Genomic DNA, 57,671 nt, shown 5'->3' with positions numbered 1-57,671 from the left:
GCTGGAGGTTAAAACCTTCTTTTTCCCGGGTTAGAAGCCTCATACATTTCACAGCCAGCTTTGCCCTCTTTTAGAATTCTGTTCAAAATTCCTCCAATTAACCCTTGTGGAAGCGAGCCGTTTCAGCCTGCGCAAATGATCGGTATTCACGTTCTAATAAATCGCGATTCTCCAAACTAAGCTCAGGTTCCATCATCAACACCTTGCGGACCTGCTCTTTAAACTGGCCGAACCTTTCTTTCTCCAAGCCTTTTTCCCGGGCAAAGCCGGCGAAGAATTTCCAATCAAGAGTCTTCTCTCTCTGAACCATAGAAGAACAGGCACGTTTAATTTCCTCCTGGATTCCTTTTAAACGTTTAAAGTCATCGTCACTCAGCTGTTTTCCGCCCAGAAAATCTGCCTGCCAAAGTTCCAGTAAATTCTCTACACGCTGCGGCTCAAATCTTTGCCCATTCCAGCCAACCTCCCAGGCAAAACGTCGGGATTTTAAGGCAACTTTTTCAGAATCGGACCCCTCCCGCAATTCAGTCATAAAAGTTAGGGTCCCCAGCATATGATGCCCTACTAAATACTCAACCTCCTGTTCCCCGGAACTTCCTCCCGGAAGCACCATACTCCAGCGGAAGCGCGGGAAAATCTCCCTGGTAAGTCGTGCACTCTCCTTTTCATGTTGCAGAAAATGCCGCTTTCCTTCCGGAACCAAGGCAAAAGGCTGCCCGGGGATTGCCGTACTTGCTTTGATATGCTTTACCATCAGAACGTCCGGATAATGGTCCAATCGTCCCCCATGGATTTCTACCTCTTTGTTCAGCCAAGACTCCAGCTTTTTGCCGATCAGTTTGAATTCATTCAGGTAATACGAATTATTTTTCTGGTGAAGAGTTCCCCAAGCGTAACATTCCCGGCTGGCCGTTTCCCATTTCCCCAGATCATGAAATAAAGCTGCCAGACGCAAAACAATTTGCGGGGGAGTATTCATAACAACATGACGAGTGTGCTCCCAGGCGTCTTTGGTATGATAACGATTCTGGGTTAAGCCTTTAAGCCTGGCCAATTCCGGAATATGAGACTGAAAATAACCTAAACGGTCCAGGAACTCAAGAGCCTGACCGACATCCTCCAAAATCAAAAGCCTGCCCAGTTCTGCGGTAACCCGCTCCAAGGAGGTCCTGGCCAGTTGGGCCACATGCTCCACAGCAGCCTGCCAGGTTTCTTTCTCAATCTCCAATTTATAATGAACGGCAAACCGAATCAAGCGCAACACCCTCAGCGGATCTTCCTGAAAGCGGTCCGAGGCCTTGCCGCAAGCTCTCAAGTGTCGCTCCCTTAAATCCCGCAGCCCATTTAAAGGGTCTTTTAGTTCGCCGGTCCGGACATCCTGATAGATAGCATTGATGGTAAAGTCTCTGTGCAAAGCATCTGCTTCCAGTTCTCCTGAGAAAGACACTATATCCAAACGCTCTGTTTCCCGGAACAGACTGACCGTCTGGAATTCCGCACCGAGAGAGTGCGGGGTATATCCCCATTGCAGCAGAGCTGCGCAGATATCTTCATAAGGCAAGGCCATAACGGCATCGACATCTTGGGAAGGCATTCCCATTTGGGCATCACGCACAGACCCACCGACTTTATAGATTGGACTTAAGCGGCTTAAACGTTCTAAAATTTCCTGCTGAAAGGATGTGCCACACATGAAAAGCCTCCCTATCCCTTGGAAAATAATTGCTTCAATCTAAAATTTCCTTCAACAAAACACAGAAATTTTAGATCCGACACTGATGCGCCAAGTGCTTTCCGGGCCCAGCTCTCCATCAAGATCTGAATGAATAGGGCGATCCGTATGCACCGTTAACTCCGAAGCCTGAAATTCTTTCATTTTTTGCGTGCTGACATGTTCCCCCCGCAAAATCCTCAGGAGTATGCGCAGAGTCTCCGGCCAGCCAACTAACGGAACCACTAAAATATCCAGCTTGCCGTCCGATAAAGAAGCTCTGGGTACCAGCTGTCTGATTCCGCCGACAGAAAGACCGTTAACTGCCATAAAGAGAATCACTTCTTCGTGATAATGCTGACCGTCATACTCATACTCCACCCCGAAAGGCCGATAAGTCGGAAGGGTCTCAATCCCTTTGAGAAAATAGGCCAATTGACCTAAAGAATTTTTCACCCTCAGGTCCACCTTTTGCGAGACATCCGTTAAAAGTCCGGCGCTGGCAACATTTACAAAATAGCGGTTATTGACCATGCCCGTATCCATACTGTAAATATTGCCCCGGCCAATAACTTTGCAGGCTTCGGGTATACTCTTGGGCAAATGAAGAGCATAGGCCAGGTCGTTAGCCGTGCCCACGGGCAAAATACCTAAAGCGGGACGCTGAGCCGCCGGAATCGTCACCAAGCCATTAACCACCTGGTGAATGCTGCCGTCTCCGCCGGCAATCACCAGACGATCGACATCCCAGCTGCGGGACGCCGTTTCTTCGATATCTTCCGGCGAAGAAGCCCGGTGAACGCTGACTTCATGTCCGCTTTCCTGAAAAATCCGGATCACAGTATCCAGTTGTCCTGTTAATTTACGCCGACCTGCATAGGGATTGTAGATCAAACGCAAGCGTTTACTCAGCATGTTTTTGGAAATCGACTCCTTATCTGTCGTTATCTGCACACGTTTCTTTCACTTCCCTGGTGAGATTTCCTATCCTTCCGACTCTTTCCGGCTCAAACCTGTACGCAACCGTTGAATCTTTGTCTTCAACAAATAGGCGACAAGGAAAAAGGCCCCTGCTAAAATGGCGGTAATCAGGCAGCTTACGATCAGCACAGCCTTCGTCTCATCGTAGGGTAAGCTTTTATTCAACATATACACCATCACAAGATTGGCAATAGGAAAAAGAAGCGTTTCCAAAGCTAACCCCCGGAAAATAAGAACCCAGAGATCGAGACTCGTCTTCTTGAGCCCAAAAGCTTTCCTCATTAAGAGTACTAAGGCAATAAAGGCACCCGCCAATAATCCCCCAAGGCCATATCTGCCCAGCGCCACAACAACATCCAAATAAGCGCCCAGTCCCCATAGAACCACACCCAAAAAAACAGAAAGCAGTTTACTAAGCATAATACCCTCCGGCTCTATTCAAATTAATCCTCTTTCCATCAGCTTACCCCTTAGCAGTACCCCCTGACGAAGTCCCTGATCTTAAAGTTCATAATTAACCTTGATGGAAACGGCGGGCTAAATGCTTAAGTTTTCCGGAGATTTTCCCAAGACTTGCCCTGCTTATTATTTCAAATTCTCAGGGTTTAAACCTGCCAATTCAGGCAAAACAAAACGGCCGTCTTTGCGGACTAACTTTCCATCAAAATAAATTTCACCGCCGCCATAATCGGGCCTTTGGATGCAGACTAAATCCCAATGCACAGCCGACTTGTTGCCATTATAGCAGTCATCATAGCTGGACCCGGGAGTAAAGTGGAAGCTGCCGTCAATCTTCTCGTCGAAGAGAGTATCTTTCATTGGTTTCAGGATAAAAGGATTCACGCCCAAGGCAAATTCTCCGACATAACGTGCTCCCTCATCGGTATTAAAAATCTCTTCAATACGTTGAGTATCGTTGGCGGTTGCCTGGATAATTTTACCGTTTTCAAATTCCAGGACAATATTTTCAAAAGTGAATCCCTGATAAGAAGACGGAGTATTATAACTAATCCGCCCGTTGACAGACTCTTTAAGCGGTGCCGTATATATTTCCCCGTCGGGAATATTCATCAGACCATCACATTTAATCGCCGGCAGCCCTTTGATGGAAAAGGCCAGATCCGTGCCCGGTCCTAAAATCCGCACTTGGTCTGTTTTTTCCATTAATTTTTTCAAGGGGTCCATGGCCTGCGACATCCTGGCATAATCCATGTTGCAGACATCGAAATAAAAGTCCTCGAACCCTTCCACACTCATCATCCCTAACTGGGCCATAGACGCGTTGGGATATCTTAAGATGCACCAGCGAGTATGGCTTACCCGCTGCTCAAGATGCACTTTTTTTTGATAGTAGGACGAATACAGTTTCATGGCTTCACTAGGAACGTCGGTCCATTCGTTGGCATTTTTTATGGCCCGAATTCCGATAAAGGCCTGCATCTCCTGCATCCGCGCCAGATCCCAGCGGGTCATGGCTTCAGCTTGTTCGAGCGTGAATTCTTTTAATAACTCACGCATTAAGGTATGATCTATAATAGAAACAAACGGCATACCTCCCGCCTGGTAGGCGTGGCGTACAAGCGCCTGGACCAGGGAAAAATCAGACCCTATCACCTCAATCAGGATTTTTTCGCCTGGTTGTAAAGCAACGGAATAATTAATTAAAGAATTGGCTAGTTTCTCAATACGCGGATCTTTCAAATTGGAGCCTCCTTACACAGTTCGTCTTTAGGGGCAGCAAAACTCACCCGAGCGCGGGAAATGTCCTTCGTCTTCACCAAATTCAGCACAATGAATTTGGGCCTTGGATCTTAAACTGCTATCGATCAGGGTATCCTTCCTATATTCTTCATTCCTGATCATTTTCCTTTTTATCAACATTTTATAATCCTATTCTCTTTGACATACTCATTTCATCAGCCTAGCAACAGGGGAGGCCATCATGAACTCAAGCACTACATTATGGGAATACCGTCTGCAATCCGAAGATGCCGGACAAAAATACCTTTCCATCCTCAAGCACAAATTTCACTTTTCCCTTAAGGTCCTGCAGCACCTGAAAGAAGGCGAGCGGGTATGGGTGGATGGACATTTCACCTATTTGACCGCCCGGGGCAAAGAAGGAGAAGTTCTTTCCCTTCAGCTTTTTGCGGAAGAAGAGACAACCATTGAGGGCGAAGACCTGCCCCTCAATATTCTCTATGAAGACGATTACTTATTGGCCGTCAACAAACCCGTCGGACAAGTCGTTCACCCTAACCATCGTTATCCCTGCCAAACTTTAGGGAATGCTGTCGTCGGGTATTGGCAAGGCCGAGGAGAACACAGGCTGTACCGTCCAATCCACCGCATCGACCGCAACACCTCAGGGGTGGTCATTATCGCCAAAAATCAATTTTCCCACCAACAGCTTGCCTGGCAGTTGGAACGCGGTCACATACACAAACGCTACGTCGGCTTTGTCCAGGGCCTCCTGCGGGAAAACAGCGGAACAATCGCTTCTCCCATCGGCTTTGCCGCCAATAGCTTTATTAAACGCCAAATTCGGGACAACGGCGAACCTGCACGAACAAACTATCGGGTCCTCCACCGTTACGCCGGGGTCAGTTTCCTGGAGTTTACCTTGGAAACCGGAAGAACCCACCAAATTCGGGTTCATTGTGAAAGCCTTGGCCACCCTCTGCTGGGGGACGATCTTTACGGCGGCGATACCACCCTCATCGGCAGACAGGCCCTGCATTCCTCTGTCTATGCTTTTCTCCATCCCGCAACCGGCCTTCCGCTTGTGATCCGCGCACCCTTTCCCGCAGACCTTAAGGATCTGCTCAAAGCCTTAAAGCCTTAAACTCCTAATCTCCCATCCGTTTATTTTCCTTTAGTAAATCCCTTATTTCCGTAAGAAGCTGTATTTCCACACTGGGAACAGGTGGTTCAGCGGTTTTTACGGATTTTTTCCTGTTGAGGCGGTTTAACAATTTAACGAGCATAAAAATAGCCCCGGCAATGATCAGAAAATCAAACACAGTCTGCAAAAAATTCCCGATATTGATCGTTACGGCTTCTTTAACGACCTTGCCGGAACTATCCACGACAGCGTTTCTCAGCCACAGCTTAAGCTCCGTAAATTGAACGCCGCCAATCAGCAGCCCAATCGGCGGCATAATAATATCGGCAACCAGGGAAGATACGATTTTGCCAAAAGCGCCTCCAACGATGATACCAACGGCGAGATCGACAACGTTCCCTCTTGTCGCAAACTCTTTAAATTCTTTGAGAAGTCCCAAAACTATGTCTCCTTTCCCTGAGCTAACATTAATTAATAAATTCTACTAAATTATGAACAGAAAGACAAACTGACTGGAAATACAGCCAAATTATGCTTACATTTGATTTTTTATAGACAAAGTGATATTATGTCTACTAAATACTTAATATATTGAGGATGTGTCTAAGATATGAAAATGTCGGAACTGTTTTGGAATGCTTCAATTGATGATTTGAAACAAGGGTTTTTTCAAGAACCTGAACACTATACTTGCCTGCTCTGTGGTCAAAAAATCGAAAAAGGGATTGTTTATCAGCAGGACGATGTCTTCTATGAAGCACTTCGCTATATAAAACTCCACATTGAACAGGAACATGGATCAGTGTTTGAGTTTCTCAATAAGCTGGATAAAAAATTCACAGGGCTTACCGACCACCAAAATACACTTTTGCGCTGCTTCTATGCAGGAAAAAGTGATGCCGACATTCAAAAAGAACTGGGCATTGGCAGCGCTTCAACCATTCGCAACCACCGCGCCTCTCTCAAAGAAAAAGAACGACAGTCAAAGGTATTTCTCGTGATGATGGAGCTTCTTAAGGATAAAAGTCAAAGCAAACCGGTCTTTCTTGAGCCCCCCCAAACAGCTACGATGGTGGACGACCGCTATAAGATTACCCAAACCGAGAGCGAAAAAATCTTAGCCAAGCTCTTTCCTGAAGGGCTTGAGGGCCCTCTGCAAACGTTTTCCATCAAAGAAAAGTATAAATTAGTAGTAATCCAGGAAATTGCCAAAAGGTTTCAAGAACATCAAATCTATACCGAAAAAGAAGTCAATCAAATCCTGAAATTTGTTTATCACGACTTTGCAACACTCCGGCGCTATTTAATAGAATACGGCTTTTTGAAACGAACGGCAGACGGCAGCCAGTATTGGCTCAACCATGATTCAAAGGAAAAAGGAGATGCAGCTATGGAGCGCAAGCAGGAACTAAAACGTCTCTATAAGGAAATAAAAACGGAAGCCGGAATTTACCAGATTCGCAACCTTCGGAACCAAAAGATCTGTCTTGAGAGTACTCTTAACCTTAAGACGATCAATGGCAAAAAATTCAGCTTGGAGAGGGGGGGGCACCCAAATAAGGAGCTCCAGAAAGAATGGCTGGAATTCGGAGCGGAGGCCTTTGCTTTTGAAATTTTAGAGATTCTAAAAGTGCCCGAAGACGGTTATTTTGATATTAAAGATGCCCTAAAAAAACTCAACGAAAAATGGTTGACCAAGCTTCAGCCCTATGGCGAACGAGGCTATAATATCCCTAAACCAATTCCAAAGAAGCACTGAAAAAAGAGTGGATATGCCTACTGAAGGCACATCCACTCTTTTTTCTAGTCTCAAAGTTCTTCTTTCATAGCGGCTGTAGCGGCGACAATTTCTTCGAACAACTCAATCTCAGTCGTTTCCCTTCAGCCTCTATCTTTTCTCTTTTCCTTTCAGTTTCCGGCAACTACTGCTTTAACGACCTGATTGTCTCAGCTTAAACTTCCAGCGGACTTCCTTTGAGTCCTCGACAAGAGCTCAGCTAAGCATTCTTGACCCAGTTCCCGGCAGCCAAGTTCCACCGCTTTCTCACCATAAAAGCCATGGAAATCCGACCCCCCTGTCATGGCCAAATGATACTTTTGGGCATATTGCCAGGACTTGTGCCGGTCATCTTCCCGATGACTTGGATGAAATACTTCAATCCCCCCCAAGCCCAACTCCGCCCACTCGGCGATAGCATCAAAATTGCCAAGCTGACCCGGATGCGCGAGCACAGCAACCCCTCCCGCCTCTTGAATAGCCCGGATCGCCGCCCGCGCATCAATATACTCCAGCTGAATATAAGCAGTACCTTGAGGCTGGGTACTGTTTCCCCGCCGGAAAAGCTTTTGGTAAAGGGGGCCATAAATGCTTTCGCAGTAGCCTTTGTCCAACAAAGCGTGCATTATATGCTGTTTATAAACACCTGTTCCCCCTTCGTATTTCTGAACATCCGCCCAGGAAATATCGTACCCGGCCGCTGCAACTTTTCTGAACATTTCAGAGGCTGCCTGCTTCCTTTGCTGAACCAAAGGCCGGCACAGACTATCCAGAGCAGGATGTCCCGGCTCGATATACAGCCCGAGAATATGCGCTCTCTTTTCTCTCGGGTAATCATAGGCTGAGATTTCTATACCCGGCACAATGCTGACTCCAATCTCATGGCCCGCCTTTACGGCCTCTGGCAAACCTTGAGTAGTGTCGTGATCCGTAACAGCGAGATGGGAAATCCCTTTCTCTTTAGCCAGGCTGACAACCTGTCTAATACTGAGGGAACAATCGGAAATCGCCGTATGCACGTGTAAATCAATCATATGGATCATCCTTTATAGCTTATTTTTGCAAAGGGCAACCTAAGTTTACCTTTGAGGGCTGTACTTTATGATTGATCTTCAAAAGATTCGTATTATAAGCGACAGAAGCAAGGCCATAATTACCAGCAAAACCGTCCGCAGAACAAGCCATACTTTTTCAGAGAGTTTGCTTAAACTCAAGTCACAGCTGTCTGTCCTTAGCTGCGCTTCCCCCTCAAAGGCTGGATACTTCCCGGGGGGAGCCGTGTAGAGACTTAATTTCCCGCAAATATTCCCGGATTCTTCCTTGATCATTTCTTCAAATTGGCTGCTCATAGAATCACCCCTCTGCCAAGTGAATGCCTCCTGCCCCCGCTAGGTTATGCTTCAAACTTGTCTCTGAGGCATTGAGGAAGATATGCAAAGGCTTCTTGCCAGATCAAAGGCGAACGAAAAGCCGCTACCAATAATTTGTCGTAGCGCGATCTGCTGCCATCCTTGCGCCCTATGAGAACTCCTCCCCCGCGCTGCTCTATGAAAATTCTGGCCGCGGCAATGTCCCATTCATGGACATTGGAGGAAATAAACAGATCATATTCTCCATTTGCGACCTTGCACAACTCTAATGAGGCACAGCCTAAATAGCGGTGGGCTTGAGCCTTCGACAACATCCCCAGCACATCCATACCCAGACCCGAGAATTCCCGCATGGTTCTCAAACTGATCCCAACAACCGCACAATTCAGTCTCTCGTTCCCCTCGGGTAAGATGTTTAAACGGTAGCCATTCATGACCGCACCTTCGCCATGTCCTGCACTATACATTACAGCGTTGGCGACATCATAAACCAAGCCAAAAACCGGGATCTCATGTCTGTATAAAGCCAGGGATATAGCATAGTCCTTGCCGAAACGGTAATAATTAACAGTCCCGTCAATAGGGTCGATGACCCAGGTATAACCACCGGCCCCCGGACTTGCCCAGCCCTGGCTTTCTTCAGCAAGTATGCTATGTCCGGGATATCTCCCTAAAATTGCTGCGACTAACAAATTTTCAATCAGCAAATCATCATCGGTGACAAGATCCATCTGAGATGACTTTTCCCTCACTTTAATCTTCGTGCTTTGGCGTTTTTGCTTTAACTTAGACCCTGCGGAATATATTAAAACCATGGCAAAGTTGTACATGTCTCTCTCTTCAGCGTTCATTGGCTCTTAACCCTTTCCGACAAAGATACAGCTATAACTTATAGACGGGCCAATCCTCTTGACGGTAAAATTCAGTAAAATCATCGAATTTTCGCGCCTCCGCCCGGGTCAGTTTAAATTCATTTCCATGACAGCGCTCCGATCCCTTGTTAAACATCAATCATAAAGCTGATTCCATGTTGCTGAAAACCTTGCCGCAGATAAAAATTGTGAGCCTCCACTCTTTTTTTGTTGCTGGAAAGCATAAGCTTATAGCAATTTTCTTTCTTGGCCTGCTCCAGCACAAATTGCATAAGCTGTCTTCCCAGGCCGCAGCCTCTGTATTCAGGACTTACGATCATACCTTCGGCAAGGGCAAGCTTTGCGCCTTGATGGCCCAAATTTTCTATAATGATCAAACTGCAAGTAGCGACTATTTTTTGCTTAGCTTCCGCCACGAAGACTTTATAGTAGGGATAATCGCTGATTTTGCGCCAGATTTCCTGAGCTTTATCCTCATCGATTCCCTCTTCGCCATCCATATAGTTCAACAGGTTTATGACATCCGTCAAATCAGCCTCTGACGCCGGTCTGATCAACATATAAGGCCAACTCTTTCCGGCGTGATAATCCGGGCATTGCCGATACCTAACTTTTTCGCTCTCATTCCTGTCCGCTCCTTGCTTGAAAAAATACCGCTCCCTCAGCCAGGCACTGTTCTTAATGTTTCTTTTGCAGCATGCCCTTCATATTTGTCGAAACCAGCTCAAGAACAACAGCGACAGCAAGAATAAAATAGGTTATTAACCCAACCTCCCGCAGATCGAAGTAAAAGCCGCCGGCCATAAACAGGTCAAAACCGATCCCGCCTGCTCCGGCGGCGGCCCCCATCGCCACAGCATTGGCAAAGTTAATTTCAAACCTCAAAAAAGTCCAGGAAAGCAAATAAGTGACGGAGGAAGGAATAACCGCCTGAAAAACAATCTGCCACCAGTTGGCCCCGCTGGCCATTAAAGCCTCTATAACACTCTTATCCAGATCTTCAAAGGATTCGGAATAGGCCTTGGTTAAATAGCTGATAGAATGAAAACTCATACCGATGATTGCCGCAGCACTTCCCAGGCCGGCTGCCACCGCAAAAATCAAAACCCATAAAATCGTCGGCACTGCCCTGATATAAGCGACAAGGCCTTTAATAAGATTGGTAACTCCCTTCGGAGCCAGATTCTGAGCGGCTAATAGTCCCAGAAACAAAGCAACAATTCCACCGATCAGGGTCGTTAAAAAAGCCAGTCCTAAAGTAATCAAAACATTATAAAAAGCTTCGCCCCAAGTAAAACGCTGAGAAGCGGGGTGCAGAAACATGGTTTTAAAATTACTGTAAGTATCGGCAAACCCTTTAAGGACATTGACACCCTGGTAATCCATGGTAAGCAGATAATATACGGTCAAGGCTGCTAAGATAAACAAAATGCTCCGCATCGCGATTAATTCCTTAGGCCAAGGTTTGTTAGTTCCGCTCGATTTATTGTCCTTTAAATTCTCGTCTAATTGCGCCCAGAGGTTCATTGACTCTTCCAGCTGCATCACAAAATCACCCTCCTAATCTTATTGGATATAACCTCAATGAGGATCACAGTGATCACGATGAAAACCACAACTAAACTGGCTGCGTGGTAATCAAACCTTTTGTAATACAAATCAAAGGAAAACCCTATGCCCGTGCCGGTCAACACTCCCACTAAGGTGGCATCGCGAATATTCGTTTCTATCATGAACAAGAGCCAACTGACCATTTGCGGCAGACTGGCCGGCAACACGGCCTGAAAGATGATATGGCAATAACCGGCGCCGGTCGCTTGCAAGGCTTCGATCGAGTTATTGCTTACTTCGTCGATGGTTTCCATAAAAGCCCGGGTTAAAAAACCAAGAGAACCAAACAACAGGGCTAAGTAACCCGTCAGTGAACTTTGGCTGAAAGCTATCATCAAAACCATCGCCCAAGCCACAAGCGGTATATTGCGAAAGAGAGACGCCAGGCCCCTGCTTAAAAAACTGCAGAAACTGCTTATTCTTGTCCGGCGCGAACCGGCCAAGGCCAGAGCCAGGGCCAAAACAGAGGCTACCATCGTTGCAGCAATGGACATCAGCACAGTTTCCCACAATTTAGGCAGAACATCAGGCACAATCCGCAAGGATTTAAGGTCCGGATAGAAATTGCCGGCCCCCCAGATTAAAGCCTTAGCAATGCTGGAAAAGCCTTTAAGCACATCGTACTGGGTGATAAGGGCTGACACTACCGTTAAAATTGCTAAGGAGAAAAAGAATAGCAGATGGTTATTCCTGCGTTTGGTAAAAATATCAGCCCGCATATTTTTCACCGAAATCAAAAATCAGATCTTCAGATTCCGAGCCATAAATAGTCTGAATCTGTTCAGGGGTCAGATTGCCCGGCATGCCGTCAAAAACTACCCGTCCTTTATTAATGCCTATAATTCTCTCGGAATACTTCAGGGCTACTTCCACCTGATGCAAATTGACGATGACCGTTATCCCCATTTCCTGGGAAATATTCTTCAGATGATCCATGATGATTTTGGCGGCATTGGGGTCTAAAGAGGCGATGGGTTCATCGCATAAAATTATTTTCGGGTTCTGAATTAAAGCTCTGGCTATGCCGACACGCTGTTTTTGTCCACCACTCAACTGGTCGCAGCGTTTGTAGACTTGCTCATCTAAACCCAAGATTTTAATAATGCGCAAAGCCTGGCTTTTTTCATCCTTAGTGTATCTGCCAATGACCCCTGCCAGTGTCGACTTGTAACCAAGCCTGCCGTGGAGCACATTCTCAATAACCGTCAGGCGGTCGACCAGATTGTAATGTTGAAAGATCATGCCAATCTTTGTCCTGAGATTTCTCAGCTTCTTTTTACTGAGGTTTGAACACAATTCACCGTCAAAGAAAATCTCACCGCTATTTACTTCGATCATCCGGTTGATACAGCGGAGAAGCGTCGATTTGCCTGCTCCTGAAGGACCAATGATGGAAACAAATTCACCTTCCTCAAGGGAGAAACTGACGTTGTCCAGGGCAGGAGCTGCTTGATTATAATATTTGCTGACATTCTTTAACTCTAACAAGGCCATAGCACAATTCCCCTTTTCCTAAAACTGAAGAGAAGCGTTGCCACAACCTTTCCATTCTTTCCTCATGGCTGTGGTCGGTTCCAACGCCCCTCCCTTCAACAATAGATAGCAATCTTATTTAATTGCCTGCATGCAGTTAGGAGTTCTTTAATTACTCAGGTCGCGGATCGGTTGATAGAGGGAGTCATCGGTTGCCAGAAAACGCTGTGGCGCATTAAAAAATCCTTTGGCTTTAGAATCTTTAGGAATAAAAATCTTTTCGTTTTTTGTCGTCTCAGCGGAGGTTAAAACCTGAATCATGGCGTCCACGGTTTTTTTGCTTAAAGCGCTGGTGTTAACCGCAATGGGGCCGTTAATGACCGGGATGGATTTGATCACGACATATTGCGCTCCGGCCAATTTACTGAAAGGATCGGCGGCATTTTCTTTCACCGTGTAAACCGCTCCCGGCGTGTTATCTTTCCCCGCTGTGAGATCGACGTAACTGGACACATCGACATCATCGACAGAAGAGACATCCGACTTACCGGTTAAAAGATTGACTAAGGATAACTGATGCGAACCCCCAAAGAGTACTTGACTGAAAAACTTCCCATTGCCGCCTTGCAGTAGGTCTTCCGCTTTTAGGTTTTTCCATTTGTCCTGCTTGGAGAAATAAGAAACCATGAGTGACGTCGGTACTTTAAAGCCTGAGGTTGAACTGGTAGAAACAAAAGAGTATTTTTTACCTGCGATATTATCAATGGAGTAACCGTCGCCGGATTTATATTGATCCTCATTCCCTTTCTTGACGAGGATTCTGCTATAATACAAGGCGTCTTTCAGGGTTCCGGAATCCCCGCTGTTAACCACAAGAGGAACAACCTTGGGATTTTTGCTATGGGCTTCGACATAAGACTCTCCGCCCAGGTAGGCCAATTGGGCGTTGCCGCTGGCAATGGCTTCAACCGTAATTGCATAGTCCGTCGTTAACTTGTCTACTACCTTTAAACCAGTGGCTTTTTCAATAGCCTGATCAATTGCCGCCCGGGTATCCTTGAAATCCTCGCCTGCATTATTGGGCAGCCAGGCAATGGTGATGGCAGCCGGGTCCTTGACATCTCCTGTTGCACTCGACGAAGTAGAGGGTGTGGTTCCGCAGCCTGCCAGCAGAGCTGACACCAGCATAACGACCAGCGTAAGTAAGGGGACTTTTTTCACGACGATTCTCCTCTCAAGTTTAGAATAGTTTTTCTCTGCCCTGTATCCCTGAATTTCGGCTAACCTTGCGCTTGAACCCTTCGGCTAACCTTGATCTAATTTTAGCTAACCTTAATTAAGTTCCCATTAATCTAATGTAATATTTGGGTTAAATTTAAATTTATGACATTCTTCCCTCGGACATTTGGTAAACCCGGCTGCAGATGTTCTCCATAAATTCCAGATCATGAAAGATTCCCAGCATGGTTGTGCCCGCGCTTTTTAATTGTTCGATAAGTTCCCGCACTCTTAACTTGGAAGCATGATCCAAGCTGGCTGTAGGTTCATCCAAAAGCAACAGCCTCGGACGCTTAACCATAGCTCTGGCAATATTCAGGCGCAGTTTTTCACCTCCGGAAAACGTTGCGGGATAACAGTCCCATAATTCCTTGTCCAATTCAAAATGCTCAAGTATCTTACGGGCTTCCCGTTCCGCCCAATCTTCTTCACCTCCCATTTCCCTGACCGCTTGTTTGACCAGCTCCCGCGCTGTAGTCCGGGGCATTATATTGAGAAATTGCGATACATAACCTATTTCCTGCTTTCGCAGACAGATCATCTGCCGTTCTGAGACGTCTGCCAGATTAACAAGGCCAAACTCTTGGGAGTTATACCAGATACTGCCCTTTTGCGGTTCGTAAGTACGGTAAATACATTTAAATACCGTTGATTTTCCACTGCCGCTTTTCCCGCTAATACCGACAAATTCACCCTCTTTTAAATCAAGGTTAATATCGTCCAGAGCCTCAATTTTCTTGCCTAAGTTATGAATAACGAAAGCTTTGGATAAATGCCTGATGGTCAGTATTTCTTTCATTTACACACCTGCTTTAAAATGCTTGGCGACGAATTCATGAATGGGAAGATAAAAATCCTCAAGTCGTTCTTTAATAGTCTCATAAGGCCAGTCCCACCACTTAATTTCCTCCAATTTTCCGGCGATGTCTTCAGGGAACCGTTTCTTGAGGGGTCTGGCGGGAACACCGGCAACGATAGCATAAGGGGCGACATCTTTGGTGACCACTGCGCCGCTCCCTACCACAGCCCCATTGCCGATCGTCACCCCGGGCATAATGATCGCAGCGTGTCCCAGCCAGGTATCATGGCCGATGGTGATTCTTTGTTCCTTTCGCCACTGAAAGAATGCTTCATCATCGCAGTCAGCAAGGCCATACTTCAAGCGCCTGTAGGTAAAGTGGTGCAGGCTTGGCCTTGCCAGCGGATGAAATACCGGGCCGACTCTTACCATGTCCGCAAGGTTGGAGAATTTCCCTATTTCGGCGTTTTGCAGGGTACAGAACCGGCCTGTATAGGAAAAATCAGCGAGTTTTACATGTTCCAGTACATTAAAAATTCCAATCTCCGTATATTGACCCAACTCCACCTGGCACAATTGACAGTTCTCCGCAATAAGCGGTTCTTTACTCAGCTTATTGAGCAACGTTTTATCTCCTCCTTACCAAATCCAGGTCATCAAGCCGGCAGTTCCTGATCCTTAGCCGCTGCGCCGGAAGCTTTTCTCCCGGTCCGCTCAGGGTAATGGGTCTTCTGCCTGAGCTTGCCATTGACTAAAACCGCCGTTATGACCGGATAATTATCCTCGATCCTTTCAATGATCAAGAGATCCGCTTTTTTCCCGGCTTTAATTGACCCGATTTCCCGGTCCAGGTCCACCGCCTTAGCAGGATTGAGGGTAACCAGCTTAAAGGCCTCCACAAGGTTCAGGCCATAGTTCTCCTGCAGCGTGAAAACAGCGTGCAAGAGCGCGGGCGGATAATAGTCGCTGCATAAAATGTCGATATTATGAGCCACGATGGCTTCCGCCGCCGACAAATTGCCGCTGTGGGAACCGCCTAAAAGAACGTTCGGCGCACCTGCCATGGTGAACATGCCTTTTTCTCTGGCTTTGCGGGCTATTTCCATGGTGATGGGAAATTCACTGATTGTCGCGCCTAAGCCTTGCACCAAATCCAGCTTATCAACAGTGTCGTCATCATGAGAGGCGATAGCAATCCCCTGTTCAGAAGCCAGCTGGGCAATTTCCCTCATCCCCTCAAGGGTTATCTTTTCTTTGGCCTGATGTCTGGCGATCATTTCAGCAATGGACTCGTCGTCAACGTCATTATAGCTTTTGACCATATCGCTATAGACTTTCAGATCTCTATACTGTCCCTGCCCCGGTGAATGATCCATGAAAGAAAGCAACTGCACCTTTTTCTCCTTGATGTAGGCTTTTAAGCTGGCGACTTCGTCAAAATTATCGATTTCAAAGCGGGCGTGAAAACGATGCCGGATCAAGTGCTGACCCGTATGAGTTTTGTCAATTAAGTCAATGAATTTCCTGACATTCTCAGGATCACGGATCGGCTTCCGCTTATACTCTGAGTCTTTGAACAGGGAAAGAGAGTGGAACATGGTTGTAATGCCATGGGAAAGCAAATGTTTTTCTGTTTCCCGAACACTCAGTCCAAAATCCATGAGACAGGTCGGCCTGGGTGCCGCCATATTCTCGATGTAATCCGAATGAATATCTACAAATCCGGGGGTAAGATAGCCGCCTCCCCCGTCAATGACTTGCAGACTACTGTCCCGCTCGTCATTGCCTTCAGGGACTATTTTTAAAATCTTATCTTCTTGCACCACCAGGTCATACCCTGTCAAAATAGACTCTTCGGTAACTATCCGAACATTTGTGATCAAATACATAGCCTTTACTCCTTTTATTCCCCAGGGACTATAGCAAAGATTGCACTAACTTTTGCGTATAACCGTGCTGCGGATCTTCAAGAATCTGATCGGTCAAACCGTGTTCAATTATCCGGCCATCCAGCATCACAATAGTGCGGTCGGCCAGCATTCTGATTACCCCTAAATCATGCGAGACAATAACCATGGAAATCTTCAGCTCTCTCTGGATCGTCTTAATCAGATCAAGGACACTGGCCTGAACCGATAAATCCAAACCTGTCGTCACTTCGTCAAGCAGAAGGAGGGGCGGATTGTTGGATAAGGCTTTGGCAATTTGGACCCTTTGCTGCATTCCTCCCGAGAAGTTCTTGGGGGCTTCCTTCATACGGTAAAGCGGTATATTTACATGTTCCAGCAATTCTTTGCCCCGGCTTTCCATCACCTTCACGTTCCTGTTGCCGGCTGCAATCAGCTTTTCGGCAATATTGCCGATTGAGGAAAAATTCATCTTCAGACTCAAAAGGGGATTTTGATACACTTTGCCCAGGAAATGATTCCTAAGGTAGCGTTTTTGCTGGGACGATTCTGCAAAGACATTGGCTTTGCCGTTTTTGTAGCTATGAATATAGGCCTCTCCGCTGCTGACTTCCTGGTCAAAATACAGGCACTCCATCATCGTCGACTTGCCGCTGCCGCTTTCGCCAACGACGCCTAAGATTTCGCCGGCATACACTTCAAACGAAATATTGCGGCAAGCATATACCGTACCGCAGACGGGACAGTAATTCTTCAGCAAACCCCGGGCCTCCGGCCCTCTGCAGCTGGCACATCCCCCGCCATATTGCTTGTTTATCTTCCTGACGGATAAAACCGGCTGTTCAAAATCTTCCATTTTCCCATCCCCATCCTATGGTTTGGTATTTAAGTTCTGCAAGCAATAACTGGTATCGTTGCATTGATAAAAGGTTTCACCCGTTGCCTCATCCGGTATTTCATCCAGAAATACACCCCTGGCTCCACACAAGCGGCAGAATTTATCCTGAAATGATTCGGCTTTAAACGGGTAATCTTCAAAATCAAGGGACGCAACCCGGGTATAGGGAGGCACGGCATAGACTTTTTTTTCACGTCCGGCGCCCAAAAGAATCAAGGCGGGCGAATAATTCAGCTTAGGATTATCGAATCTCGGAATAGGGCTGGGAGCCATAACATACCGGCCATGAACCAGCACCGGATGATCGGCGCCCGTCGACATCGCCCCGAAATTCATGATTTGCTCAAAAAGCATTAACCAGGCTCCGCTGTATTCTTGCTCGGCGTGCAGTTTTTTGGTCTCATATTCACTCGGCTCATAAGACCTCAGCGGTTCCGGCAACGGTACCTGAAGAACTAAAATCTGACCTGCCTGCAGGGGAATTTCCGGAATTCTATGCCTGGATTGCATAATTGTCGCCTCTGCCGTCTGATCGGTTACCCTGATTCCCGTGGTCAAAGCAATCAGTCTTTTAATGTTGACGGCATTCACGGACTCATCAGAACCCTGGTCAATAACTTTCAGAATGTCTTCTTGACCCACCAGGGAAAGGGTCAGTTGCAAGCCGCCTGTTCCCCAGCCCCTGGCAATGGGCATCTCCCTGGAAGCAAAAGGCACTTGATACCCGGGAATAGCAATGGCTTTTAGGGTCGCCCGCCTGATCTCCCGCTTGGAGCCTTCGTCGAAAAAGGCATAATTATAGTTTATCTTCATGGCTTCACTCCTCATGGGCTTCCAACGTCAGATTTTTTAAAGCCTCAGCTTTTTTCAACTTACGGACGCTGTCCAGCTTGGATTGGAAGGTCACGTAGTGCGGCAGCTTCAAATGTGAGATAAACCCTGTGGATTCGACGGCATCAATATGCAGAAGGACAAACTCTTCATCATGGGTCGGAAACTCCGGATTTGCCGTTTCCAGGCAATGATCTAAAATACTCATAGCAATAGCCTTCGTTTCATTCTGCCCGTAACAAATTCCATAGCCTATCCCGAATTCTATCTCCTTTTGACCGTTTATCTTCTGAAGGTCTTCCGGGAACAAAGTTTCCACCTCTGTAACCTTGATTTGCCCGATATAATAAGCATCCTCCTCATCATGTTGCTCAGTGAGAGGGTTGCCGACATAGATAGGCAGGTTGCCAATCCTCAATTCTCCCACCGTCGGATGCAGCGCCCCATAACTGCGCTGAGCCGCATACCCCAATGAAGTCAGGGCGCCGGTCTGCCCTCTCGTTAGAATCTGAAGCCGTTGGCTGCGGCTGGTTGGAAATTGCAGACTCTCCTTGGTAACATCATCCGGCTCGCTCTCATCTTGGGCACTGAGGGGAATCAGACCTTCGGCCCGAAGATAATCTAAAACCTTGGGCAAACGGGTTAAATCCGTTTTGTCGTCAAGGTTCCCCCTTGCCGCAGCGTAGGCCTTTACCCAGCCGGCCGCTGCTTCATCCGTTTCTTCGCTCAAGTTAAAATCGATTAAACGGTGAGTGTAATCATTGGCTGCCCCTAAAATTTGTCCGCCGGGAATATCCTTAAAGCTGGCCGATATTCGCCGTTCCACCAGCATTTCTTCCGACTCGACTGTGCGCGAATAATGCTTGCGCGGCAGTGTTGAGCGATAGGCCCGCATCAGGAACACCGCTTCCTCAGGGCTCCCCTCAGCCTGTTTGACAGCCAGCGCAGCCAGAGTTTCGTTATAAAGGCTGCTCTCCGACATAACCTGGTCGATCAGGCAGCGCATACCGTTTTCAATTCTCGGACAATCCAGGACAAGGCCCTTTTTCAACCGCTCATATTTCAGGCGTTTCCCAGATTCCTCTATGGCCAGAGTACCGCCTTTTACCGCAACATAACCCATCTAACCAACCACCTGTTTTCTGATTTGAGTTGTGCGGGGGAGACATAAAATGTTGCTCTCCCCATCCGTGAACATCACATCAACTCCCAAAGGATATTCCCTATTTTTTTCGGCACGCAGATCAATCCAGCAAGGGCTTGCTTTGACGTCAATATACTGTTCTTCCTGGATGCCCGGGCCTGTTAGCCTTAGATTGCGCCCATTGCTCACGGCCTCCGCCTCAATGAGGATGGTCGCCCCTTTGTGCGGATTCAACAGGTCTCCCGGATAAGACTTATTAAAAGCCGTCTCTAAATCCTCCGCCGCGGCATCTTGCAAGACAAGAATATAATCCGCGCTTGCCAGTTCCGCTGCCCGGGCATAGGTCAGCTGGCTGATAAGTTTGGTTATTTCTGCTTCAGCTTGGGAGCAGACCTTAAAGGTTACTTCCGTATCAAAAAGCATTAAAGCCAATACCAGGGTTGAGCCATAACAACCGGCTGCCATCTCCGCTTTAAGCGCCTGGGAACGAATGTTTTTAATCAAGCCCGGCCGGGACATGGCATCCAGGGTTTGACGGTAAACCGCTTGAATATCGTGAACCAAATCCAATTCCATTATCTCTACCCCTCTTATCTAGACATTCATGGTGTTAAAATTCACTTTAGTCATTAAAACCTTCTTCTCTAAGGCCCGGCGTTCTTCAGCGATACGGATTTCTTCAAGCTGCAAAACCTTTGCCCATTCCTCCGTCTCCGCTAACCTGGCATTATAGGCCGCATCAATAATCGCCAAGTTGTAGGCAAGCCCTGGTTCATGCCCCTTAACCATGCCGATCCCTAAGGTTCCGGCGACCATCACCTTACACTCGGTAATCAGCACCTCACCTAAGTAGAACAAACTTCTTTTAGCGCTTTCCCGGACTTTAACCATGACTAAACCATTATTGCTTTCTTCGATGGTCTTGACCTCATGTCTGTTTAATATCTCCGCGGCTAACCTTTGGGCGACCTCTGACGAACCCTCGATTAAAATCCTGGTCCTTTTTTTTCTGATCATGGCTTAGCCCTTCCTTTATGCGTCTTTGTCCCGGCCAATTGCCCTGGGATTTCCGAACCTTCGGATCATCCTCAGCATAACTTGTTGCCAAGTTCATGGTGTTAACGCTTTGTTAAGGCTTTGTTGGCCCTTCGTTAAATCTCTGTAAGGCCTCTCTGAAAAATCAAAAGACCCGTAAGGAAGGCAGCTTCGCCCACAAGAGTGAACTCATTTCATGGAGAGGCGGTAAAGCTCACAAAGATTGCGAGGGGAAGCGGAGCCATTGGTTCACATCAGGTATTACCCGGAGGTTTGGCGGAGCTCCCTCGCAAGCGAGTGAGCAAGCCTCGGAATGTTGAGTTCAGGATGTGGGCGAAGCTGCCCGACCCCAAGGATCTCTTTCTCATTGATCAGTGGTGTTACTTCGAGGCATGTATGCCCAACTGTAACAAAAAGGGCTGTAACCAACTTAAGGATAAGCTGGTTTCAGCCCTGCGGCAGATCCGAACAAAAACTACTTGCCGCACGAAGTTAAAAGCAATTGAGAACGACATTTCTAGGGTATCACATAGGAAAAACAATCGCTTCTGTAAAAAATCTTGGTATATTCTAAAACCCGGCCGCTCATTTTCTCCATACAGCCCGACTCCAGCACCAGAAGCGGGATTAAATGCGGACAATCCAGCAGTTTCCTTTGCGACTCTGTGGGAAAGGAAACGCTTAAAACACTGGGTTTGGAAGAAAACTCCCGATAGCCTTTGCTGCTGTAATAATCGAACATCGAGCTGATATTGGCTCCCACAAGGTCGATATCAGCAAATACCGATTTGGCAACATAAGAAATATGCAGGGCAATAGGTTGCTGGTCAATATACCTTAGTCTCCCGATTTTAAAGACCCGGTCTCCCTCCTTATTCTCTAAACAGGTATAAATTTTCTTATTGTAGCCAATCTCCTTGCAAAAGATAGTGTTTGATTGGAAGTTATATCCCTTTTCCAGCATTTTTCGGCTAAAACTCACATCCCCGCTCAGCACAAGCTCAATGTGGCGGGATCTGTCTTTGACATAACTTCCTTTTCCTTGCTTTTTATAGATATAGCCCAATTCCTCAAGCCGTTCATAAGCCTTGCGGGCTGTGATTCTCGGCACCTTGTATTTTCCGGCTATTTCATTTTCCGAAGGCAGTCTGTCATGAGCGCTGTATTTGCCTGAGGAAATCAAGAACATCAGCTTATCGACTATTTCCAGTTCACCGGACATTGTCCCGCACCCGCTTTCCCCCAACCACTTCATTTTCCCAATGATCGTCTGCTCTTAAATTTGTCAGAGCAAATCAGCGGCTATTGTCGCCATGGTACTCCGCTCTCCCTTGACTAAGCGAACCTGTCCATAAAAGGACTGCCCTTGAAGGCGTGCCGCAACATAAGTCATACCGTTGCTTTCTTTGTCCAAATAAGGATGATCAATTTGATCCGGATCACCGCAAAGAACAATCTTTGTCCCCTCCCCCGCCCGCGTGATAATTGTTTTCACCTCATGGGCGGATAAGTTTTGAGCTTCATCGATAATGATAAATTGATTGGGGATGCTCCTGCCCCGGATGTAGGTCAAAATCTCGACCTCTAACTGTTTTTTCTTTTTCAGCAAATCAACAGCGCTGTCAATCACCGCTTCAATTCCTTTTTCCCTCTCCCGCTCCCGTTTGGGCCGGAGTAACAAATCAAGATTGTCATAGATTGGCTGCATGTAAGGACGTACTTTATCGTCTTTTTCTCCCGGTAAATAACCGATATCTTTGCCGAGAGGAACCACCGGCCGGGCACAAAGAATGCGCGCATACCTTTCACTGTGAATCGTCTGCTCCAAGCCACTGGCTAAAGCAAGCAAGGTTTTGCCCGTACCTGCCGGACCCATGAGATTTACCAGGTGAACCCCGGGGTTGTTCAGTAAGGCTAAGGCCCAATGCTGTTCCAGGTTCCTGGGGGTAATTTCCCAAGTCGGCTTGTGCCCAAAAGCCGCAAGTATTTCCCTGCCGCTTGTCGAGGAAACAAGCGGCAGGGAGGTGTTTTCAGCCAAAACACAGGCGTTGGGCGGCACGGCTTGGTTTAATTTTATGGCTCCCTCGCTGTATAAGCTCTTTATCTCCTGCTCATCCGGTGTAATCCTAAGCACATCGTCTCCAAGGGGTGGTAAATATACTTTATCATTAAAGTAATCCTGGGTTGCCAAACCGAGAGCATCCGCTTTAACCCGCATAGCAATGTCTTTGGTCACAAGAATTACCGGCCGTTCTTCTTCCTGCCTTAAATTCAAGACAACACTTAAGATCCGGTTCTCCGGTAACGTAAGGTCGGAGGCTAAGGGCAATTTTTGCGGTGACGAATGGTTCAGCTCAATGCGCAGGACCCCGCCGGACTTTAGCTTTACCCCTTGGGAAAGCTGACCTTTTTCCCGTAATTGATCTAAGTTTTGCACAGTCTCTCTGGCAGCTCTGCCAATATTGTTGAGCAGCCTTTTTTTGTGTTCTAATTCTTCCAGCACCGCATAAGGAATGACAATCTCATGCTCTTGAAATTGGTAAATTGCCGTGGGATCATGAAGTAGAACGCTGGAATCCAAAATATAGACCTTTGGCAAATTCAAGCACCCCTTTTGCTTCATTTGGAGAGACGGTTCGCTACGCTGGAAGCCATATAAGAATCCGGTTTAATCACGCATTGAAAGCCACACGCTCTAACCCAACCACTTATTTCTGAAATATACTTAGCTGTCGGGCCATTATATCCCGCATCAACATGAATCGTTATCTCATTCGGTATCTTGTCTTCTCTGAACTTGAGATGCAATCTCTCAGCTAATTCCAGGCTCAGATTCGTTTCATAGAAAATCTTCTGGCGAATATTACTGATTTTCTTGACTCTCCTAATTTCCGAGAAATAAATCCCGCCTTTACCGATTCGATTTTCAATTCTATGGATACCAATGGTTACCGGTATCTTTGTGTAAGCAAAATTCTGGCTGTCGGTTCCAACGGACACTTTGTATTCTCCGTTGCGGTCTTGCGCTAAGTAAGCTTTAAGCAACGAATACATTTCTTCAAAAGAAACTTCCCCATAAGTTCTGCTGTGCATTAAATAGCATCTCCGTTTCTCAACTTCCGTTACGGATTTAAAATGATGTTCAATTAGTAGAAAGCGAAACCATAAACAAAAATCCGAAAGGCCATGAGTAAGCATACTCATCCTTTCGGATAACCGTTTTAAAAACTTGGCACAAATCATTGGCTGCGGCAAGACAAACTATTTTGAGCAATTTTGTGCGACGATTGTTTAAGCTCTGACCCAAACGCATGATTGCCTCCCATCTTCCTCTTAAAAACAGAAGGAAACTTTTCCAGTGAAATTTCAGAGATTGTTGAAAAAATATGGTTAAATTACTCTGGTTAAATTACTCTAGTAAAATTATAAAATAACGCTGTAAATTTAAAATTAACTATTTGTTAATCTTATGTAAAATATTTTTGCCAATAAAGAAAACTTGGCTGGTAGCCGAAGACGCTGTCTTCACACGATTTAAAATGCGGAGCCGCCCTCCAGCGCAGGCGGCTACCTTAGTTGCCCTGATGCTTCAGGCAAAGACACTGTCTTCGCACGTATTAGCCTTCTTGCGTATTAACCTTCTTGCAATATGCAACAAAGTTATACTTTACAATTACTACAAAAAAACCTCAGGCGGAAAGAAGTTTTTCTTCCGCCTGAGGTTTGCTAATTATTTAAGCCCCTGGGCTCCCATCTGCCTCCAACTTATTTTCGTGATTCCCCCCCAGTCTTTGCCCAACTCTTGTGCAGAGTTTGATCATTTCGCTGAAGATTACTACGCTAAAGGTAAATCCGATCATCTTCAGCCACAAACCAACCCCCAAGGGGACTGTTTTAAACACTTGCCCTCCCAGCTGAGTAACCAGAATTTGAACGAGAAAAGTCAGGAAAACAACCCCAATCATGGTTTTGTTTTTATGGATATGGGCGAAAACGCTCTGTACTCCAAATTCCCTGCAGTTAAAAGCATTCCAAAGCTGGAACAGGACAAACGAAGTAAAGACGATAGTCGATTGCTGGGCCGCTGTTCCGCCAAGAATCTGCGTTTTCAGCAGCAGGATTAAGGCCGCGACAATGAACAAGCCATTGGCGACGATTTTAAACAACATGTCCCTAGTAACAATCGAAGCATTTCTTTTAATAGGCTGCTTTTGGAGCAAATGTTCTCTGGGCGGCTCTAGGCCTAAGGTCAAAGCCGGAGGCCCGTCCATGATGATATTTACCCATAACAACTGCAGCGTCGTAAAAGGCATTTTATACCCCAGAATTTCCGCTAAGATCACAGTAATAAACGCTACAACATTTACTGTCAGTTGAAACTGAATAAAGCGCTGGAAGTTTTCGTAAATCCCCCGCCCCCACTTAATCGCTTTAACGATGGTGGAGAAGGAATCGTCCAACAAAACAATATCGGCAGCTTCCTTGGACACTTCCGTGCCTGTAATTCCCATGGCCACCCCGACGTCCGCCGCTTTTAAAGCAGGCGCGTCATTAATTCCATCCCCCGTCACAACCACTGAAGCGTTGTTTTCCCGCAAAAGTTTAACAACTCTCATTTTGGCAGTAGGATTTGAACGGGCAATGACGACAATTTTAGCGAGCTTGTTCTTTAACTCCTGATCGCTCATGGCATCAATATCGGTCACTTCCAGGACCAGGGAATCCTCATGGACAAGTCCCAACTGCTTGGCAATGGAGCGCGCCGTATTAATATTATCTCCCGTGAGAATTTTAACCGCGATGCCTGCTTTGCGGCATTGATCGATGGCCGCTCGGACATCCGTGCGCAGAGGGTCCTCTATGCCAACGAAGCCGCTGAAAATAAGGTCTTTTTCGACGTTATAAATATCTTCCCATTGAGGTTCGGCGCTAAAATCAGTGTAAGCAAAGGCCAGTACCCTGCGGGCGTTATCCTGCAATTCTTTTATGCTCGCTTCGATGGCATCTTTATGCTCCTGGGTCAAGGGAAGAATTGTATTGTTGATTTGAATCCTGTTACTTTTGCTCAGAACTTTTTCAGGTGAGCCTTTGGTATAAAATCTGTAGCCCTCTTCTTTTTCGTACGCTGTCGACATCATCTTCCGGGCAGACGTAAAATTGTATTCCGCAACAGGCTCCCCGAACTGTTTGCGGTAATCCAGATAGTTTACATCACTCTTATCGGCACAGACCAGAAGGGAACATTCCGTTGGATTTCCCAGAAACTCGAAGCGGCCGTCCTGGTGGGCAATATCCGCCGTGGTATTCAGGCAAAAATTCTCCAGCATTTCCTGGCACTTTATCTTGTCAACCGCAGCATTGTTTCCGTCACACCAAACTTCAACGACAGTCATCTTGTTTTCCGTCAAGGTTCCGGTTTTATCGGAACAGATGACATTCACGGAACCGATGGTTTCACAGGCTATAAGCTTGCGGACCAAAGCATTGTTCTTAGCCATTTTCTGCATGTTAAAAGCCAGGGTGATGGCAACCATCGTTGGCAGCCCTTCAGGCACAGCCGCAACGATAAGGGCTACCGAAGTTATAAAAGCATCTTTAATTCCGGGCAGAGCTGTTGCCAGATTATCCAGCACAAGAGTCCCTTGTTGATACATCGTCAACAACTCAAAGATAAAGATCCCCGCCGCCACAAGCGAGCCGATGATTGAGATTTTTTTGCCAAGATCCGCTAACTTCTGCTGCAGCGGGGTCTGGGCCGTGCTTTCCTCATTGAGTTCTTTAGCAATTTTGCCCATTTCAGTTTGGTCACCGATGGCAGTTACAATGGCAATAGCCCTTCCCTCAATCACCATGGTACCTGAGTAAAGCATATTGGTGCGTTCGGCCAAAGGACAATGGTCCCTTTCGATTCTCTTTGACCCTTTCGTAATCGACTCTGCTTCCCCCGTAAGCATCGACTCGTTAATTCCCAGATTTGAAGAGTGCACAACCCGGGCGTCAGCCGGTACTTTGTCCCCGGTTTCCAAATGGATAATATCCCCAATAGTCAGGTCGCTCTGCGGAATATAAACAATCTGGTGATCCCGCACCACCTTCACCTGAACATCGTTGCTTAATTCGGCCAAAGCTTCAAAGGCTTTGTCCGACTTGCCCTCTTGAATCACCGCAATGGATGTGGCAATAAGAACAGCCGCAAAGATTCCTAAGCCATCGGGAAGATGACCCATGAGAAGAGAAATCAAGCCTGAAATCAAAAGGATGATAATTAAAGGCTCTTTTAAACTGTCTACGATTTTGGAGAGGATACCCTCCTTGGGTTTAGGAGTAAAAACATTTTTCCCATGAAGCTGAACTCTGACTCCAACTTCAGCACTCGATAATCCCAGTTCTTCGTCACTTTTTAATTCGGCAATAACTTCTTGGGCTTCTTTTTGATAAAAGCTCACGATTTAGATCCTCCTTACAGGTTCCTTTTTTATCATTCCCCTATCTCCGCGCTTTGATTAAATTTACTTCAATGAAATAATCACTCCTCACATAGCTCTGAAATTCCTGCGAGGTAAATAAAAAAGACTTTTGACATAGCCAAATAGGCCATGTCAAAAGTCTTGTTACCTCAGATCGGCTCACAAAGCCAGGCAAGTTTCCCCGCCGGGTATGTTGACTTTGCGATTTAAAACTACTCCCTTTTAACAAGTTCAGTATACTGAAAAAACACCTGCTTGTCAAATGAAACGTTCAAATTTGCCGCCATCTTTTCAACCCGCTACTGGGTTAAGCTTTTGATGCTTTCCCTTAAGGCGCCCATTAAACGCTGAAAGCCTTGAGGGTTTTGCGCCGGAACCCTGTATTGTTTATTGATCTCTATTTGGACCGCCGGTATTCCCAGTTCCCTGGCCGCATAACCCGTGATCGTGTTGGAACCTGGGGGCAAGGAACGATCATGAGAAATCTTTTTAAAACCAAAGCTCTGAAATTGATGAGCCAAGGTTTCCAACACCCTTGTTTGACCCAACAGAGTTTTTCCTCCGCAAGTACCCAAGTCCGCATCAAATTCCCGCTCCCGGGGGGCGCCATGGATGTCCAGAATAAATTTCACCTTTTCCTTACGGCAAAGATCGGCCAGCCTCTCTTTATAGAGGCAAGGGTAATCAAAGTTAGGGTCGCCGCCATAAAGCTTGGTTACCGCGATCCCCTGTGCTCCTACTAATTGGTTTAGAAGAAAGACGATGGAACCAGTGAATTGGTCAGAGACAATAATCTTCTTTTGCCTATAGTGCCGCACCGCATGAGGAGCCGACAGCAGCAGAGGCAGCTTGCCCTGAAGTACCAGAAAAGGCTCCTCTTGCTTAGGGTTGACACGTTTGTCCGTTTTGTAAAAATATACTCGCTCCACATTCACCGCTTCTTCATGAATACGGGCACGACTGAAGTCCTGCACAACAGTTTCCGGGCTGCTCAAAAGGTCATCCTCCCCAGCCAAAATTCAAAATCAGCTTACTTACTTCTGGTTTTAAAAAGAGGTTGTATCACAGCTGCGCAAGGTCTCCAGTGTGCTACAACCTCTTTTCAAAATTCGAAATCCCGTCTAAATCCTATTTCTAATCTCCAGCATTTTGAAAAATCAAGGCTTGTTTTTCATACAAATTAATGAGGCCGGCAACTTAATTGCCACATTACCCCAAATTTATCCGTAAATTTGCCATACAAGGGGCTGAAAAAGGTTTCCTGCAATTCCATCTCTATGGTTCCGCCTTCCGCCAAGGCGGCAAAGGTTGCTTTTGTTTCTTCCTTGGTATCGAACTCTAAAGAAAAGGAAATGTTGTTGCCCGGAACAAAGGCAGAGTCCGTAATGTAATCTGAAAAACGCAGGATATGACCATCTTTTCTTAGTTCAGCATGCATTACGAGCTTCTTGTGTTCTTCAGGAACTGGGTAGGCAGGATTGGGCGGCATGTCCCCAAAGCGCATAATAACGCTTTCTCCCCCCAGCACTTTTTGATAAAACATTACCGCTGCTTCACAATTTCCTTTAAACATTATGTACGGGACCAACCAGTCACTCATCGAAAACCCTTCTTTCTCCGGAGTTTTTTTAAGTTTTACTGCTTCCATCCCTAATTATAGCGTAAGGTTTAAATTCAGGCAAAATACGACACTTTCATGCATAATCTTCCAAACCCAAGGAACACGGCAACTCTCTATTCATAATTTTTGTGATTTGACTTGTTAAACTGCCTGTGCTTGGTCCAGCACCTTATTCAGGAACACTTCTACCAGATCAGGATCAAACTGTATCCCGGCATTATTTCTTAATTCTTCAAAAGCAACCTTTTCGGGCAAAGCTTGACGATAACTCCGTTCGCTGGTTATGGCATCATAGGTATCCGCTATGGCAATGATCCGCGCTTGAAGAGGGATTGCTATTCCCCTTAAGCCTTTGGGATATCCTTTGCCATCCCACCGCTCATGGTGCGCCAGGACATAGTCCGCCATCTCGGACATATCATTAACCGTGCTTAGAATCCGGTAACCTATCTCCGGATGTCTTTTAATTTCTTCCCACTCTTCTTCCGTTAATTTGCCAGGCTTATTCAGGATAGTTTCTTCAATGGCAATCTTGCCGATATCATGAAGTAAGCCGACAGTTTTCAATTCTTCGATTTGTCCTTCAGAAAGACTTAAGGCTTCACCAATTCGTTTACTAAGGGCCGATACCCTATGCGAATGCTGCTCTTCTCTTTTGTTTTTTTCATGAAGGGTACTAATGATGGCATTAATAGTTTTTCCTCTCATACTCGGGCTTTCGAAAAGCTTCTTCTTATACATATAGTCTTCAGCCTTTTTGAGGATTTCCTGAATATTTTCTCCTTCATGGTTTTTCGTTTCATAGCCAAAGGAAACGGATAAATCAATGGAACCGACTTTTTCCTGAGCAGCTAAGGTTTTGATTCTCTGGAGAATTTGGTCAGTTTTACTGATCTTTGTTTTCGGCAGAAGAAGAACGAATTCATCTCCGCCAAGCCTGGCGATAATATCATCCGCCCGGCAGGCGCTTTTCATTACCTCGGCTACCGTCTTTAAAAGTTTATCGCCCATACTGTGTCCAAATGAATCATTGACCAGCTTCAGCCCGTTGACATCCGCCACAACGACAGTTAAGGGATAATTTCTCTTAACGTCCAGACGTTTAAGCTCTTCTTCAAAAAACCGCCGGTTATATAAACCGGTGAGAAAATCATGATAACTTAGGTATTCAAGTCTTTGTTCCAGTTCTTTTCGTTCACTGATATCTCGCCACAGCACGTGAAAGACCCTTTTTTCATTAAGCAATATCGAGGTTAGCATTACCTCAACAGGCACTAACGTGCCATCATTTTTCCGCAATAGCCACTCGAATTTTTTATTTTTCTGAACTGTCTTAATGATGTCCAAAGCTTTCTCTTGCGAGGATATGTCTTTGGCCTGAAACTGTGGCGAAAGTTCCCACAGGCTTTTGCCTATAATGTTCTCCTTGGAATCATACCCGAGTAGTTCCAAAGTCGCAGGATTGCAGTCCACAAATTTATTGTCGTCCAAAATCAAAATAGCATCTGACGAACCTTCAAAAAGTGTCCTAAAGGTTAACTCACTGGCTTTCAGGGCCTCTTCCGCCCGTTTCTGTTCCGTAATATCTTTGTATATGCCAAATACGCCAATGCGTCTATCTTCAAAAATTAAAGGATAGCCCAGAATATGCACGTTAACAAAACTTCCGTTTTTCCGGGATCTGAGAGTTTCGTATTCAATAATATTTCCTTTTATGACATTTTCTGAAAGCTCGGTTGCCTCAGAGATAAACTCAGGCGCCACGATTTTATTATTAATAGAACAATTAAGCAGTTCTTCTTTAGCATAGCCAAATACCTTTTCAAAAGCAGCATTGACATCTATGAACTTGTCTTCCGTATCCAGAATGCAAATCGCCTCAGGAGAATTTTCAAACAGCTTGCGAAAATATATTTTCTGTAATTCCAGGGCCTTCATCGAGCTTTTTTCATAAGCAATATCCTTATAGATTACACATATTCCATTTTTATTAGTCTCAAGCTTAATAGGAAAGGCCAATAATTTAACCTCTACAACCGAACCATCCTTTTTAAAGCGTGATGTTTCTGCGGTCACTGTCTGCCCTTGCATGACCTTTTCGTAAATTTTAAGGGATTCCTGATTGTCCGCGTCGATAAGAATACCGCCAACGTTTAAGCCGGCAATCTCTGTATTTTTATACTGAAAAATCCTCTGGAACGACTTATTAGTCTTAATAACCTTTCCCTCATAATCTATGATTAAAATGCCATCCTGAGAATTTTTAAAAATCTCATCAAAATAAGTACTCCTTAATTGCAATTGAGCATTTAAAGACTTAAGCTCTTTATTTTTTTGTTTATAAATATGGCTGAAAGCAAGAAATAAAATCACAAGAACAATTAAGTAAGCTATATGAAGCAAAAAGTTCTGCATGTCAACCCCTCTTTCGTATGACACACCTATTATATGACATAGCAGTCTATTTTTCCATATCCTACAACGACGCCCCGTCCCAAGTAAATAAAGCAGGCTGATACCTGCAAAAGCAAGGTAGCGGCCTGCGTCTTTGGCGAACTACAAATTAAGACTTTTAAAATTGCGGCCTGAATTCCCTATCTAGGCTCGTTTCTGTTATAATAATGGATAGCCGTCAAAAGGGTGCTGATTGGGGAAAAATCATCGGGAGTTACAAATACCGGGCGAATCACACTGGATTGAAAAACAGTTTGGTACGGAAGTTTCCAACAATAAGGAGAATAAACAATGATCCGCACAATTCTTTGGTTTATCTATTTTGGGCTTTATCTTCTTGCCATAGAACCTTCTCTCTTGAGAATCAACCATCTGGCCAAAAAAGGACATCTTAGCGAACGCGACAGACTTACCGCTCAAATCTCCAGGAATTGGGCCCGTTCCTTGTTAAAGTTTGCAGGAGTTAAGGTTACCATAACAGGAGAAGAAAAAATCCCCCCAGGTCCCGTACTTTTTGTCAGTAATCACCAAGGAAACTTTGACATTCCTTTACTTCTGGGGTACATAAACAAACCTAAAGCCTTTATCGCCAAAATCGAACTCCTCAAGATACCTTTTATTCGCACATGGATGACTCACATGCAGTGTGTTTTTATGGATCGTTCTGATATCAGGCAGTCTTTAAAGGTTATAAACCAAGCCGCAGATCATCTGAAGAAGGGATATTCCATGGTAATTTTTCCTGAAGGCACGAGGAGCAAAGGTGAAGCTTTAGGAGAATTTAAGCCCGGAAGCTTAAAGTTAGGCTTAAAAGCCGGTGTTCCCATTGTGCCGGTCACGATTCGCGGTTCTTATAAAATCATGGAACAAAATCGCTTTATTATTAAACCGGCTCACGTTGAAATTATTATTTCAGACCCCATCTTAACCTTTGGCCTTACTAAAGAACAAGCCAGCGAACTGCCGGAAAAAGTCTTGCAAAGAATTGAACAAGGTTTAGCCAGTTAATTATTTTCAATCATTATAACTAAGCATCCTCTCCTCACCTGGCCAGTGAAAAGAGGATGCTTTTTAGTTGCTCTAAGCCCGCAATTTAAAGAGGTTGAAGTTTCCAAAACAACCTCTGATTATAATCTAACTAAAGTCAACATCAATTCGCCGGGCTGCAGGGTGCTGATCCTTTAAGAAACTTAATTCCAAAACTCCGTTGCGATAACTGGCATGGGCTCCATCTGTTTTTACAAGAGCCGGAAGGGTTATTTTACGGGAAAAAGCACCATAGTACCGCTCAGAATGCCTCGTAGACCGGCTTTCATCCGCTTGAACCCGTTTGATTTCTCCATGTATCGTTAAAACATTTTCGTCGACTTGAATATTCAAATCTTCTTTTTTATCAATACCGGGAATTTCAGCCGTAACAATAATTTTGGAGGGTGTTTCTTCAACATCGACCCGGTATAGCCATTCTGAGACATCCTCTTTCCCGCGGCGCATAAACATTCTGTCCATATCGTTCCATAAGGGATCAAATAGCCGAAATGGTTCATAAGGAATTAAAGCCATACTATCTCACCTCGCTGATATTTTTTCTCAAATAGTATGGCATATTTTTTAAAATTTATTAAAGGTACCGCTAACGAGGTTAAAACTTCATTCTCACCGGCAAACCGAATTTGATTTGCGGAGAAAAATTAAGCTGAGCCGCAGTCAGGCATTTGACAAGCAGAGGTTTTATATGGAAATTTATGTCATTATTTCCTCGTCTGACATATAGTGTACTATCTAAAGAAAGGAGGGCAACTTTCATGGCATTTGGAGCAGGTGGTGTTGACGGTGCTTGCGGAACAGGTGTTGGCACAGGCGTCGGAGCAGGCATAGCAATCGTCGTTGTAATTATCTTATTGCTAATCGCTTTAGGAATCGTATTCTAGCTTAAAATTTAAATATTATTCAAGGAGGAAAATCGATGTACGGAATGGGTTATGGTTATGGCGGAGGCGGAGGCACCGGCAGTTGTGTAGGTGCAGGAATTATTGCAATCGCAATTTTAATTCTCATTGCCTTGGGAGTTATTTTCTAGCGTTCTTAGTATTTGCAGCAACATTTGAAGCGTCATCTTTAGCAAAATCAAACTGCGACAAATTGACAGTTCAAACCCTACTATGTCTTTGTGCTTTAGAAAAGGGCAGTCCGAAATGGCTGCCTTTTTGTTATGCGCCCGCGGAACCTGAGTAGGCCGTTTTCAATTACAGAGTTCGAATCATATCCAAATGTTAAGACTGTCCTTATTTTCCATGATTCTAGCGGCGATTTTTGTTCCAATCTCAGCAAAATAATTATCGCAGTCTTCCCAGAAATCATTACCCTCGTCTATAAATTTACCTTGTACCATAACACGGCGCGGCAGAGGAATTTTATTCGTTCGGTTTATATCAAAGTCGGCCATGGAGCGTTCAAATTCATTTTCCAAATCGACAGTATTCCAGTATTTTGGCCCTTCCTGATTTATTTCGAGCATCCGCCTGACAAGCTCATAGGTCACCGGGCCAAAGGTAACTAGAATTTTAGGCTGATGTTTAAGAATGCTTTTTCTTAAGATTGCAATTTCCTCAGCAATTTCAGCTGAGCATAAGTTGGAAAGCCTGGAAACGGTCCCGATATCACTAACTGCATTTTTTATAAAAATACGTTTGGTATCAATCCTCTTGTGAAGTTGACGGTAAACTTTGTCCTGAATGACCTCTAAAATGGGAATCCAAATATCCCGGCAGACAGCAGGATATTTAGGGTTAACTAAAAGCCAAATCTGAGAAGATCTGTCTCCCGCTTCTGTCTTTACTGTCTCAACCAATGGTGAATAGCTGGGGAGTACTAAGCTAGACAAACAAATTCCACCTCTCAATAGTATTCATTCATCACAGTGAGGCTTAAAAAATGAGGTTAATCACTTTTATTGTGATATAATTTTACATAGCAAAGAGCGTGCCAACATTTTTTCAAAAACCTGATATCAAAAATCACAGGCAGCCAAACGAGGAAACCGGCCTGCCACAGGCTTTTGGCCCAGGCCGGCGCTAAAAGCAAAAAACCATTGCACCAAGTTAGCTTTAGCGGTACTACAAAAAGTGTAGCAAATGCTACACTCAGATAAACTTCAATTAAACGTAAATAGGCCATATGGCGGCTGAAAGCCGCTTCCCGAAAAATAAAAGCTTTTTTAAAAAATGCAGGTCCTCTCCGAGATTTGTAGCATATACTACAGTTTGGCAAGCTAGAGGTGATTGAGCTGAAAAAAAATAAAGCATTTTCTTTTTTTAAAGGCAAAAGCCTGACTAACCAATTAGTGATTATTATCGCTGTAATTATGCTTTTGCCTTTGGTAGCTTTGATGTATGACATTTTCTTTGTTTCCCGCACTGATGAAGTCATTTTCCTGGATAAGGAACAACGACTGGAGGCTTTGGTCAAAAGCATTAATAATGATTTCTCCAAGAATCTTGAATCTCAAGGGGAAGCAAGCGAAATCTCCTCCACCTTGCTGCAAAACGAATTTACCCGGGTTGTTGAACCCCAGGTCCAAGCAAATTCGGGGATTCGTTTCGGACTATATATTCCTCAGACTGAGAAAATTACGGTTCTTGGTTTTTTGCATAACTATCGCAACCTCTCGCAAGCGGAAGAAGCGGAGAGAGAAAAGGAAATATTCGCCAGCACCAAGCCCGGGCTGATTGCCACGGAGGCAAGCAATGAACCGCTCTTTCGGATCTCAGGTTCCTGGAACGACCAAGTTGTGGAGTACATATCCCCTGTTGTCTTAAATAAGAAAGTTGTCGCCGTAATGTGGGTAGAGGAGCGGCTTAATCCTTTTTTCTCTCAAAGCAGTTACTTTGGCAAACTTTTAAGATATTTTACCCTCGCTGTTTTGGCGATTGTTATGATCGGGGCCCTTATCATCATCAGAAGCCTGACCACCGGGGTCGACCGCTTAAAACAAGGTTTAAACAATATGGAAAAAGATATCCACCAGCTATTGCCTGACATGCCGGGCGAATTGGGGCAAGTAGCCCAAGCCGTTAACCGTTTGGCGGTAGGTCTCACAGAAAAAGAACGCTTGGAAGACCAACTGCGGCAATCTGAACACTTGATAGCCCTTGGTCGTTTGGCGACCGGTGTGGCGCATGAATTGCGCAATCCTATCGCTATCATTAAAACCTTGGTAGAACTTATGAAACAAGAGTACTCTCAGGTGAGCGGCATCGAAGAATTCACCAGGGCCATCGAGGAACAGATCGATCGTCAGGATTTAGAAATTCAGGAACTTCTTGATTTTGGGCGGCCCACAAAAGTTTCCATAAAAGAGTGTTCGGTCAATGACCTGATCACAGGAGTCCTCTCTTTTTCGGCGGCGATGCTGCGCAGACAAAAAATAACCGTCGTTTTAGATCTTGACAGTAACCTTTCCAAGATTTTAGCAGATACTGAAAAGCTGAAACAGGTTTTTGTAAACATCATCGTCAACGCCGCAGAAGCAATGCCTGATGGCGGGACCTTAGAAATAACCACCAGAGAAGAGGCCAGCCTGATACAGATTGGTTTCTCAGACAGCGGCGAAGGTATCCCCGCAGCGGATACACTCAAAATATTCGATCCCTTTTATACGACCAAAACAACCGGCACCGGCCTGGGATTATCCATATCATATCAAAGCATTCAATTGCATGGCGGAACGATTGAAGTCGACAGCGACCTCGGCAAAGGTGCTACGTTCAATATCAGCCTGCCTGTAATCCCACAATTTTACGACAGGAGTGATTTACTTGACACCAAAAATTCTGGTCATTGATGATGAAGAAAGAATGTGCTGGGCCCTGGAAAGAGCACTCAGTCATGAAGGATATCAAGTAATTACTGCCACGAGAGGTTTACTAGGTATTAAATTGGCTGAAGAGAACGATCCTTCCCTGGTCATTCTGGATTTGAAGATGCCTGACATTGACGGTATCGAGGTCTTAAAGGCTTTAAAGGCTGTAAACCCTAATACGCCCGTCATTATGATTACCGCTCACGGAACTATTGACACTGCCATTGAAGCCATGAAAATTGGCGCTGCCGATTATATTACCAAACCTTTCAAACTCGAAGAAATAAAGGCGCAGGTTAAACAAGCTTTGCACCTCTCTAATTTAGAAAGCCAAGTTAACTTCTTGCGCCAGGAATTGGGGAAGAAATATGGAAAAACCATCGGCCAGAGTGATGCCATTAAAGAAGTCAATCTCTTAATTCAACAGGTCGCGAAAACCGGTACCACCGTATTAATAACAGGAGAAAGCGGAACGGGGAAAGAAGTCGCCGCCGTGGAAATACATAAAGCCAGCGGCCGCTCCGATAAACCTTTTATAGCCCTGAACTGCGCCGCCCTTCCGGAACACTTATTAGAAAGCGAATTATTTGGTCATGAAAAAGGAGCCTTCACAGGCGCAGCCTCCAGGAAAAAAGGCCGTTTTGAAATTGCCGATAAAGGCACGATTCTCCTCGATGAAATTGGGGAAATGCCTATCAGTATGCAAGTGAAGTTGTTGCGGGTCTTACAAGAAAGGTGTTTTGAACGAGTAGGCGGAACTGAAACGATCCATGTTGACGTGCGGGTCATTGCCACTACCAACAGAGATTTAGCCACAGCTATTTCCCAGGGAACCTTCAGAGAAGATCTCTACTACCGCTTAAATGTCATGCACATTATAATGCCGCCTCTTCGCTCCAGGAAAGAGGATATCCCACTTTTGGTCAACCATTTCCTGGAGAAATTTGACCCCTCCAAGAGCAGAAAAATCTCCTCAGAAGCGATGAAAACTTTAACACGCTATAACTGGCCCGGAAACATACGCGAGCTGCAGAATGCCATTGAAAGAGCGCTGATCGTCTGTCAGGGCGCTGAAATTCAGTCGGTTCACTTTCCCAAAGAATTGCAGGACAACCCGGAAAAGACATTAACACCGGAAATAAATTTGACCGAAAGCGGCTTCTCTTTGGGGGAACTGGAGAAACACCTGATCATTCAGGCCTTGGAAAAGCACAATTATAACCAGACTAAAGTCGCCAAATATCTGGGCATAACCCGGCCAACCCTGCTCTACCGGCTGCAAAAATACGGCATAAAGCTGCAATAAGGCACAAGCGCCCTTTTTTCAAAATTTGAAAAAAGGGCGCTGTTTAATTGATTTAACTCTCCCCTATGCTGAACTTCTAAGCTGGACTTACCATACAAAACTTTAGGAAACGATTGTCATAATCGAGCAGTTTTGCGTAGTTTAGTTTTAGAAATTGACTTGAGGAGGAGCTAAAATGATTAAGCCTACAATGATGGCCCCTGATTTTTCTGCCGATGCTTTTTACTTAGGAAACAAAATCACTGTTCAATTAAGCAGTTATTTCCAGGACTGGATTATCCTATTTTTTTATGCCAGTGACTTCACCTTTGTCTGACCGACAGAATTGGGGGCCGTGGCATCCCATCACCATTTGTTGGAGCAATTAGGAGTCAAAGTCCTGGCTGTCAGTACGGATAGTATCTTTTCCCATAAGGTTTTTGCTGAAGTTTCTCCGTCGGCAAGAACAATTCAGTACCCCCTGCTGTCCGATCGCTCGCACCACATCTCGCTGCAATACGGAGTTCTCCGGGAAGAATTAGGACTCGCTTTCCGGGCCACGTTTATTATTGCACCCGGCGGAGAAGTAAAATTTGTCACTCTTTACCCTCCTGAAGTCGGTCGCAATGTTGCTGAAATAATCCGGGTAATTCAGGGACTTCAATATGAGCAAGCAACCGGTCTGGGTATTCCGGCTGATTGGCGCCCGGGAAAACAGGGAATTAAAAGAGATTTTAATTTAATCGGCAGAATTTAAACTCCTGCAATCCTTGGGAATTATTTCTTAATGTCTTGAACATCCATTGTCACAACATAGGCAGCAGGATCGAATTCACGAATGAGTTTCGTTAATTCCATAAACCTTTTTTTCTTGACTACGATTTTCAATTGAGCCTTTTCCGCGCCGTTCAAACCGTACCCTTTAGCCGTGGTAACTCCGAAGCCGCGTTCTCTTAAAGTATCTGCCAAACTCCATTCATCATGCTCAGTCACAACTAAGGCTAAAACACTGTCTCTTGAAAGCTTGTCATCAATCAGCATCCCGACATAATTGCCGGCAGCGTAGCCACAGGCATAAAAGAGCAAAACCGTAGGATGACTGACATATTTAAAGGCTTGAGAAGCTCCAAGAGTATAAACGATAATTTCGACAAAAGCGATCGTTGAGACAACCAGCTTTTTCCCTCTGATGATCGATTTAACCCGCAGCGTATCTAAAGAGACGTCAATGATCCTAGCAAAGAATATTAAAACCCCTAGAACTATCAACAAATCACCCCCTTTATTTTTTTCACTTACCCTCCTGGACAAACACTCGCTCAAGTTAAGCTGAACTGTAGAATCTAAGTATATTGATCACCTTTAAATTTTATTACATTTTTTGATTTTGAACAGAACCTGATTACCAGGTATTACAAAAAAAAAAATAAAGGACATTTGAACATCCTGTCGAATACTTCTTAATGATATGTCGATGAAAGGAAAAAAAGGCTGAATCCAGATTTTTACTGGAACGGGGGATTTATTATGGGGTGAACCGCGTATAATACGCGAAGGGCTTACACCTTCCTGCCCGAATCCGTCAACTAACCTCGTAAGCTGCTGAGAAAGGTGAAAAACATGCAATTGTTCCCGGTTCTGTTACGTTTCAAAGGTGTGGTACTTACCCGAATCAAACATTTCAATTGGACTCAGAAAAAAAGGCTCATCGTTCAAATTTCCCGCAATTACTTACAAGGAATATCCTGGAAGTCACCAAAAGTAATCCTCAGGTTGTCTGTTATAGTCCTCTTAACCGGCGGACTTACTTATTATCTTTCCACAACCACTTCCGCTGCTGAGATTATGATTAATGGTCAACAGATTGGCTTGGCTCGAGATGCTGCCGCAGGGCAGAACCTCGTGGAATCAATTTTAAAAGAACAAGGCAAGTCATTCGGGCTCGTTGCCAAAACTCATGACATTGTCACCTACGAAAATGTCAGAGTCAGGCCGGCGGTCTATCTGGAATCCGTCTTGAACGAAAAGGCATTAGAGGACAATCTTAAGTATTATTTTGACGGTTATGAGCTAGAGGCAAACGATTCCGTGATCGCAGTTTTACCGACCAAAGAAGATGCTGATAAAGTCTTGAAACAGTATCAGGATTATTATGTCAAACCTAGTGATGAAAACAAAGTCACTTCCATAAGCTTTGACGAAAATATCAGTGTCAAAAAAGCCGAAGTTTCGTCCAACCAAATGGAAACCGCTGACCAAGCTTTCAAAGTTCTAATGGACGGAAATATAACAACCAAGGATTACACTGTGTTGCCTAATGATTCCTGGTGGCTTATTGCCCGTAAAAATGACATGTTAACTGATGAAGTATTAGCGGGAAATCCCGGAGCAACAAAAGAGACCAAGCTAAAGCCTGGTCAGATCATCAAGCTCGTTGATTCTACTCCCTATATTACAGTTGTAAGTAAAGGAACTTATTCAGGTTCGGAAGCTATTCCTTTTGATGTCGTCACGAAAACTGACAGCAGTTTAGGATACGGCAAAACGAAAGTCCTTACTCAAGGGAGTAACGGTTCAAAATTAGTTACATATTCCTATGTCCAAAAGAATGGAATCGATGTAACAAAGCAAGTATTAGATGAAAAGGTCACTCAAACTCCTGTCAACCAAGTGGTAGCTAAAGGCTCCGGCAGGCAGCCCATTACTGTTGCCTTCGACAGCTTTGACGTTTCTCGCGGAGGTAATTCTTCAGGCATCGTAGATCGCGCCTTAAGTTTACAAGGAACACGCTACGTTTTCGGGGGCACATCCCGCAGTGGTTTTGACTGTTCCGGCTTTACTAAGTATGTTTACGCCAACGCCGGTATATCTCTCCCCCGCACCTCTTATGCCCAATTTGCTTCTGGAACACCTGTCGGTAAAAATGATCTGCGTCCAGGCGATTTAGTATTCTTCACCACCTATTCTCAAGGTGCATCTCATGTAGGCATCTATATCGGAGGAGGCCGCTTTGTCCAAGCCAGTAACCCCAGCAGTGGGGTTGAAGTATCCAGCCTCAGCGATAGCTTCTATTCTTCCCGTTATTTAGGAGCGCGCCGATATTAATTATTTGCCTATAACGCCCCCCAAAGAGCAGCAAAGCACGCGGTTGCTGCTCTTTGGGGGGCTTTTTACGTTAACCTGCCGGATTAACTACAGCAAAATCAGAAAACAAAAAACCATCGACCATATACTCCTAATCCATCCACGTTTTGCTAAAACATTTACAAAATTGTTCACTCCAATTACGGTCAAAAGGTTTTCATCAGGGCTATTTAATTAATTTAGTCTCAAGGTCCGTACAAACTGCTTAGTCAACATCAGACCGCCGGACAAAACGGCATATCTTCTCGTCCCACATCCAAGATATTTGATCTTTGGGACTATTGAGGAGATTTGTTAAAACATCAAATTCGGACGCTTTCAAGGCAGACTCAAACCACTCCTCCAGAGATACGTTAAATGATTTACATACTGCTTCAAGTCTAGCTTTGACTTTTTCGTCTATAGGGAAAGCAATGTACATTTTGTACCACCTCAATATAATGACAAATTATACTCAGATTTATGCCGCACGTTTTATATACTTTCACCATACAATTATTATTTTGCTTTCAGGTCTTTCGCTTGTGAAAATTTGTTTAAACCTCTGTCCAGCAGTTAACTTCCTTCTATTCTTCATTATTCTACTATGTATAGTAAATTTCAAGATTAGCCTTGAATTTTTTATTTCGAAATTACTGACTATAGACTATGCCTATTACGCCAATGCATTCTTTAACCTGAAAGACTACATTATCCTTGAAAATGTAGTCTTTCAGAATTAATACTATATATATTGCGCAACCGCCAAGATATTATTTTTCTGGTGGATGATAGGGCAAACTTGTCACAAGGATATTTTTTCGGAGTAAGAGTAAAAGCTTCATCAACTGACCTGTCTGATTGTGCAGGAAGTTCTGCCATAATTTCGGCGGAACAAATTCAGGCACAACCAAAGTAACTTTGGAATAGCGGGGATCTTTCTCAACCATCTCCAAATATTGCAGCAAGTCTTGGACGGTCGCCCGATAGGGTGATTCCACAATAACTAATTCAATTTGGATATTACTCTGCTGCCAGTGCCTTTGTAATTTTTCAGCCCTCTCTTTGTCCGAGGCAATGTGAACTGCCGTGATTAACGGGGTCAACTCGTAGCCATATAAGAGAGCCTCCAGAACAATTCTGTTCAAATCAAAGACCGGGACAACGATTTTACTGTTATACTCCGCAAGGTCTACATTAGAACGGCGATTGAAAATTCTTGTGATTTCTTTGTTAAAGTTCTGAATCTCTTCTAAGGTAGGCTTAATGAGGATAATTTCCTGCTTATAGACTTTGGATACTGAGTTGAAAAAAAACATCAGCAAGGGAATGATAATAGCTACTATCCAAGCGCCTTCAGTGAATTTAGTTATCAAAAATATCATAAACACCAAAAACGATATCCCTCCGCCGAAGGAGAAAATTACTAAATCACGGTGATAATTTTTCGGCTTGGTCTCAATACAGTATTTTGCTAAACCAAAGCCGGTAAGAGAAAAGCTAATAAACACACCAATAGCGTAGAGAGGCAACATACTATGGGTATCCCCTTGAAAAATAACGATTAAGATCAGACCTATCATACTTAATGTCCAAATTCCCGCACTATACACTAAGCGATCACCAAGATTTTTGAAATAGCGGGGAGCATATCCATCCCGGGCCATCAGACTTAACAAAATTGGCAAACCTACAAAGGGCGTATTGGCGGCAATAACTAAAATAATTGCGATACTGGCCATTAGAATGTAGTAGATTATTGTTTTGCCAAAAATTAATAATCCAAGCTGGTTTATAATGGTATTGTCGTTACTGGGGATCAGCTGCAATTTGCTTGCTAAAAAAACCAGCCCCGCGAGGCCAAGGGCTACAATAAATCCAAGTATTAACAATGTGTTGATGGCTTTTTTCTGTGCCGGAGCCCTAAAGGCCGATACTCCGTTGCTTACCGCCTCGGTCCCTGTCAAAGCAGTTGTCCCCGCGGCCATTGCCCGGAGAAACACAAACAAGGTCAAACCCTGAGTATTAGCGGCAATTATAGCCTGGGAATCCGGCAGAGGAGTTATCCCATACAAAAAATATTTGAACAGCCCAAAGCCAACCAAGGCGAAAATGCTAAAAATATACGTGTAAACAGGAATAGCAAATAGTCTTGCCGACTCTTTAAGTCCCCGCAAGTTAACGACAGTCATAAATAAAATAATAAGACAATCTGCTAAAACCCTATGCGGACTGGGTCCCAGCCAGCTAAATATTCCGGTGAGGTTCTCTACGGCCGAACTGACGCTCACCGCAACGGTCAAAATGTAGTCAATACTTAGACTGGCTCCGGCCAGCAAGCCCATTTTTTCTCCTAAATATGCCCGGGCAACAGTATAAGATCCCCCGCCTTGCGAATATTTTTGGATCGTACGGCGGTAGAGCAGCAAAACACTTACCAGCAGCAGCACAATCGCTGTCGTTACTTTCATCGCTGCTCCATAGCCGGCCGCACCTGCTAAAATCAGAACATACAAAATAGCATCCGGAGCATACCCCTGAGAAGATATGACATCAGAGCCAAACACAGGAATACCTCCGAAAATACCCAATTTCTGATTGTCTGCGCTTTGGGTCGAGAGAGGATGGCCAAAAATTAATGTTCGTAATCTTAACCAAATTAATTTGCTGCTGGCTGAAGACATATAAATCACTTCCTAATTTGCATTTGCATTTATGTTATAGTAAGCGGTATCCTACGCCAGGCTCAGTGATAATATGGCGCGGACGTGACGGGTCGCTCTCTATTTTCCGCCGAATTTGCCCTATAAACACGCGCAGATATTGAATGTCATTTTCATAGGCCGGCCCCCAAACCGTGCGCAGAAGAAACTTATGGGTTAGAACTTTTCCGGCATTAAGAGCCAGGTTTTTCATCAGCTCATATTCCGTCGGGGTCAGTTTAATTTCTCCTTCGCCCACTTTAACCTGACGATGAGCTAAATCAAGCAGCAGATCCTCAAAAATTAAAATCGGCTCCTCTTCCTCCACTCCCACGGAATGACGTAAAGCAGCACGCATCCGGGCCAGCAATTCGCCCATGCTAAACGGTTTAGTTACATAGTCATCAGCTCCATGATCAAGAGCAGCTATTTTCTCAGTCTCCTGTTCCGTCACGGAAAGAATAATGATGGGAACTTTGGACCATTCCCTGATTTTTCGCAGTACTTCCATGCCACTCATATCGGGCAACCCTAAATCTAAAATAACCAGGTCCGTACCAAACAAGGCAACCTCGTTTAAACCGGCTTCCCCGGCACCGGCCTCCCGCACTTCATAACCATGGCTGGTCAAACTAACCCGTAAAAACTTGCGGATTTGGACCTCGTCATCAATGATTAAAACTCGCTGCCCCTTCTTGTCCATGCCAGTCTCCTCCTTCGACGGGAACTTACCGGAGAGTTCCCCTATTATAAGGGCAAATTGAATATAATCGTTACACCGCCAAGCTCATTGTTCTCAGCCCAAATCTCACCATTGTGAGTTTCGACTATTCCTTTGCATATTGACAGCCCAAGACCTGTTCCACTGACTTGAAGCGGCGAGTTAAGGCGATAAAACTTGTCAAAGACCTTGCTTAAGTCGGTTTCAGGGATAGGTGTCCCGCGATTGGCGACAGAGATTTCTAATTTTGCCGAGAGTTGTTTAACAGATATGGTTATCTTGCTGTTCGGCTCCGAATATTTAACCGCGTTGTCCAGCAAATTTATGAGAACTTGTTCGATTAAAATATAATCGGCTTGAACCAACGGCAAGCCAACGGGGATATCGATATCGAGCAAACGTTTGGCCAGAACGATTTCCAACCTGTTGACCGCCACTCCGATGATATCTTGAATATCGCACCAGTCTTTGTTTAGTTTGAGCATTCCGCTTTCCAGGCGAGCCATGTCTAAGAGATTATTGACAAAGCGATTCATTCTTTCCGCCCCTTGAAGAATCGTTTGCAATAAATCCTGACGGGCATCCGGAGAGTACACCACATCGTGATCTTCCAGCAGCCCTGTAGCCGCGCCAATAATTGAGGCCAAAGGGGTACGCAAATCATGAGACAAAGAATTAAACAATGCTGTGCGCAAACGCTCAGATTCTGCCAAAGTATGAGCCTGTCTTGCTTCACTCGCCAGCTTTATCCGATTGATCGCCATCGCCGCTAAGCCGGCAAAAGCATCCAAAAAACTTATCTGTTCGGGGTCAATTTGACCTTTGGGATGATGAAAACAAATTCCCAAAACTCCCTGAGTTCCTTGTTCGGTGGTCAGCGGCAAGTAAAGTGCCTTCGCTGACCCTAAAGTTTCAGTTCCCTGGCCGGCTTTCAGACCCCGCTCATAAACCCAAGCGGCAACAGCCAGCTCACTCTCAGTTAGAAAATGATCCGAACTGGAACTTTGACTTAAAACTAATTTATTTTTTTCATCGGGCAATAATAGGACAACCTGACCATCTAAAGTATCTGCAATTTTTCGCGCAATACTGTCCAAAACGCGTTCTAACTTATCAACAGCAGTAAGATCCCGGCTGAGAGAGTATAAGGCCGTAACCTGTTCCTCACGTTGCCGGGAATAATTGATTTGGTCTTTTAAACGCGCCGATAAAGTCCCGGTGACAAAGCCGACAATGATTAAAATTACAAAACTAATAACATAACGAAAATCACTGACACTCAAGGTAAAAAAAGGCGGGACAAAAAAGAAGTTAAAAATTACAACACCAATCCCAGCCGTGACAATCGCCGGAAATTTACCCCAGCGTGCACCGCTGAAAAGCACCGGAAGAACACAGAGCATAAAGATATTTACAGGGCCAAGGAATGAAGCAGCGGGAGCAACAATAAGCGTCAGGACCGCCATCATCAGGGCGGATATTAAATACGGTGTATAGGAATACTTCCTGTGCAGTGGAATATTGCCCAATGATCTACCGTTATCCTTTTTCACCTTTTCAGGCTTTTGCTCGTTTGCCTCTCTCCGTCCGCAAATAATGTGAATGCTGATTCCATGACTGTTGCGAATCACTTTATCGACAATAGAGCCATGCAACAACTCCTTGAAACGCGTACGTTCCGGCTTGCCAATGATTATTTGAGAAACATTGCGTTTGCGGGCTAAGGCCAAAAGTTCTTCTACAATATCATCTCCGTGGAGAGTCACAATTTCCGCGCCTAATTTTCCGGCCATGCTGAGGTTCTGTGCCATAGTGCTTTTTTCAGCCTCGCATTTAGGCATTTGCCCGGGCGGAGCCACATGAACAGCCAGCCAGTCGGAATTTTGACGTGCTGCCATTCTCTTAGCCGTCCGGATGAGCCGGGCAGAAAAAGGATTACTGCTCACACAGACCATTATTTTTTCTCCTGAAGGCCAAGGACCATCAATACCGTGAGTCTGCATATAAGATTCCAATTGACTGTCTACCCGTTTGGCCGTGTAACGTAAAGACATTTCACGCAAAGCATTGATATTGCCGGGACGAAAAAACTTTTTCATAAACTCAGCTGCTTGCCCTTGAATAATAACCTTGCCTTCTTCAAGTCTTTGGATTAACTCGTCCGGGGTAATATCTACCACCTGAACTTGCGAAGCAGCTTCCAGCACCCGATCAGGCACTGTCTCCAGTACCCTGACTCCGGTTATTTGTGCCACAACATCATTTAAACTTTCCAAATGCTGAATATTTAAAGTAACATAGACGTTGATACCGGCCGTCAACAACTCTTCAACATCCTGATAGCGTTTGGTATGACGGGAACCCGGGATATTAGTATGAGCTAACTCATCCACTAAAACCAACTGTGGATGGCGTTCTAAAATAGCTTCCAGGTTCATTTCTTTAAATGTCCTGCCCATATATTCCCGGGTTTTTACAGGAATAGCCGGAATATCACTGAGCAAAGCTTCAGTTTCTGTTTGGGCGTGAGTTTCGACAAAACCTGCCATCACGTCCATACCTTCGGTTAACCTTTCTCGAGCCGCCTCCAACATGGAATAAGTTTTACCAACCCCGGCGGTTGCTCCCAAGAACACAGTGAGTTTCCCCTGACCTTCCTTTTCAATGCCGGGCAGCGATTCCTGAGAGTCAGTTTGTCTCTCTTTCGTCATTTCTGAATCACCTGTTTGCTAAGATTTTCCTATATTCCTAGCCATTGCACACGCTTGTTCCTTGGTTGAGGAGTCATAGCTGCTTACTAATTTTTCGTTTGCTTCTCTTATTTGTTAGAATGCTTTCAAACCTCTTGGTAGCTAAATTTCTTAATAAAATGGGCTAATTCGACGCTGCCTTATTATAGCCCAAAACCCCATAAAAATAGTCTAAATATCAAGACCTAAAACATAAAGAAAACATAAAGATTTATTATTTTTAACACAGCATGGCTAGCGCACACAAAGGCTATAATGAAACCCATTCCCAAAAGCTTAACCTGATTTGATCAAAAGCCCCAGCAAACGCCAGGGCTAATTTAATAATGCTAAAACACGGCAGTACAAGGACTTCTAAGCGATGATTTCACCTTGAAACCGCCTTTCCGTTAGCTAATTATTTATTTCAAAACATAAAAAAACCTTTACTAATAGAGGAGTAAATCCCCCTTTAGGAAAGAAAAATTACTTAATCCTATCCAATTGCACCTAAATTGTAGCACAGTAAAAAAGTCTTGTATATAATGGGTCCTTTTTGTAAAAGCAAAGAAGCAAATCTGCCAAATCGGAAAAAATTAGTCAATTCACGTCCCCTAGCGGAATATGGAGGCAATCATCAGACTAAAAATCGTCAGGTTAGTCATGCCCTCCATAGCTAAAAGTAATCGAGTCGTGTTCTCTCTAGGCACTATGTCGCCTACCGGTCCCACAGAAATACTCAAAGCACTGTAGTAAATAAAGCTAATTGCCTTTTCCAGCCAAATCTCTCCCAACTGACCCGTAAAGCTTCCCGGGAATAGAATATACATCATTAAATCAACTGCTGCAAACAACAAAGTAGCCGAGACTAATCCAATCCCGATGGTTATGAAACTCTTTAGCGGATCTTTAGAATAAGAACTGATCAGATTTTGGCATATAAACATGGCAATCCCGCTTATTGATATAAAAACATAGGCCAGAATCAACAATTTCTGCCCACTATGCGCAGGCGCCTTGGGAAAGTCCCTTCTAAGAGAGTTCAATTTAAAACTTATAAGATAAGCGACTCCCGTACCAAACAAAGCCGGGAAAAGCAGATTTACATTTTTAATATGCCTGCCTTCCGGGAACGAAGAGCCTAACGACTTTGAAGAAGTTTGTAACCAAATATCCGGTTCAACCTTTTTAGGCGGGAAAATCGGAGAACAATGGCTGCGCGAATTATAATTTGGTAACTTGTAGCTGTGATGAAAAACTTCGGAAAATAATTTGGATTTTAATAAAGATACGCAGCCCAATAGATAACAGTTGAAGCTGTAGCCCATCCTCCTCAGTCCCTTGCCTCAATAATCTTTGGTATTTTATGTAAAAAGTGTTCATATTGTTCTTGGACCTCTCAAAGCGATCTCCAACCAGGCCCAGCGGCAAACCTTAAAAATATTTTAGAAAAATTTTAGCAATTCCTTTGTTAATTTTTAAACTTACTTTTTATAATATCCCTAAAAGCAAAAGTAACATCAGAAAACTGCTCGCACCAATAACAACAAGGAACCCGATATTCCTCATTGAAAATACAGAAAACAAAGAAATAGTTAAAGGAGGAGTTTCAATGCGGCATCACCATCATCTGACAAAACATAGTCAGACAAACTATATTTTAATCAACACCAGACTTTGCAAAGCCTGCTGGCAATGCGTAGCTGCCTGCCCCAGCAATGTTCTGGGCAAAGTTAACGTCCTGATTCACAAGCACGTTCGAATCAATAATCACCAGAATTGCCAAGGGTGCCTGGCATGTGTAAAAGCGTGCCCCTATAAAGCAATCAGCTCTTTAAAAATAAGCCGTTAAAACAAGACTAGCTCAGGAATAGCTAAAGAAACGTAAAATTATAAATAACATTTTTATGATTAAACAAGCAAAGAACTCTTAAACACTCTGCGCAGAAACCTTTAAGAATTCTTTGCTTGTTTGTCTTATTTAATTGGTAATTTGTGTCAATATGTCCCATTTGGACGTATAGTATACCAGCAATAGCAAAGGAGGTTTTATAAGGATGTCCTATGCCGGTATTGCTATAGTTGTTGTTATTATACTTCTGTTAATCGCAATGGGAATTGTCTTTTAACCTGCTATTTATAAAGTAATAAGGAGGGAATTTTATGTTCGGCTTGGGAAAATGTCGTTTTCCACACATTACACCCGTGGGGGCCCCGCCACACATTGGTCCTACTGGCTGTAGCTGCCTGCCCGTTCTCCCCTGTGTTAGTGTTGGAGTTGGAACCGGAGCAGGAACAGGCCTTGGCGTTGGTGTAGCGATTATTTTTATCGCTATTTTAATTCTTATCGCCTTAGGGGTAATTTTCTAAGAAGTCAATTGGACCAGGTTTTACAGGCCTGGTCTTCCTTTATTTAGAGGATTAAAAGCACTTCTTTGCTTGGTTTTGATTCTATGACCCGGTTAAGTCAATATACTTAAATTAATTAATGTCATTAAGGTTGGTGAAAGCAGTGAAGCAGCACCCAACAATTTTAGTCCTTCGCCACCCGGTCTATAGTTTGGCATTATTCCTCCTAGCTGTTTTGCTTCTGTTGGCAGGCGCCAAGCACAGCGCTGAACAACCTGAACAACCCAAACATCCCATAACGGCGCCAACTGTCAGCGGTGAAATAGCAATCGTCATCGACGATTTTGGCATTGACAATCCTGGCACACAACAGATGTTGGAACTTGGTGTTCCGATTACCGCGGCAATTATGCCCAACCTGCTGTACTCACAACAAGAAGCAGACTTAATACATAACCTTGGCTATGAAATCATCCTGCATATGCCCATTGAAGCTAAAAATGGGCGTCCTGAATGGCTGGGGCCCGGCGCCTTGACCACGAATTTGTCACCTCAGGAGCTTAGAGTTCGACTAAACAACAGCTTGGAACAAATTCCCTATGCGGTCGGAATTAGTAATCACATGGGGTCAAAGGGCACTGAAAATCCCAACATCGTAGAAGCTCTTGTCGAGACGGCTAAAGAACATAACTTATTAATTCTCGACAGTAAGACAAGCGAATCCACTATTCTGGCCCAACAAGCTAAAAAAGCCGGGGTTAAATCCGGCACCCGGGATGTTTTCCTGGATAATTCAGCAGATCTCAATGCCATAAAAAAACAAATAAAGCTTCTGATTGCTAAAGCTAAGACTTCGGGAAAAGCCATAGGCATAGGGCATGTCGGACCTCAAGGTCCCAATACGGCACGGGCTATAAAAGAAATGCTGCCTGAAATAAAGGCTCAAGGCATCAAAATAGTTCCTTTATCCGAATTACTCCGATCTCAATAAACCTTTTAACCTTTATCCCGGATTAACTTTTATAAACCTTGTCCCCTAATTTTGACCTTAACTCTTTCATAAATTGCTCTTTATCGTGTTGCTGCAAATGAGACAAGAGGATATTTAATGTTAAAGGCGCCGAACTATAAGTATAGGCAAGCGTTAATCTGTTATTTTTCTCGTGAACTGACGTCAGATCTTTTAAAAAGATTTCTTTCGCCGCAAGACTATTGTTCACGACTAATCTCTCTTCATCCAGCCCCAAATAAGGCTTATGATAAATGTAAGCATCAACAACAAACATCAAGGCAACCAAAATCAGGAAAAACGCGGCCCCGCTATTTTTCACCATAAGTTGAAGCAAAGCGACAAGCAAAATCATGATACCGGAAAATAAGAATAGCACGGACATTATGCTTTTACGTTTAAAATATTTCATTGTACATCCCCTTTTGATTCACTTTCCCACTCAAGTTATTTAGGCTTATGGGGCAGCAAGGTTCTCGCTCTTGTAATACTTCTCTCACCATATTTTTCTTTAAGTAAATCAATGACTTCGGTGAGAGCTTGGCTATTCTTTTGCGGTTCGGAAAATAAGGAAAGCTGCCGCTCCGCTGCAGCGCTTAAATTATGAAGCGTTAAACCAATCAGCCTCAGCGGTTGCTTAAGAGATACTTCTTTTAGCAAACTACAGGCTTCCCTGTAAATAATGTCATCCAAGTCGACAGCTTCTAATAAGGTCTGAGAGCGAGAAACTGTATGAAAATCATCATAGCGAACTTTTAGGGTCACTGTCTTTGCTCTTAAGGCCCTTTTACGCAGGCGCCGTCCCACATCCAAGGAAAGGTTCAATAGAGCTGTCTCCAAAACATCACGATCAGCAATATCCAACTCAAAGGTAGTTTCACGGCCAATAGATTTTACAATCCTTTCACTTTCGACCGGCCGATCATCAATACCTTGAGCCAATTGATAAAGCTGATTTCCCTGAACTCCGAATAATTGCCGCAAATAGCCAAGCTCTAAAGAACGCAGATCTCTGACTGTTTTGACATTCAGCTTATGCAACTGTTCCGCAGTTTTTTTACCAACTCCCCAAAGTCTTTCTATCGGCAAAGGCTCCAGAAACTCCCGGACTCTCTCCGGCGAAACAACTACAAAGCCATCCGGTTTTTGCAAATCTGAAGCAAGTTTAGCCAAAAACTTATTGCAGGCTACGCCGACCGAAGCCGTCAAGTTTAATTCCTGCTGGATGCGTTGTTTAATCGTAAGCGCAATTGTGTCCGCAGGGCCAAATAACTTGATAGATCCGGTAACATCTAAAAATGCTTCATCCAATGACAGCGGCTCCACAAGAGGAGTGTATGTCAGAAATATCTCCCGGATTTGCAGAGAAACCTCTTGGTACTTGCGAGCGTTTACAGGCAAAAAGATTGCCTGGGGACAACGCCGAAAAGCCTCTGCTATAGGCATCGCCGAATGAATTCCGAATTTACGGGCTTCATAAGAAGCAGTGCTAACCACACCCCGGCTGTTGGGTCTGCCCCCTACCACTACCGGCTTTGCCCGGAGAGTAGGATCATCCCGCTGCTCTACGGAAGCATAAAAAGCATCCATATCAACATGTATTATTTTTCGTACCATTGCCCAATCATTCATAAAAACATTATAACTTTTTTCACCTTCCCAGGCTACTTCAATTAATCTTGTCCCTGCCCGCTTTCGCCTGGCGGCCAGTCATTTAGCAGAACCTCCGCTCTCAAAATTCTTCTTTAATTTAAGACTGGAACTGGCACGAAATATAAAACATATTCTTAACCTTTAATTATCTAAAGAATGGTTAAACTAAAGGCGGAGGTGATTATTTTGTTAACGGCCATTAGCAGGGCAATTGAAAAAATTAACAGCATAGGCAAAACGGCAAAGGATAAACAATCTAAAATAAGTGTCAGTGAGGTATGGCACCTATGGGATTTGCTCGTTGCGCGCTACGACGTTATTTCAGAAACCCAGATGCTTAAAGATTTTGCCAGTGATTTTGACTTTAAATTTATCCTTGAAAGTGGCTTAGATACTCTAAAAGACCAAGTGAATCATTTAGAAAGACTTATGGGAGAGTATGGTATACCTCTCCCGGAAAAACCGCCTGAAACAGTAACCTCTACGGTGGACTTAGAAGAAATTACAGATAAGTATATATACAGACGAATTTTAAGAGGAATCCAAGATTTCCTGAATATTCATCTTAGTTCCGTTTCCCAAGCCACGAGCGCCATTATGCGCGGAACATTTATTGCTATGCTTGTAGAAGAAATAAAAATTTTTGATGGCTTCATGGAATATGGAAAATTAAAAGGCTGGACATATACTCCTCCGCACTATAAATAATAAGCCAAACTTTCGAAAATAAAGGAGAACCAATTATGGAAACTACGCAAAATACAACTCAGTCAGATCAGCTGCATGTCCAAACTCTGCCGCAAGAATTGTCTTATCCTGCGCCAAATTCATCGGAAATCGGTCATTTATGGACGAGTTATCAGGCCGAAACAGTCTCTGTTTGTATGCTCAAACAATATGTCCATGAGGCATCCGATCCTGAGATTCGGTCTCTGCTGCAACGAACGCTTGATATCTCCAGCCAGAGGGTGCAAACTATGAAGAACCTCTTTGAGACTATTCATCATCCCATCCCCATGGCTTTTGGCGAAAAGGATGTCACTATTAATGCCAAGGCTTTGTTTAACGATTCTTTTAAACTGGCCTATACAAGATTGATGCATAAGTTGGTTCTAATTAATAATTGCCAGGCCTTTAGTATTTCCAGCCGCTTGGATTTCCGCGACTACTTTAAGGAGTGCATCGATACATCTCAGGAGATTATTCAGAAAGCTACAAACGTTCTCATTGCTAGAGGAGCCCTAATTCATTCTCCTTACATAGAAATTCCCCAAAACATAGAGATTGTCCACAATAAGAATTATGCCGGTACATTATTTGGCGATACCAGAGCGCTGAATGCCATAGAATTAAGTCATATTATTTCACTTCTGGAAACCAAAATGCTAATTAGGCTGCAAACTATTGCCTTTAGTCAGATTGTCCGCTCGGATATTATTAGAAACCATTTCCTTAAGATTATTCACATAGCCGATAAGCACATCCACAAACTGGAATCTATTTTAGATGCTGAAAAATTACCAAAGCCTACCACGATTTACTACAATGTAACGGATTCGGTAGAATCCCCCTTCAGCGACAGGTTAATGCTGGCTCATTCTACGGCGACAACAGCCTTTGTTATTGCCGGATATGGACTTGCCATCCCCAACAGTCCAAAATTAGATCTCTTATCAGCATACCATAATTTCGCAGGCGAGCTTTTGAATTTGGCAAAGGACGGATCAAAGCTAATGATAGAAAAAAATTGGCTGGAGCGCATACCGGAAGCAGTTAATAGAGATGAATTATTACATTGACCGGCCGATAACAAAGAAAGTTCAGTCGTTTCCAAGCTTCACCAGCAGCCACCTGGTTGGGATTATATTGGGAAAAGTATATAAACAAGTTTATTTATACTTGGGGATTAATCACAAAAAACCGAAGCACCAAATGCTCCGGTCTATCCTGCTATCGTCATTGCCAAGAAAAACGTCGTTATTCCAGCCTGAATTTATTGGGTCATAACTTTGAGCGCCTATAATTCAGACTAAGACACTCCCTAAAGTCTAGGTGCCGTTAATTTTTCCGATTTGCGGCTGACCGAGAGCCTGGGAGCGCAATTTTTGGGTTTTTTCTTGGTCAACACCGTCATTCTTTAAAGCTACTCCATAATCCTCTCTGGCCCTGGCCACGGAAATATACCCGTCGCGAACATCTCTCCACACTTTTTCAGCCTCTCGCTGATAAGGATCTCCCCAACCGCCTCCCCCTGATGAAATCATTGTGAGCACCGATCCTGGAGGCAAGGAACGGGCATCTTCTTTACTGCCTAACAAAAGAGCTGCTTCCCCTGCTCTTGTCAATTTTGAGTGATTTAAACTTCCGGGTCTTCCGGAGTGAGCGCCGAAAGGCGGAATCTTCATTCCGTCCCCAAACATAACGATATTTGTAGGATTGCCATAAAATTCAAGACTGTAACAAACCCCCGGCCCTCCGCGCCACTTTCCCGCCCCCGCACTGTCCATGACTATTTCATGACACAATGTTAGATGAGGGTATTGGATTTCGTTGGCTTCAATATTGGGGGCGCGAACCCCGCCATAATTTGACAAGGGAGCCATGTAGGGATACCCATCTCGGCCGGATATCCCCCCACCGGAACCTAGGGCACAAAACGCGAAACCGACGTAAAATTCCTGATTACGAGGATCAAGGCCATAAAACGATGGGCCACAGTAACGTCCAAAACCGGCAGGTAAGCGCTCAGCAGCGGCAGAGTCCAAGGCTTGAAAAATAGCGCTGATGATTTCACTGGCGGGAGTTAACGTACTCAGGGTCACCGGCGCGGGATCTTCAGGGTTAACTAAGCTTCCTTTAGGCAAATAAACCTTGATAGCCCGGAAAGCCCCACTGTTGCGGGGAATGTCCGGGCCCAAGGCCCAGAGAGCGCCGATCCAAGCCGCAGATGTGCTCGTCACAACAGCCGAGTTAACGAAACCTTTAACCTGAGAATCGGTGCCGGAAAAATCCAGAGTCATTTCCTCATTACGGACCTTAACTGTGACCTTTATCTTGATAGGGTGAGTCTGAAAGCCATCATCATCAACCCATTCTTCACCGGAGTATTCTCCATCCGGTAGTGCTTTAATAGCCAGACGCGCCATCTTTTCCCCGTGCTCAAGAAGATATGCCAGTGTTTTTTTAATTCCGGTCGCAGAGTATTGCTGCAACAATTCTTGGAGACGAGCAATTCCAATATTGTTCGCTCCTATTTGCGACCACAAGTCATTCTGCAACATTTGCGGGTTTCTGACATTGCGCGTGATCAGATCCATGACTTCATTGATCATTTGACCTTTGCTCATGAGTTTGATCGGAGGTATGCGCAAACCTTCCTGAAAAATCTCAGTGGCTTTGGCATTATAACTGCCGGCGACAGACCCTCCGATATCGCCATGATGTGCCCTGCTGACACAATAAAAAAGAACTTCTCCTTTCACGATTAAAGGAGTAATAATGCCTATATCCGGCAGATGATTTCCCCCTTGATAGGGGTCATTAATAATAAAGACATCCCCTTCTTGAATCTGTTCATGGTATTTTGCAATCACTTCCTGAACACTAAAGGTCCCGGCGGCGGCCAAAATGGGAATCCCATTGATCTGAGAAACCAACTCCCCGCGGCTGTTGCATATCCCACAAGCAAAATCGCAGGCTTCGGCAAAAATAGGAGATCTGGATGATTTCTCTAAAGCATAACTCATTTCTTTGGCGATTGTATCCAAGCGATTAGCAATCACCGAACGCTCAATAACTTCTTCCATCGCCGTCTGCATTAAATCCTTCCTTTCTTAGGTTAAGCAACAGATTGCCAGCCTGATCGAGGTTGGCCCGCCAGTTGTCTTCCAAAAAAACAGTCGTAAAGTTCCTTTTAATTAAGGCGGGACCTTCCACTCCCATTCCCGGTTTTAAGTCTTGCCAACGATAACTCCTGATTTCTTGCAACCCTCCAGGCCGGTAGACCGAGCAGATTTCAGAGCTTGCAGCTTCCCCAACAGTATCTTGCCCTGCCACTGTCCTAAAGCTATTTTCCTTTTCGCAAGCTAACAGTCTTAAATTTACAAGCACCAGTGATTTTTCGGGCTGGCTGTAGCCATAACGTCTTTGATGAACGGCATGAAACGCTTCGCCGATACGCTGCCAAAGTCTTATATCCGATACATTGCAGGGAAATTCCAGGGTAATTTCATGATGTTGATCAGGATACTTCAAGTCTGCCGACCAAAGGTAGCAGCGCCGGTCACTGGCAACACCCAGTCGGGAGAGCTCCTGATCTGCTTGCTCTTCAAGTTCGCTGATTGCCTCTCTGCACTTAAAGTCAGGTTGTTCGCCTAACAGTTCATAGATACCTCGGGAAACTTCAATCTGAAAAGGCGCGTAATGCAGGCCCTGGGCACAAAAAACCGGTGCCTGTGCGGGAATCACAACCCGTCGTATCCCAATTCCCTCAGCCAAAGCTGTGGCAAACAAGGGCAGAGCCCCCCCAACGGCCGCCAATGAGAACAGGCGAGGATCATACCCCTTTTTAATCGTCATCAGATAAACGGCATCAATCATCAGGGAAAGGGCGACCTGATAGATGGCATTGGCCGCTTCCGGCACAGACACTCCTAAAGGCCGGGCAATTTTCGTTTCAATCGCCTGCAAGGCTCGCTTCCCATCTAAGTTCATCCGTCCGCCGAGAAAATTGGAGCAATCGAGCAGCCCCAGTACGAGCGCAGCATCGGTGATCGTTGGCTCTTCTCCCCCCAGGCCATAACAAGCCGGCCCGGGCTGGGCGCCGGCCGAATGCGGCCCCACCCGCAGCATGCCGCCCTGATCAAGCCAGGCAATACTTCCTCCACCCGCGCCAACGGTATGAATGTCGAGCATTGGCAGCTGAACAGGATATCCGGCAACCTCCGCCTGCGGGGTCACTTCCATTTTGCCCTGGCGGATTAAGGAAACATCAAAACTTGTTCCCCCCATATCCGCTACCACTAATTCCGGCAAGTCTAACTCATGGGCTAAGGCCCAGCCCCCTTTAACCCCTCCTGCCGGTCCGGAAAAAAGAGTGGACACGGCACATCTCTTGGCCTGGAACATATCAGTCAGGCCACCATTGTTCCGGGCAAGCGACAGCGGCACCCGGAGGCCTAAATCACGCAATTGGCTATCTAAGTTGAGCAGATAGTCACTTAAGACCGGACTTAGCCGGGCATTAATAACCGTTGTCGAAGTTCGCTCATATTCACCCATTTGCGTCGAGAGTTCCGAGGACAGAGAGATAAATACTTGGGGCAAGAGAGCCTGCAAGAGTTCTTTAAACTCCCGTTCATGAGCCGGATTGCGCCAGGAAAAAAGTAAGCAAACCGCCACGGATTCTACCTGTTCCTGACGCAGGAAATCGGCGATTTCAGGTATTTGCGTTTTGTCGAGAGCTTTAAGAGGCACACCCCTATAATCCAGGCGTTCCCGCAAACCGAGACGCAAATACCGGGGCACCAAAACAGGAGGTAAAACGGCCCGCAAATCCCAGGGCTCGGACAACTGAGAGCGCCGTAATTCCAAAGCATCACGAAAACCTGCCGTCGTTATCAAGGCTGTCTTAGCCCCCTGCCCCTGAAGCAAAGCGTTAATCCCCACAGTTGTTCCATGAATGAATTTATCCGTACAGGAAAGCAATTCTCGGACTGAAAAGCCAAGCTCCTGAGCTAATGCGCTCAACCCGTGAATTATCATTTCTAAAGGATCTTTATAATTAGAAGGAACCTTCGCTGTAAAAGTATGTCCCTGTTGGTCCCTCAGCACCAAATCTGCAAATGTCCCTCCCACATCCACAGCAATCGCATACATGCTCTAACCTCCCTATAAAGAAGACTTGATTCAGGTGGAGTTTTACTCCAACTGAATCCTAGTCGCACGTATCCAGGGACTTTGCCGCTCTTGACTCACCGGGTGCCAAAGCGGGAGTCTTGTTGGGGATTGTTCATCGGATACAGATGACTTGATTCAGGTGTTGTTTTAATCCATATGATTCTTAGTCTCGCTTATACAGGGACATAGCCGCTCTTAACTCTCCGCGTGCCAAAGCGCGGGAGTCTTAGAGCGGATTAGTCATCGGATAAACCAAAGGACCCCAGG

The 57,671-nt window shown here is 44.9% G+C and carries 54 protein-coding genes and 1 riboswitch; of the genes, 13 read left to right on the top strand and 41 right to left on the bottom strand.

The window, feature by feature from the left end; translation table 11 throughout:
• Nucleotides 1–97: 97 nt before the first annotated feature.
• The 4 genes from REC12_RS02975 to REC12_RS02960 form a co-directional block, all read right to left on the bottom strand.
• A complete protein-coding gene (locus REC12_RS02975; protein WP_308892268.1) occupies nt 98–1,693 on the bottom strand; it encodes a tRNA nucleotidyltransferase/poly(A) polymerase-related protein in 1,596 nt (531 codons plus the stop codon).
• Nucleotides 1,694–1,744: 51 nt separating this feature from the next.
• Nucleotides 1,745–2,626: a diacylglycerol/lipid kinase family protein gene (locus REC12_RS02970; RefSeq protein WP_308892367.1), complete on the bottom strand. Its 882-nt coding sequence runs from the start codon at nt 2,624–2,626 to the stop codon at nt 1,745–1,747.
• 69 nt (nt 2,627–2,695) lie between these two features.
• Nucleotides 2,696–3,112 (bottom strand): hypothetical protein, encoded by a 417-nt coding sequence (locus tag REC12_RS02965; RefSeq protein ID WP_308892266.1) that lies wholly within the window; start codon nt 3,110–3,112, stop codon nt 2,696–2,698.
• A 165-nt stretch (nt 3,113–3,277) separates the two neighbouring features.
• On the bottom strand, nt 3,278–4,393 hold the full coding sequence (locus tag REC12_RS02960; RefSeq protein ID WP_308892265.1) for an aminopeptidase: 1,116 nt from the start codon (nt 4,391–4,393) through the stop codon (nt 3,278–3,280).
• A gap of 241 nt (nt 4,394–4,634) precedes the next feature.
• On the opposite strand from REC12_RS02960, the gene REC12_RS02955 reads away from it, so the two are divergent.
• Complete coding sequence (locus REC12_RS02955) at nt 4,635–5,537, top strand: RluA family pseudouridine synthase (RefSeq protein WP_308892263.1); 903 nt, start codon at nt 4,635–4,637, stop codon at nt 5,535–5,537.
• Nucleotides 5,538–5,541: 4 nt separating this feature from the next.
• Here the strand turns inward: REC12_RS02955 and mscL are convergent, their stop codons facing one another.
• The gene (gene mscL / locus REC12_RS02950; RefSeq protein WP_308892262.1) at nt 5,542–5,976 is read right to left on the bottom strand and encodes a large-conductance mechanosensitive channel protein MscL; all 435 of its coding nucleotides are present in this window, start codon (nt 5,974–5,976) and stop codon (nt 5,542–5,544) included.
• Between the two features lie 171 nt (nt 5,977–6,147).
• On the opposite strand from mscL, the gene REC12_RS02945 reads away from it, so the two are divergent.
• Entirely contained in the window at nt 6,148–7,296 is a 1,149-nt protein-coding gene (locus tag REC12_RS02945; protein WP_308892260.1) for a DUF2087 domain-containing protein, read from the top strand.
• A gap of 188 nt (nt 7,297–7,484) precedes the next feature.
• On the opposite strand, the gene REC12_RS02940 is transcribed toward REC12_RS02945, so the two are convergent.
• The 23 genes from REC12_RS02940 to REC12_RS02830 all read right to left on the bottom strand — a co-directional run bounded on the left by REC12_RS02940 (nt 7,485) and on the right by REC12_RS02830 (nt 31,035).
• On the bottom strand, nt 7,485–8,348 hold the full coding sequence (locus REC12_RS02940) for a PHP domain-containing protein (protein WP_308892258.1): 864 nt from the start codon (nt 8,346–8,348) through the stop codon (nt 7,485–7,487).
• A gap of 78 nt (nt 8,349–8,426) precedes the next feature.
• On the bottom strand, nt 8,427–8,663 hold the full coding sequence (locus REC12_RS02935) for a hypothetical protein (protein WP_308892256.1): 237 nt from the start codon (nt 8,661–8,663) through the stop codon (nt 8,427–8,429).
• Nucleotides 8,664–8,707: 44 nt separating this feature from the next.
• A complete protein-coding gene (locus tag REC12_RS02930) occupies nt 8,708–9,535 on the bottom strand; it encodes an inositol monophosphatase family protein (protein WP_308892254.1) in 828 nt (275 codons plus the stop codon).
• Between the two features lie 149 nt (nt 9,536–9,684).
• Nucleotides 9,685–10,116, bottom strand: coding sequence for a GNAT family N-acetyltransferase (locus tag REC12_RS02925; RefSeq protein ID WP_308892252.1), 432 nt, complete (start codon nt 10,114–10,116; stop codon nt 9,685–9,687).
• A 118-nt stretch (nt 10,117–10,234) separates the two neighbouring features.
• Nucleotides 10,235–11,101, bottom strand: coding sequence for a PhnE/PtxC family ABC transporter permease (locus REC12_RS02920; protein ID WP_308892365.1), 867 nt, complete (start codon nt 11,099–11,101; stop codon nt 10,235–10,237).
• Entirely contained in the window at nt 11,101–11,895 is a 795-nt protein-coding gene (locus REC12_RS02915; protein ID WP_308892363.1) for a PhnE/PtxC family ABC transporter permease, read from the bottom strand. The genes REC12_RS02920 and REC12_RS02915 overlap by 1 nt, the downstream gene beginning before the upstream one ends.
• Nucleotides 11,876–12,661 carry a phosphonate ABC transporter ATP-binding protein gene (gene phnC / locus REC12_RS02910; protein WP_308892251.1) on the bottom strand — a complete coding sequence of 262 codons (786 nt, stop codon included), beginning with the start codon at nt 12,659–12,661 and terminating at the stop codon, nt 11,876–11,878. The genes REC12_RS02915 and phnC overlap by 20 nt, the downstream gene beginning before the upstream one ends.
• Before the next feature lie 147 nt (nt 12,662–12,808).
• The gene (locus REC12_RS02905; RefSeq protein ID WP_308892250.1) at nt 12,809–13,861 is read right to left on the bottom strand and encodes a PhnD/SsuA/transferrin family substrate-binding protein; all 1,053 of its coding nucleotides are present in this window, start codon (nt 13,859–13,861) and stop codon (nt 12,809–12,811) included.
• Between the two features lie 160 nt (nt 13,862–14,021).
• On the bottom strand, nt 14,022–14,717 hold the full coding sequence (gene phnL / locus REC12_RS02900) for a phosphonate C-P lyase system protein PhnL (RefSeq protein WP_308892248.1): 696 nt from the start codon (nt 14,715–14,717) through the stop codon (nt 14,022–14,024).
• Nucleotides 14,718–15,341: a DapH/DapD/GlmU-related protein gene (locus REC12_RS02895; protein WP_308892246.1), complete on the bottom strand. Its 624-nt coding sequence runs from the start codon at nt 15,339–15,341 to the stop codon at nt 14,718–14,720.
• 32 nt (nt 15,342–15,373) lie between these two features.
• Entirely contained in the window at nt 15,374–16,606 is a 1,233-nt protein-coding gene (gene phnM, locus REC12_RS02890) for a phosphonate metabolism protein PhnM (RefSeq protein ID WP_308892245.1), read from the bottom strand.
• Nucleotides 16,607–16,634: 28 nt separating this feature from the next.
• Nucleotides 16,635–17,480, bottom strand: coding sequence for an ATP-binding cassette domain-containing protein (locus REC12_RS02885; RefSeq protein WP_308892243.1), 846 nt, complete (start codon nt 17,478–17,480; stop codon nt 16,635–16,637).
• 15 nt (nt 17,481–17,495) lie between these two features.
• Entirely contained in the window at nt 17,496–18,335 is an 840-nt protein-coding gene (locus tag REC12_RS02880) for an alpha-D-ribose 1-methylphosphonate 5-phosphate C-P-lyase PhnJ (RefSeq protein ID WP_308892242.1), read from the bottom strand.
• 4 nt (nt 18,336–18,339) lie between these two features.
• Entirely contained in the window at nt 18,340–19,476 is a 1,137-nt protein-coding gene (locus REC12_RS02875; RefSeq protein WP_308892240.1) for a carbon-phosphorus lyase complex subunit PhnI, read from the bottom strand.
• A complete protein-coding gene (phnH, locus tag REC12_RS02870) occupies nt 19,477–20,073 on the bottom strand; it encodes a phosphonate C-P lyase system protein PhnH (protein ID WP_308892239.1) in 597 nt (198 codons plus the stop codon).
• Nucleotides 20,074–20,091: 18 nt separating this feature from the next.
• Entirely contained in the window at nt 20,092–20,514 is a 423-nt protein-coding gene (gene phnG, locus REC12_RS02865; RefSeq protein WP_308892237.1) for a phosphonate C-P lyase system protein PhnG, read from the bottom strand.
• A 535-nt stretch (nt 20,515–21,049) separates the two neighbouring features.
• The gene (locus REC12_RS02860) at nt 21,050–21,754 is read right to left on the bottom strand and encodes a GntR family transcriptional regulator (protein ID WP_308892236.1); all 705 of its coding nucleotides are present in this window, start codon (nt 21,752–21,754) and stop codon (nt 21,050–21,052) included.
• A gap of 63 nt (nt 21,755–21,817) precedes the next feature.
• Nucleotides 21,818–23,131, bottom strand: coding sequence for a PhoH family protein (locus tag REC12_RS02855; protein ID WP_308892235.1), 1,314 nt, complete (start codon nt 23,129–23,131; stop codon nt 21,818–21,820).
• A gap of 20 nt (nt 23,132–23,151) precedes the next feature.
• Nucleotides 23,152–23,625, bottom strand: a complete 474-nt coding sequence (locus REC12_RS02850; protein WP_308892233.1) for a ribonuclease H-like YkuK family protein — start codon at nt 23,623–23,625, stop codon at nt 23,152–23,154.
• Nucleotides 23,626–24,266: 641 nt separating this feature from the next.
• A complete protein-coding gene (locus REC12_RS02845; RefSeq protein ID WP_308892232.1) occupies nt 24,267–26,978 on the bottom strand; it encodes a calcium-translocating P-type ATPase, PMCA-type in 2,712 nt (903 codons plus the stop codon).
• 320 nt (nt 26,979–27,298) lie between these two features.
• A complete protein-coding gene (locus tag REC12_RS02840) occupies nt 27,299–27,994 on the bottom strand; it encodes an N-formylglutamate amidohydrolase (protein WP_308892230.1) in 696 nt (231 codons plus the stop codon).
• Nucleotides 27,995–28,179: 185 nt separating this feature from the next.
• Complete coding sequence (locus REC12_RS02835; protein WP_308892229.1) at nt 28,180–28,599, bottom strand: VOC family protein; 420 nt, start codon at nt 28,597–28,599, stop codon at nt 28,180–28,182.
• 162 nt (nt 28,600–28,761) lie between these two features.
• Nucleotides 28,762–31,035 carry a PAS domain S-box protein gene (locus REC12_RS02830; RefSeq protein ID WP_308892228.1) on the bottom strand — a complete coding sequence of 758 codons (2,274 nt, stop codon included), beginning with the start codon at nt 31,033–31,035 and terminating at the stop codon, nt 28,762–28,764.
• Between the two features lie 330 nt (nt 31,036–31,365).
• Between REC12_RS02830 and REC12_RS02825 the strand changes: the two genes are divergently transcribed.
• Nucleotides 31,366–32,082 carry a lysophospholipid acyltransferase family protein gene (locus REC12_RS02825; RefSeq protein WP_308892226.1) on the top strand — a complete coding sequence of 239 codons (717 nt, stop codon included), beginning with the start codon at nt 31,366–31,368 and terminating at the stop codon, nt 32,080–32,082.
• A gap of 126 nt (nt 32,083–32,208) precedes the next feature.
• Here the strand turns inward: REC12_RS02825 and REC12_RS02820 are convergent, their stop codons facing one another.
• Nucleotides 32,209–32,637, bottom strand: a complete 429-nt coding sequence (locus tag REC12_RS02820) for an Hsp20/alpha crystallin family protein (RefSeq protein ID WP_308892225.1) — start codon at nt 32,635–32,637, stop codon at nt 32,209–32,211.
• A gap of 242 nt (nt 32,638–32,879) precedes the next feature.
• Here REC12_RS02820 and REC12_RS02815 point away from each other — a divergent pair, with 242 nt between their 5' ends.
• Entirely contained in the window at nt 32,880–33,005 is a 126-nt protein-coding gene (locus REC12_RS02815) for a hypothetical protein (RefSeq protein ID WP_308892224.1), read from the top strand.
• Between the two features lie 329 nt (nt 33,006–33,334).
• Here the strand turns inward: REC12_RS02815 and REC12_RS02810 are convergent, their stop codons facing one another.
• Together REC12_RS02810 and REC12_RS02805 are read right to left on the bottom strand one after the other, a co-directional pair.
• Nucleotides 33,335–33,958 (bottom strand): hypothetical protein, encoded by a 624-nt coding sequence (locus tag REC12_RS02810; protein WP_308892223.1) that lies wholly within the window; start codon nt 33,956–33,958, stop codon nt 33,335–33,337.
• Between the two features lie 56 nt (nt 33,959–34,014).
• Nucleotides 34,015–34,473, bottom strand: a complete 459-nt coding sequence (locus REC12_RS02805) for a hypothetical protein (protein ID WP_308892374.1) — start codon at nt 34,471–34,473, stop codon at nt 34,015–34,017.
• Between REC12_RS02805 and REC12_RS02800 the strand changes: the two genes are divergently transcribed.
• The 3 genes from REC12_RS02800 (at nt 34,439) to REC12_RS02790 (ending at nt 37,977) form a co-directional block, all read left to right on the top strand.
• Nucleotides 34,439–35,917: an ATP-binding protein gene (locus tag REC12_RS02800; RefSeq protein ID WP_308892361.1), complete on the top strand. Its 1,479-nt coding sequence runs from the start codon at nt 34,439–34,441 to the stop codon at nt 35,915–35,917. The two genes, REC12_RS02805 and REC12_RS02800, sit on opposite strands and share 35 nt — an antisense overlap.
• Complete coding sequence (locus tag REC12_RS02795; RefSeq protein ID WP_308892221.1) at nt 35,892–37,241, top strand: sigma-54-dependent transcriptional regulator; 1,350 nt, start codon at nt 35,892–35,894, stop codon at nt 37,239–37,241. Before REC12_RS02800 ends, REC12_RS02795 begins: the two co-directional genes overlap by 26 nt.
• 175 nt (nt 37,242–37,416) lie before the next feature.
• Nucleotides 37,417–37,977 (top strand): peroxiredoxin, encoded by a 561-nt coding sequence (locus REC12_RS02790; protein WP_308892219.1) that lies wholly within the window; start codon nt 37,417–37,419, stop codon nt 37,975–37,977.
• Nucleotides 37,978–37,997: 20 nt separating this feature from the next.
• Here the strand turns inward: REC12_RS02790 and REC12_RS02785 are convergent, their stop codons facing one another.
• Nucleotides 37,998–38,489: a DUF2179 domain-containing protein gene (locus REC12_RS02785; RefSeq protein ID WP_308892218.1), complete on the bottom strand. Its 492-nt coding sequence runs from the start codon at nt 38,487–38,489 to the stop codon at nt 37,998–38,000.
• Between the two features lie 210 nt (nt 38,490–38,699).
• Nucleotides 38,700–38,836: riboswitch (cyclic di-AMP (ydaO/yuaA leader) on the top strand.
• 4 nt (nt 38,837–38,840) lie between these two features.
• Between REC12_RS02785 and REC12_RS02780 the strand changes: the two genes are divergently transcribed.
• Nucleotides 38,841–40,325 (top strand): NlpC/P60 family protein, encoded by a 1,485-nt coding sequence (locus REC12_RS02780; RefSeq protein ID WP_374214160.1) that lies wholly within the window; start codon nt 38,841–38,843, stop codon nt 40,323–40,325.
• 244 nt (nt 40,326–40,569) lie between these two features.
• On the opposite strand, the gene REC12_RS02775 is transcribed toward REC12_RS02780, so the two are convergent.
• The 5 genes from REC12_RS02775 to REC12_RS02755 form a co-directional block, all read right to left on the bottom strand.
• On the bottom strand, nt 40,570–40,785 hold the full coding sequence (locus REC12_RS02775) for a hypothetical protein (RefSeq protein WP_308892216.1): 216 nt from the start codon (nt 40,783–40,785) through the stop codon (nt 40,570–40,572).
• A 331-nt stretch (nt 40,786–41,116) separates the two neighbouring features.
• The gene (locus REC12_RS02770) at nt 41,117–43,027 is read right to left on the bottom strand and encodes an APC family permease (RefSeq protein ID WP_308892215.1); all 1,911 of its coding nucleotides are present in this window, start codon (nt 43,025–43,027) and stop codon (nt 41,117–41,119) included.
• A gap of 34 nt (nt 43,028–43,061) precedes the next feature.
• Nucleotides 43,062–43,748 (bottom strand): response regulator, encoded by a 687-nt coding sequence (locus tag REC12_RS02765; protein WP_308892213.1) that lies wholly within the window; start codon nt 43,746–43,748, stop codon nt 43,062–43,064.
• Nucleotides 43,749–43,792: 44 nt separating this feature from the next.
• Nucleotides 43,793–46,477 carry an ATP-binding protein gene (locus tag REC12_RS02760; protein ID WP_308892211.1) on the bottom strand — a complete coding sequence of 895 codons (2,685 nt, stop codon included), beginning with the start codon at nt 46,475–46,477 and terminating at the stop codon, nt 43,793–43,795.
• A 632-nt stretch (nt 46,478–47,109) separates the two neighbouring features.
• Nucleotides 47,110–47,442 carry a hypothetical protein gene (locus REC12_RS02755; RefSeq protein WP_308892210.1) on the bottom strand — a complete coding sequence of 111 codons (333 nt, stop codon included), beginning with the start codon at nt 47,440–47,442 and terminating at the stop codon, nt 47,110–47,112.
• Nucleotides 47,443–48,107: 665 nt separating this feature from the next.
• Between REC12_RS02755 and REC12_RS02750 the strand changes: the two genes are divergently transcribed.
• The 3 genes from REC12_RS02750 (at nt 48,108) to REC12_RS02740 (ending at nt 49,835) form a co-directional block, all read left to right on the top strand.
• Complete coding sequence (locus REC12_RS02750; protein ID WP_308892208.1) at nt 48,108–48,347, top strand: 4Fe-4S dicluster domain-containing protein; 240 nt, start codon at nt 48,108–48,110, stop codon at nt 48,345–48,347.
• A 311-nt stretch (nt 48,348–48,658) separates the two neighbouring features.
• Nucleotides 48,659–48,865 (top strand): hypothetical protein, encoded by a 207-nt coding sequence (locus REC12_RS02745; protein WP_308892207.1) that lies wholly within the window; start codon nt 48,659–48,661, stop codon nt 48,863–48,865.
• A 142-nt stretch (nt 48,866–49,007) separates the two neighbouring features.
• Nucleotides 49,008–49,835, top strand: a complete 828-nt coding sequence (locus tag REC12_RS02740; protein ID WP_308892205.1) for a divergent polysaccharide deacetylase family protein — start codon at nt 49,008–49,010, stop codon at nt 49,833–49,835.
• 22 nt (nt 49,836–49,857) lie between these two features.
• On the opposite strand, the gene REC12_RS02735 is transcribed toward REC12_RS02740, so the two are convergent.
• Both REC12_RS02735 and dinB read right to left on the bottom strand, forming a co-directional pair.
• On the bottom strand, nt 49,858–50,265 hold the full coding sequence (locus tag REC12_RS02735) for a hypothetical protein (protein WP_308892203.1): 408 nt from the start codon (nt 50,263–50,265) through the stop codon (nt 49,858–49,860).
• A gap of 35 nt (nt 50,266–50,300) precedes the next feature.
• Entirely contained in the window at nt 50,301–51,485 is a 1,185-nt protein-coding gene (dinB, locus tag REC12_RS02730) for a DNA polymerase IV (RefSeq protein ID WP_374214159.1), read from the bottom strand.
• Nucleotides 51,486–51,683: 198 nt separating this feature from the next.
• Between dinB and REC12_RS02725 the strand changes: the two genes are divergently transcribed.
• Nucleotides 51,684–52,214, top strand: a complete 531-nt coding sequence (locus tag REC12_RS02725; protein ID WP_308892199.1) for a DUF3231 family protein — start codon at nt 51,684–51,686, stop codon at nt 52,212–52,214.
• A gap of 35 nt (nt 52,215–52,249) precedes the next feature.
• Entirely contained in the window at nt 52,250–53,305 is a 1,056-nt protein-coding gene (locus REC12_RS02720; RefSeq protein WP_308892197.1) for a DUF3231 family protein, read from the top strand.
• 249 nt (nt 53,306–53,554) lie between these two features.
• On the opposite strand, the gene REC12_RS02715 is transcribed toward REC12_RS02720, so the two are convergent.
• On the bottom strand, nt 53,555–55,324 hold the full coding sequence (locus REC12_RS02715) for a hydantoinase B/oxoprolinase family protein (RefSeq protein ID WP_308892196.1): 1,770 nt from the start codon (nt 55,322–55,324) through the stop codon (nt 53,555–53,557).
• On the bottom strand, nt 55,296–57,383 hold the full coding sequence (locus REC12_RS02710; RefSeq protein ID WP_308892194.1) for a hydantoinase/oxoprolinase family protein: 2,088 nt from the start codon (nt 57,381–57,383) through the stop codon (nt 55,296–55,298). Before REC12_RS02710 ends, REC12_RS02715 begins: the two co-directional genes overlap by 29 nt.
• Nucleotides 57,384–57,671: the final 288 nt, after the last annotated feature.

It is taken from the genome of Candidatus Desulfosporosinus nitrosoreducens, from assembly GCF_030954495.1.
Classification (GTDB): Bacteria; Bacillota; Desulfitobacteriia; order Desulfitobacteriales; family Desulfitobacteriaceae; genus Desulfosporosinus; species Desulfosporosinus nitrosoreducens.
The sequence above is the reverse complement of the archived record's forward strand: the minus strand, read 5'-3'. Positions and strand labels throughout refer to the sequence as shown.

Bases quoted from the DNA above. Each gene is read 5' to 3' on its own strand.
- REC12_RS02975 (WP_308892268.1), bottom strand. From the start codon at position 1,693: ATGTGTGGCACATCCTTTCAGCAGGAAATTTTAGAACGTTTAAGCCGC.
- REC12_RS02970 (WP_308892367.1), bottom strand. From the start codon at position 2,626: ATGCTGAGTAAACGCTTGCGTTTGATCTACAATCCCTATGCAGGTCGG.
- REC12_RS02965 (WP_308892266.1), bottom strand. From the start codon at position 3,112: ATGCTTAGTAAACTGCTTTCTGTTTTTTTGGGTGTGGTTCTATGGGGA.
- REC12_RS02955 (WP_308892263.1), top strand. From the start codon at position 4,635: ATGAACTCAAGCACTACATTATGGGAATACCGTCTGCAATCCGAAGAT.
- REC12_RS02945 (WP_308892260.1), top strand. From the start codon at position 6,148: ATGAAAATGTCGGAACTGTTTTGGAATGCTTCAATTGATGATTTGAAA.
- REC12_RS02940 (WP_308892258.1), bottom strand. From the start codon at position 8,348: ATGATTGATTTACACGTGCATACGGCGATTTCCGATTGTTCCCTCAGT.
- REC12_RS02935 (WP_308892256.1), bottom strand. From the start codon at position 8,663: ATGAGCAGCCAATTTGAAGAAATGATCAAGGAAGAATCCGGGAATATT.
- REC12_RS02930 (WP_308892254.1), bottom strand. From the start codon at position 9,535: ATGAACGCTGAAGAGAGAGACATGTACAACTTTGCCATGGTTTTAATA.
- REC12_RS02925 (WP_308892252.1), bottom strand. From the start codon at position 10,116: ATGTTGATCAGACCGGCGTCAGAGGCTGATTTGACGGATGTCATAAAC.
- REC12_RS02920 (WP_308892365.1), bottom strand. From the start codon at position 11,101: ATGCAGCTGGAAGAGTCAATGAACCTCTGGGCGCAATTAGACGAGAAT.
- phnC (WP_308892251.1), bottom strand. From the start codon at position 12,661: ATGGCCTTGTTAGAGTTAAAGAATGTCAGCAAATATTATAATCAAGCA.
- phnL (WP_308892248.1), bottom strand. From the start codon at position 14,717: ATGAAAGAAATACTGACCATCAGGCATTTATCCAAAGCTTTCGTTATT.
- phnM (WP_308892245.1), bottom strand. From the start codon at position 16,606: ATGTATTTGATCACAAATGTTCGGATAGTTACCGAAGAGTCTATTTTG.
- REC12_RS02885 (WP_308892243.1), bottom strand. From the start codon at position 17,480: ATGGAAGATTTTGAACAGCCGGTTTTATCCGTCAGGAAGATAAACAAG.
- REC12_RS02880 (WP_308892242.1), bottom strand. From the start codon at position 18,335: ATGAAGATAAACTATAATTATGCCTTTTTCGACGAAGGCTCCAAGCGG.
- REC12_RS02875 (WP_308892240.1), bottom strand. From the start codon at position 19,476: ATGGGTTATGTTGCGGTAAAAGGCGGTACTCTGGCCATAGAGGAATCT.
- phnH (WP_308892239.1), bottom strand. From the start codon at position 20,073: ATGGAATTGGATTTGGTTCACGATATTCAAGCGGTTTACCGTCAAACC.
- phnG (WP_308892237.1), bottom strand. From the start codon at position 20,514: ATGATCAGAAAAAAAAGGACCAGGATTTTAATCGAGGGTTCGTCAGAG.
- REC12_RS02860 (WP_308892236.1), bottom strand. From the start codon at position 21,754: ATGTCCGGTGAACTGGAAATAGTCGATAAGCTGATGTTCTTGATTTCC.
- REC12_RS02850 (WP_308892233.1), bottom strand. From the start codon at position 23,625: ATGCACAGCAGAACTTATGGGGAAGTTTCTTTTGAAGAAATGTATTCG.
- REC12_RS02835 (WP_308892229.1), bottom strand. From the start codon at position 28,599: ATGAGTGACTGGTTGGTCCCGTACATAATGTTTAAAGGAAATTGTGAA.
- REC12_RS02830 (WP_308892228.1), bottom strand. From the start codon at position 31,035: ATGCAGAACTTTTTGCTTCATATAGCTTACTTAATTGTTCTTGTGATT.
- REC12_RS02825 (WP_308892226.1), top strand. From the start codon at position 31,366: ATGATCCGCACAATTCTTTGGTTTATCTATTTTGGGCTTTATCTTCTT.
- REC12_RS02820 (WP_308892225.1), bottom strand. From the start codon at position 32,637: ATGGCTTTAATTCCTTATGAACCATTTCGGCTATTTGATCCCTTATGG.
- REC12_RS02815 (WP_308892224.1), top strand. From the start codon at position 32,880: ATGGCATTTGGAGCAGGTGGTGTTGACGGTGCTTGCGGAACAGGTGTT.
- REC12_RS02800 (WP_308892361.1), top strand. From the start codon at position 34,439: ATGCTTTTGCCTTTGGTAGCTTTGATGTATGACATTTTCTTTGTTTCC.
- REC12_RS02805 (WP_308892374.1), bottom strand. From the start codon at position 34,473: ATGTCATACATCAAAGCTACCAAAGGCAAAAGCATAATTACAGCGATA.
- REC12_RS02780 (WP_374214160.1), top strand. From the start codon at position 38,841: ATGCAATTGTTCCCGGTTCTGTTACGTTTCAAAGGTGTGGTACTTACC.
- REC12_RS02775 (WP_308892216.1), bottom strand. From the start codon at position 40,785: ATGTACATTGCTTTCCCTATAGACGAAAAAGTCAAAGCTAGACTTGAA.
- REC12_RS02770 (WP_308892215.1), bottom strand. From the start codon at position 43,027: ATGTCTTCAGCCAGCAGCAAATTAATTTGGTTAAGATTACGAACATTA.
- REC12_RS02765 (WP_308892213.1), bottom strand. From the start codon at position 43,748: ATGGACAAGAAGGGGCAGCGAGTTTTAATCATTGATGACGAGGTCCAA.
- REC12_RS02760 (WP_308892211.1), bottom strand. From the start codon at position 46,477: ATGACGAAAGAGAGACAAACTGACTCTCAGGAATCGCTGCCCGGCATT.
- REC12_RS02755 (WP_308892210.1), bottom strand. From the start codon at position 47,442: ATGTTTATATGCCAAAATCTGATCAGTTCTTATTCTAAAGATCCGCTA.
- REC12_RS02750 (WP_308892208.1), top strand. From the start codon at position 48,108: ATGCGGCATCACCATCATCTGACAAAACATAGTCAGACAAACTATATT.
- REC12_RS02745 (WP_308892207.1), top strand. From the start codon at position 48,659: ATGTTCGGCTTGGGAAAATGTCGTTTTCCACACATTACACCCGTGGGG.
- REC12_RS02735 (WP_308892203.1), bottom strand. From the start codon at position 50,265: ATGAAATATTTTAAACGTAAAAGCATAATGTCCGTGCTATTCTTATTT.
- dinB (WP_374214159.1), bottom strand. From the start codon at position 51,485: ATGAATGATTGGGCAATGGTACGAAAAATAATACATGTTGATATGGAT.
- REC12_RS02720 (WP_308892197.1), top strand. From the start codon at position 52,250: ATGGAAACTACGCAAAATACAACTCAGTCAGATCAGCTGCATGTCCAA.
- REC12_RS02715 (WP_308892196.1), bottom strand. From the start codon at position 55,324: ATGCAGACGGCGATGGAAGAAGTTATTGAGCGTTCGGTGATTGCTAAT.
- REC12_RS02710 (WP_308892194.1), bottom strand. From the start codon at position 57,383: ATGTATGCGATTGCTGTGGATGTGGGAGGGACATTTGCAGATTTGGTG.